The 57,671-nt window shown below is 37.0% G+C and carries 40 protein-coding genes, 1 tRNA gene and 2 pseudogenes (1 of these 43 running past the window's edge); 10 read left to right on the top strand and 33 right to left on the bottom strand.

All coding sequences use genetic code 11. From position 1 onward, the window contains the following. The 4 genes from VI621_RS05090 to VI621_RS05105 all read left to right on the top strand — a co-directional run. The coding region (locus VI621_RS05090) for a T9SS sorting signal type C domain-containing protein (RefSeq protein WP_324217301.1) at nt 1-991 on the top strand (991 nt) is incomplete at its 5' end. A 391-nt stretch (nt 992-1,382) separates the two neighbouring features. Further along, entirely contained in the window at nt 1,383-5,909 is a 4,527-nt protein-coding gene (locus VI621_RS05095) for a choice-of-anchor D domain-containing protein (RefSeq protein ID WP_324217302.1), read from the top strand. A gap of 429 nt (nt 5,910-6,338) precedes the next feature. Then, nucleotides 6,339-14,033 carry a choice-of-anchor D domain-containing protein gene (locus tag VI621_RS05100; protein ID WP_324217303.1) on the top strand — a complete coding sequence of 2,565 codons (7,695 nt, stop codon included), beginning with the start codon at nt 6,339-6,341 and terminating at the stop codon, nt 14,031-14,033. A gap of 609 nt (nt 14,034-14,642) precedes the next feature. Further along, the gene (locus VI621_RS05105; protein WP_324217304.1) at nt 14,643-17,468 is read left to right on the top strand and encodes a T9SS sorting signal type C domain-containing protein; all 2,826 of its coding nucleotides are present in this window, start codon (nt 14,643-14,645) and stop codon (nt 17,466-17,468) included. Nucleotides 17,469-17,543: 75 nt separating this feature from the next. Here the strand turns inward: VI621_RS05105 and bioB are convergent, their stop codons facing one another. The 3 genes from bioB to VI621_RS05120 form a co-directional block, all read right to left on the bottom strand. Continuing rightward, nucleotides 17,544-18,632, bottom strand: a complete 1,089-nt coding sequence (gene bioB, locus VI621_RS05110) for a biotin synthase BioB (RefSeq protein ID WP_324217305.1) — start codon at nt 18,630-18,632, stop codon at nt 17,544-17,546. Between the two features lie 88 nt (nt 18,633-18,720). Beyond that, nucleotides 18,721-19,158: a hypothetical protein gene (locus VI621_RS05115; RefSeq protein WP_324217306.1), complete on the bottom strand. Its 438-nt coding sequence runs from the start codon at nt 19,156-19,158 to the stop codon at nt 18,721-18,723. A gap of 202 nt (nt 19,159-19,360) precedes the next feature. Further along, nucleotides 19,361-20,290 (bottom strand): bifunctional riboflavin kinase/FAD synthetase, encoded by a 930-nt coding sequence (locus VI621_RS05120; protein ID WP_324217307.1) that lies wholly within the window; start codon nt 20,288-20,290, stop codon nt 19,361-19,363. A 259-nt stretch (nt 20,291-20,549) separates the two neighbouring features. Between VI621_RS05120 and VI621_RS05125 the strand changes: the two genes are divergently transcribed. After that, the gene (locus tag VI621_RS05125; RefSeq protein ID WP_324217308.1) at nt 20,550-23,258 is read left to right on the top strand and encodes a reprolysin-like metallopeptidase; all 2,709 of its coding nucleotides are present in this window, start codon (nt 20,550-20,552) and stop codon (nt 23,256-23,258) included. A 55-nt stretch (nt 23,259-23,313) separates the two neighbouring features. On the opposite strand, the gene VI621_RS05130 is transcribed toward VI621_RS05125, so the two are convergent. The 5 genes from VI621_RS05130 to VI621_RS05150 all read right to left on the bottom strand — a co-directional run bounded on the left by VI621_RS05130 (nt 23,314) and on the right by VI621_RS05150 (nt 29,048). After that, on the bottom strand, nt 23,314-23,835 hold the full coding sequence (locus tag VI621_RS05130) for a hypothetical protein (RefSeq protein WP_324217309.1): 522 nt from the start codon (nt 23,833-23,835) through the stop codon (nt 23,314-23,316). 152 nt (nt 23,836-23,987) lie between these two features. Continuing rightward, complete coding sequence (locus VI621_RS05135) at nt 23,988-26,048, bottom strand: M43 family zinc metalloprotease (RefSeq protein WP_324217310.1); 2,061 nt, start codon at nt 26,046-26,048, stop codon at nt 23,988-23,990. 443 nt (nt 26,049-26,491) lie between these two features. Then, the gene (gene pth / locus VI621_RS05140) at nt 26,492-27,118 is read right to left on the bottom strand and encodes an aminoacyl-tRNA hydrolase (RefSeq protein ID WP_324217311.1); all 627 of its coding nucleotides are present in this window, start codon (nt 27,116-27,118) and stop codon (nt 26,492-26,494) included. A 248-nt stretch (nt 27,119-27,366) separates the two neighbouring features. Next, nucleotides 27,367-27,975: a 50S ribosomal protein L25/general stress protein Ctc gene (locus VI621_RS05145; RefSeq protein WP_324217312.1), complete on the bottom strand. Its 609-nt coding sequence runs from the start codon at nt 27,973-27,975 to the stop codon at nt 27,367-27,369. A 131-nt stretch (nt 27,976-28,106) separates the two neighbouring features. Then, complete coding sequence (locus tag VI621_RS05150) at nt 28,107-29,048, bottom strand: ribose-phosphate pyrophosphokinase (RefSeq protein ID WP_324217313.1); 942 nt, start codon at nt 29,046-29,048, stop codon at nt 28,107-28,109. A gap of 225 nt (nt 29,049-29,273) precedes the next feature. Between VI621_RS05150 and VI621_RS05155 the strand changes: the two genes are divergently transcribed. Beyond that, a tRNA-Leu gene (locus tag VI621_RS05155) sits at nt 29,274-29,353 on the top strand. Nucleotides 29,354-29,388: 35 nt separating this feature from the next. Here the strand turns inward: VI621_RS05155 and VI621_RS05160 are convergent. From VI621_RS05160 to aspS, 20 genes and pseudogenes are all read right to left on the bottom strand, one after another. Then, nucleotides 29,389-29,562 (bottom strand): annotated as a pseudogene (locus VI621_RS05160) (LexA family protein); the annotation flags it as partial. A gap of 19 nt (nt 29,563-29,581) precedes the next feature. Further along, nucleotides 29,582-29,857 (bottom strand): hypothetical protein, encoded by a 276-nt coding sequence (locus VI621_RS05165; RefSeq protein ID WP_324217314.1) that lies wholly within the window; start codon nt 29,855-29,857, stop codon nt 29,582-29,584. After that, nucleotides 29,838-29,933 (bottom strand): annotated as a pseudogene (locus tag VI621_RS14810) (hypothetical protein); the annotation flags it as partial. The pseudogene VI621_RS14810 and the gene VI621_RS05165, both read right to left, overlap by 20 nt. 255 nt (nt 29,934-30,188) lie before the next feature. Continuing rightward, nucleotides 30,189-30,905, bottom strand: a complete 717-nt coding sequence (locus VI621_RS05175; protein WP_324217315.1) for a DsbA family oxidoreductase — start codon at nt 30,903-30,905, stop codon at nt 30,189-30,191. A gap of 192 nt (nt 30,906-31,097) precedes the next feature. After that, nucleotides 31,098-32,468 carry an NADH-quinone oxidoreductase subunit N gene (locus tag VI621_RS05180; RefSeq protein ID WP_324217316.1) on the bottom strand — a complete coding sequence of 457 codons (1,371 nt, stop codon included), beginning with the start codon at nt 32,466-32,468 and terminating at the stop codon, nt 31,098-31,100. 12 nt (nt 32,469-32,480) lie between these two features. After that, nucleotides 32,481-33,923: an NADH-quinone oxidoreductase subunit M gene (locus tag VI621_RS05185; RefSeq protein ID WP_324217317.1), complete on the bottom strand. Its 1,443-nt coding sequence runs from the start codon at nt 33,921-33,923 to the stop codon at nt 32,481-32,483. 10 nt (nt 33,924-33,933) lie between these two features. After that, nucleotides 33,934-35,820, bottom strand: coding sequence for an NADH-quinone oxidoreductase subunit L (nuoL, locus tag VI621_RS05190; RefSeq protein WP_324217318.1), 1,887 nt, complete (start codon nt 35,818-35,820; stop codon nt 33,934-33,936). 6 nt (nt 35,821-35,826) lie between these two features. Continuing rightward, nucleotides 35,827-36,147, bottom strand: coding sequence for an NADH-quinone oxidoreductase subunit NuoK (gene nuoK, locus VI621_RS05195; RefSeq protein ID WP_324217319.1), 321 nt, complete (start codon nt 36,145-36,147; stop codon nt 35,827-35,829). 1 nt (nt 36,148) lies between these two features. Then, the gene (locus tag VI621_RS05200) at nt 36,149-36,661 is read right to left on the bottom strand and encodes an NADH-quinone oxidoreductase subunit J (protein ID WP_324217320.1); all 513 of its coding nucleotides are present in this window, start codon (nt 36,659-36,661) and stop codon (nt 36,149-36,151) included. Further along, the gene (locus VI621_RS05205) at nt 36,661-37,206 is read right to left on the bottom strand and encodes an NADH-quinone oxidoreductase subunit I (protein ID WP_324217321.1); all 546 of its coding nucleotides are present in this window, start codon (nt 37,204-37,206) and stop codon (nt 36,661-36,663) included. The genes VI621_RS05200 and VI621_RS05205 overlap by 1 nt, the downstream gene beginning before the upstream one ends. 117 nt (nt 37,207-37,323) lie before the next feature. Then, nucleotides 37,324-38,376, bottom strand: coding sequence for an NADH-quinone oxidoreductase subunit NuoH (nuoH, locus tag VI621_RS05210; RefSeq protein ID WP_324217322.1), 1,053 nt, complete (start codon nt 38,374-38,376; stop codon nt 37,324-37,326). A gap of 3 nt (nt 38,377-38,379) precedes the next feature. After that, nucleotides 38,380-39,423 (bottom strand): 2Fe-2S iron-sulfur cluster-binding protein, encoded by a 1,044-nt coding sequence (locus VI621_RS05215; protein ID WP_324217323.1) that lies wholly within the window; start codon nt 39,421-39,423, stop codon nt 38,380-38,382. A gap of 18 nt (nt 39,424-39,441) precedes the next feature. Beyond that, a complete protein-coding gene (gene nuoF / locus VI621_RS05220) occupies nt 39,442-40,809 on the bottom strand; it encodes an NADH-quinone oxidoreductase subunit NuoF (RefSeq protein ID WP_324217324.1) in 1,368 nt (455 codons plus the stop codon). A 1-nt stretch (nt 40,810) separates the two neighbouring features. Continuing rightward, nucleotides 40,811-41,341 (bottom strand): NAD(P)H-dependent oxidoreductase subunit E, encoded by a 531-nt coding sequence (locus VI621_RS05225; protein WP_324217325.1) that lies wholly within the window; start codon nt 41,339-41,341, stop codon nt 40,811-40,813. A 3-nt stretch (nt 41,342-41,344) separates the two neighbouring features. Beyond that, nucleotides 41,345-42,583 carry an NADH-quinone oxidoreductase subunit D gene (locus tag VI621_RS05230; protein ID WP_324217326.1) on the bottom strand — a complete coding sequence of 413 codons (1,239 nt, stop codon included), beginning with the start codon at nt 42,581-42,583 and terminating at the stop codon, nt 41,345-41,347. 35 nt (nt 42,584-42,618) lie between these two features. Further along, nucleotides 42,619-43,140: an NADH-quinone oxidoreductase subunit C gene (locus tag VI621_RS05235; protein WP_324217327.1), complete on the bottom strand. Its 522-nt coding sequence runs from the start codon at nt 43,138-43,140 to the stop codon at nt 42,619-42,621. Then, the gene (locus VI621_RS05240; RefSeq protein WP_324217328.1) at nt 43,140-43,688 is read right to left on the bottom strand and encodes an NADH-quinone oxidoreductase subunit B; all 549 of its coding nucleotides are present in this window, start codon (nt 43,686-43,688) and stop codon (nt 43,140-43,142) included. Before VI621_RS05240 ends, VI621_RS05235 begins: the two co-directional genes overlap by 1 nt. Before the next feature lie 126 nt (nt 43,689-43,814). Further along, on the bottom strand, nt 43,815-44,180 hold the full coding sequence (locus VI621_RS05245) for an NADH-quinone oxidoreductase subunit A (RefSeq protein WP_324217329.1): 366 nt from the start codon (nt 44,178-44,180) through the stop codon (nt 43,815-43,817). 239 nt (nt 44,181-44,419) lie between these two features. Further along, nucleotides 44,420-44,620 carry a cold-shock protein gene (locus tag VI621_RS05250; protein ID WP_027310289.1) on the bottom strand — a complete coding sequence of 67 codons (201 nt, stop codon included), beginning with the start codon at nt 44,618-44,620 and terminating at the stop codon, nt 44,420-44,422. 126 nt (nt 44,621-44,746) lie between these two features. After that, entirely contained in the window at nt 44,747-46,498 is a 1,752-nt protein-coding gene (gene aspS / locus VI621_RS05255) for an aspartate--tRNA ligase (protein WP_324217330.1), read from the bottom strand. A 207-nt stretch (nt 46,499-46,705) separates the two neighbouring features. On the opposite strand from aspS, the gene VI621_RS05260 reads away from it, so the two are divergent. Beyond that, entirely contained in the window at nt 46,706-47,053 is a 348-nt protein-coding gene (locus VI621_RS05260) for a membrane-binding protein (protein ID WP_324217331.1), read from the top strand. 181 nt (nt 47,054-47,234) lie between these two features. Here the strand turns inward: VI621_RS05260 and VI621_RS05265 are convergent, their stop codons facing one another. From VI621_RS05265 to VI621_RS05280, 4 genes are all read right to left on the bottom strand, one after another. Beyond that, nucleotides 47,235-50,408, bottom strand: coding sequence for an efflux RND transporter permease subunit (locus VI621_RS05265; RefSeq protein WP_324217332.1), 3,174 nt, complete (start codon nt 50,406-50,408; stop codon nt 47,235-47,237). Nucleotides 50,409-50,505: 97 nt separating this feature from the next. After that, nucleotides 50,506-51,567, bottom strand: coding sequence for an efflux RND transporter periplasmic adaptor subunit (locus VI621_RS05270; protein ID WP_324217333.1), 1,062 nt, complete (start codon nt 51,565-51,567; stop codon nt 50,506-50,508). A 5-nt stretch (nt 51,568-51,572) separates the two neighbouring features. Then, nucleotides 51,573-52,913, bottom strand: coding sequence for a TolC family protein (locus VI621_RS05275; protein WP_324217334.1), 1,341 nt, complete (start codon nt 52,911-52,913; stop codon nt 51,573-51,575). A gap of 10 nt (nt 52,914-52,923) precedes the next feature. Continuing rightward, complete coding sequence (locus VI621_RS05280) at nt 52,924-53,520, bottom strand: TetR/AcrR family transcriptional regulator (RefSeq protein WP_324217335.1); 597 nt, start codon at nt 53,518-53,520, stop codon at nt 52,924-52,926. A gap of 203 nt (nt 53,521-53,723) precedes the next feature. Here VI621_RS05280 and VI621_RS05285 point away from each other — a divergent pair, with 203 nt between their 5' ends. Both VI621_RS05285 and VI621_RS05290 read left to right on the top strand, forming a co-directional pair. Then, complete coding sequence (locus tag VI621_RS05285) at nt 53,724-54,698, top strand: polyprenyl synthetase family protein (RefSeq protein ID WP_324217336.1); 975 nt, start codon at nt 53,724-53,726, stop codon at nt 54,696-54,698. Continuing rightward, complete coding sequence (locus VI621_RS05290) at nt 54,698-55,048, top strand: hypothetical protein (protein WP_324217337.1); 351 nt, start codon at nt 54,698-54,700, stop codon at nt 55,046-55,048. The genes VI621_RS05285 and VI621_RS05290 overlap by 1 nt, the downstream gene beginning before the upstream one ends. Nucleotides 55,049-55,057: 9 nt before the next feature. On the opposite strand, the gene VI621_RS05295 is transcribed toward VI621_RS05290, so the two are convergent. Beyond that, the gene (locus tag VI621_RS05295) at nt 55,058-55,603 is read right to left on the bottom strand and encodes a hypothetical protein (protein WP_324217338.1); all 546 of its coding nucleotides are present in this window, start codon (nt 55,601-55,603) and stop codon (nt 55,058-55,060) included. Nucleotides 55,604-55,719: 116 nt separating this feature from the next. On the opposite strand from VI621_RS05295, the gene VI621_RS05300 reads away from it, so the two are divergent. Beyond that, nucleotides 55,720-57,671 carry the 5' portion of a 2-oxoglutarate dehydrogenase E1 component gene (locus tag VI621_RS05300; RefSeq protein WP_324217339.1) on the top strand. 826 nt of this gene lie beyond the right edge of the window, so 1,952 of the gene's 2,778 nt are visible here — the first part of the coding sequence; its start codon is at nt 55,720-55,722; the stop codon falls past the right edge of the window.

Raw genomic sequence — 57,671 nt, forward strand, 5'->3', positions numbered from 1 at the left:
CCTCAATCTTGATGGTTTTGTGAATTTTTGGACACACGGTACGCTGCCGGGTTCAGCGTTGAATCCTTTTTATGGCAGTTATGCTTATAATTATACGGCCAATGATTATATTACATTTAACGGAACAGGAACAACAAGCGGGCCTTCAGGATTTAACGGATATATTGCGGCCGGACAGGGCTTTTTTGTAATGATGGATGATGGCGCTGCGGATGCTACCCAAACGATTACGTTTAACAATTCCATGCGAAGCAAAGATTATGATAACGCCCAGTTTTATAGAAACAGCGCTTCCAATCTTGTTGAAGGGACAGAAAAGCACAGAATCTGGCTGGATCTGATTTCTTCGACCAATGCGGTCAACAGGATGCTCGTAGGATATGTTGCCGGAGCCACTCTTGGAAGAGATCGTCTTTACGATGCTGTCACCAAAGTGGATAACAATCAGAATTTTTATTCCCTACTGACAAATCAAGCTTATAAAATTCAGGGTCGTCCAGTTCCTTTTGATACGAATGACCAGGTTCCGTTAGGGGTTAAATTACCTGCTTCAGGCAGTTATACTATAGCACTTGGCGCGACAGACGGATTGTTTCTGGGGGTTGCATATCCCATTTTTCTGGAAGACAAGCTGCTGAATATTATTCATGATTTGAAACAAGCACCTTACAGTTTTACCGCTGTTGCAGGAAAATTTGACAACCGTTTTGTGCTGCGTTATACCAATGTCAATTTAGGGAATGATGATTTTGTCATTACTGAGAACCATGTGGCAATAGCAACGGGAAACCAGGAAGTCGTTGTCAAATCTCAAATCGAACCTATAGAAAACATTGCCGTTTATGATGTTTTAGGGAGGTTGGTTTTCGAAAAAAATAATATCAACACTACTGAATTTACTATTCGGAATATGATTCCAAACCAACAAGCCTTGATTATCAGGATTGCTTTGGAAAACGGACAAACCATTAACAGGAAAATCGTTTTTTAACATCTTGTTATAATACTACTAAAAAGACCTCAGGATTTTATCTTGGGGTCTTTTTTTTATTATACGAATAGCAGTTGGTTTTTGTTTTTCGGTGTGTGTTTGTCGGAAATCAAATCGCTTTCAGATTCTTTTAGAAACTCAAACATTTATAATCTTTTCTCTTACAATTTCTTGTTTAATAGCTATAAGCAAAATCATAAAACTGTTAATATTTGATAAGAATATTATTATTAATTGCCTAAAATAACCGATTAAAGCATTAAAAACATCGATTAAATGACAATTTTTAGAATTGTGTCTGTGCTTTTTATTAACTTTATAAAACTCTTTGCCTGCTGCAATTTAACCAGATGAAAATCTTTTAAACCTAACAAGTTAATACCTCAAATCTATGAAAACAAAATTACTACTGCTTATGATGCTGTTTTCGGCTGTGAGTTGGGGGCAAGGAACGGAAACATTCGCAAATATCCCTGCTTCATCTGGTACTTATGAAGCTAGGACTTGGACTGGAGATAATGGAGTTGTTAATTGGGCTGCTTCTGACGCAAGAACAGACCAAACTATTACGACCAAAGCTATTACGATTAGAAATGGAGGATTGACTTTTCAATTAACAGCCGCTCAAAAAGCAGCTGGAATTGGTAGTTTGACATTTAAAGCTAAGGCACCTTTTGGCGGTCCAGATGTTGGTACGTTGAATTTACTTGTAAATGGAAGTAGTGTTGGTATAATTACAACTAATGGAGCTTTAGTAACTACGGTTAACACTTATACGATATCAAATATCAATATAGGGACAATAACAAGTTTAGTTTTGAATCAAACTACTGCTGGAAGTAGAATAACAATCGACGATATTTCTTGGACGTCAGCCTCAGAAATTAACATCCAAGGAAATGGTGTAAATATAGTTGACGGAGATACAACACCAGCACTTACCGATTTTACGGATCTTTCTGCTACCGTGGCGGTAGGGGCATCGATTACCAGAACTTTTACCATACAAAATACAGGAACGGGGACTTTAAATTTAACGTCAGCAAGTCCCCGTGTTACAATAACGGGTGCCCACGCCGCCGATTTTTCTATAACCACAATCCCCTCAAATAGTATAGCTGCAGCAGGGTCAACCACTTTTGCAGTAAGATTTACGCCAAGTGCGTTAGGGCTTAGAACGGCTACACTTACCATAAATAATAATGATAGCGACGAGGGGGTTTATGATTTTGACATTCAGGGGACTTGTATACCAAATAGTCTGTCGGATATTGTCCCGGTTGCTGGTTCTGAACCAACGACAATTTCAAGTACCGTAAATAATGCTGCTCCATTAACGGCTGCAACAGGGGTTCAAGTATGGCAAATTAAAGTTCGGGATGGTGGAGCGACACTTTCTGATGCCGATAATTTACCATCAATTTTAACGGATTTTACAATTTCTCAAGTTTCAAATACGGTTTCAACATGGAGTGATGCTATTAATACGATTGCATTGTTTGATGGTGCCACTTTTATTGCTTCGGGTACGGTAAATGCATCTACTATTGTTTTTTCCGGATTAAATATTTCTGTTACAGATAATACCGAGAAAACACTTTCGTTAAGGATGTCTTTAAAATGTCCTTTAGGTGCGGATGCCTTTGATAATGAATATTTTGGTTTTTCTATTGCCCACGGCGCCACTACTTTTTCAGCATCAGGATCCGGGAAAACCACTTTTACTGCTGCAAAAAATCAAACCGGAACCAATATCATTGCTGTCGTGGCAAGTGAATTAATTTATATTCAACAACCAGCAACGACAGGAATTGGAGCGACAATGATTGATGTTGTTCTCAAGGCTGTAGACGCTTGTGGAAATTTAGATTTAGGTGCGGTTACCGTTTCGCTTTCCAGCACGGGAACTATGACAGGAGCGCCATTGTCTGTAGCAGCTGTTGCGGGTGTAGCGACATTTACAAATATTATCCATTCTGTTGTGGGCACTGGCTTAACGATGACGGCTTCGGCAACAGGAGTCCCTTCTGAGGTTAGTTCTTTTTATGACATTGTTATCCCTACAACATTAAATCCCGGAGATTTAGCCATAATTGCAGTTAATACAGCCGCTGATTCAGGAAGTAGTGAAGATGAAATATCTTTTGTTTGTTTTGAAGATATCTTGCCCGGAACAAGAATTTATTTAACGGATAATGGTTACGAAAGGGTCACAGCCGGATTGTGGGGTAATACGGAAGGTGTTTTTTCTATAACAAGAACAGGTACAACTTTGGTAAAAGGAACAATTGTGACAATTCATTCGGTAGATGGCGGCATCAATGAAGCTTCAGATTTTACAGTTTATTCTTGTGGCGGTGTTGATGCCAATTGGACAAAGGCTGTAGTTTCTCCTGCTACTTCTTACTTCGATTTAAATATAAATGATCAGGTTTGGATTATGCAAGGAGGTACATGGGGTAATCTAAGCACAGGTACCCATAACGCTACATATAATGGAAATGTATTGTATGGATGGACTGATATTCCTTGGAAAACGACATCAAATTATGCGAGTACACAAGGTTCAACAATATACCCTCAAAGAGAATGTTATACCACTGATGTTGCTAATCCAGAAACAGGGGCATCGTTTGTAAAATTCAATGATCCGGTGAATCCTGATTTTTCAACTATAACTAATGGTAGATTCGATTGGATTGCATTGATTAATAATCCTGCCAATTGGAATTATTATAGTTCGGATGTTTTATATGATACGGGCGGATATGATTATATAGGCAACGCAACATGTCCCGCCATGATAATCTCGGGCGACACCTATGTTAATGGGAAATGGACCGGTAGATTAGATACAAACTGGTTTAATTGTGGGAACTGGGATACTTTAGTGGTTCCAGATGATACAGTTGATGTTCAGGTGGGTGATAATACAAATAATAATCAGGCCATTGTAGATGCTGCTGCACCTTTTGCGAGTTATTATAGTAATATAGCTAAAGCTAAAAACCTGACTATTATCGGAGAAAAAGTAGAAGTAGCCGGAAACACAAACAACAAATTTGAGGTTCACGGTAATTTACTAATTGATACTGCAGGAGCTTTGGATATGGATGATAGTACTATAGCGGATGATGGTCAGTTGTATCTTTATGGGAACTGGACCAATAATTTAGGGAATACAGCCTTTTCTGAAGGAAACGGAACCATCCATTTTATGGGAAGTACCCCTCAAATTATAAGCAATGTTACCCCAGAAGGAACCGAAACATTTTATAATCTGGTCTTAAATAATGATTTTACGACCAACGTATCTAATGATATTATTGCTCTTGGAGACTTAACCGTTAATGCCGGAAAAACACTAATAGTTTCGCCTGACGATTATGTTCAGGTTAATAAAAAAGTCACTAATAATGGGTTTTTAGAAATTTTAAACAGCGGCTCTTTAGTTCAGGTAGAAGATGGAATTGCAAATATAGGCAGCATATCAATGAAGCGTAAAGCCAATATTCGCTTGCAGGATTATGTATACTGGTCCTCTCCAGTTGTCAGTTTTGCCGTGACCGGTATATCACCAAGTACACCCACGAGTGTAATCTGGAAATGGAATCCTACAGTCGCCAATACTAATGGTGGTTTTGGAAACTGGCAAAATGCAAATGAAAGCATGAGCGTGGGCAAAGGTTATATTGTTCGAGGGCCAAGTGGTTTCAATAATACCGCGGCTCAGGACTTTACCGCAAATTTCACCGGTGTTCCTAATAATGGGGTTTGCAATGTTTCTATACAAAGAGGAAATAATACAGCAGGAGATTATTCTGGAACAAATGGAATTACCATAACCAACAAAGATGATAATTGGAATTTAATAGGAAATCCGTATCCTTCAGCAGTCAGCGCGCTTGACTTTTTGACTGCCAATACAAACATTGAAGGAGCAATCCGTTTGTGGACTCATGGTACGCTGCCAAGCACATCAATTTCTAATTCATTTTACGAGAGCTTTACTTATAATTATTCTTCCAATGATTATATTGTTTATAATGGGACAGCCACCATAACTGGTCCGGCAGGATTTAATGGTCTAATTGGTGCGGGTCAATCGTTTTTTGTATTAATGAATGATGGCGCTGCAGCAACAGAAACAGTTACTTTTAATAATGCATTGCGAAGTAAATTACACAACAACAGTCAGTTTTACAGAAGTGCTAATGCGCAAACAACAACTGCTTCAACTGAGCGTCATAGAATCTGGTTGGATTTAATTTCACCAACAGGGGTCGTAAACAGAACCGTAGTTGGTTATGTGGAAGGAGCCACCCAACAAAAAGACCGTATTTATGATGCCTACACGGATTATAAAAATGCACAAAATTTCTATTCTATTATTGATAAAGAAATTTTGTCAATCCAAGGCAGGGCATTGCCGTTTATGGTTGAGGATACCGTGCCTATGGGTATTAAAATACCGGCTAACGGGACTTACAAAATCGCCATTGCTGCTGTTGACGGATTGTTTCAGGGAGGCGGACAAATTATCTATCTGGAAGATACATTGTTGAATGTAATTCATAACGTAACCGTTTCGCCTTATCAATTTACAGCGAACCAAGGGGTTATAAACAATAGATTTATACTGCGTTATACCAATGGAACTTTAGGAACGGATGATTTTGACACCATTGGGAACAATGTAATTGTGGCAACCGGAAATCAGGAAATCCATATTGAATCTCAATTGGAACCTATAAAATACGTTAAGGTTTATGATGTTTTAGGAAGGTTAATTCTCGAAAAATCCAATGTCAATACGACCGAGTTTTCCATTCGGAATATGGTTTCAAACCAACAGGCCTTGATTGTCAGGATTACTTTAGAAAACGGACAAATCATTAATAAGAAAATCGTTTTTTAAAACAGTGTCATAATAATGCTTATAAAAACCTCAGGATTTATTTTGAGGTTTTTTTCTGGGGTTAAAAACCGTTTATTTGGTTTGTCGTGGTTTATCATTTTCAATAGTTCTTTTAATATCAGATCATCTTTTGAATCCTTTTTGAAGTAAAAAGACTACAGCATTTTTGTTGTAATTTTTTTTGCATAAAAGAGTGATGCGTTAAAGTTAAAAGACGAGGTATAGCAAATCAATCCTATTTATAAGAATAGTATTATAAATGCTTAAAATCACCGATTAAAACATTAATAATAACGTTTAAATAACAATTTTTTTAACAACTTTTACGGTTATACCCTTTTTTATGTTAAATTTAAGAATATATTTGTCGGCTGCATTTTAATCAAATGCAATTCTTTTTTATACTTAAAAGATAATACCACAAATGTTATGAGAATAAAATTACTATTGTTAATGTTGTTGTTTTCGGTTGTGAGTTGGGGACAGGTGAGTTATCTTGGTTTAGACGGAGGTTTGGAAGGTGCTGCGACAATTGATAACACTACCATCAATACATTACCGCAAGCTAATATGTGGACAAAAGCAAATGCAACCCAAACCATAGCTAATGAAGTTACAACTGTTAGATCGGGGATAAATTCCCTTAGGATTAATAACACATCTACTACTGCTCGTAGGGTTTGGTCGCCAAATATTTCAGTAGCTTCTACAACATCTCAAGTAACAGTTCAATATTACAGAAGAGTTGCAAATATTACAAATTCTCAAGAAAACCAATCAGGAATTTTGAATAACACAGAAGGACTTTCCGGCACATATGCAACTCCTCTAACTGCAAACACATGGGAAAAAGTCACTTATTCAAAATCTTCCTCAACATGGACAACTATTTCCGGTTTGATTCTTCAAAGGAAAATAGGTACAGGGAGTGATATGTTTATTGACGATATGTGCGTTTACTCCGGTTCAACAGATCTAACCGCGCCAAATACTCCTGGAGCCATTACGGTAAATAATCCAACAAATACAACTTTAGATCTAAGTTGGGGAGCTACAAGCGGTGGAGTTGACGGAGGCGGTTATATGGTTGTCAGGTATTCGCTTAATCCAAACGCGGATAATAGTCCAAATACAAATGGTATTTATGCCGTTGGAAATACTTATAGTAATGGCACCGGAGCCTTAGTCGGTACGGTTGTTTATAATGGTATGGGGCTTAGTTTTACGGATATGGGATTATCGAGTAGTACACAGTATTGGTATAAAGTTTATACTGTCGATAAAGCATTTAATTATTCTACGGAAGTTTCAGGAAATGGAACTACGATATTTGCCGCATCAAACACCATTACCACCAATACTGCTTTAACAGGTAGTCCGTTTTGTTCAGGCAATAGCGTTTCAGTGCCTTTTGTGAGCAGCGGAACCTTCGCTACAGGAAATATATATACTGTACAATTGTCTAATGCTTCAGGAAGTTTTGCTTCACCAGTTAGCATTGGGACTTTGTCAAGTACTGCAAATTCAGGAACCATTACTGCCGCAATTCCTGCGGGAACTGCTGCGGGAGCAGGATATAGAATACGAGTTGTTTCCAATATACCAAGTGTTATAGGATCTGATAATACTGCCAATCTTGCGGTTAATAGTGCCTTAATTATAACTACACAACCCACCGCCCAATCGGTCACTGAACCAGCTACAGCTGCTTTCACAGTGGCGGCTACCGGAACGGGAGTAACCTATCAATGGCAGGTTTCCACTAATGGTGGAGGGACTTGGAATAATGTGAGTACAGGAACGGGAGGTACAACAGTATCTTACACTACAGAAGCTACGATAATGGGAATGAACGGCTATCAATATCGGGTTATCGTAAGTGGTATGTCACCTTGCGTGGCGGTAACTTCTAATGCGGTCACTTTGACGGTAAATGCGGCTGTAACCCCTGTTATCACCAGTGCTTTGACGGCATCAGGAACAACAGGAACCGCTTTTACTTATACCATTGTTGCTACGAATACACCTACTAGCTTTAGTGCTACAGGTTTGCCTGCGGGATTGTCTATCAATACGAGTACGGGAGTAATTTCTGGAACTCCTATAGCGGCTGGTACAACTAATGTGACTATTACTGCAGCGAATGCGGGTGGCACTGATACAGAAACTTTGGTGATTACAGTTGTTGCGCCTGCAATTCCAGAAATAGATGTTGTAGGAAATGGTATCTCAATTATTGATGGAGACATAACGGCTTCGGTAACAGATGATACTGATTTTGGCTTCACAGGAATCGCTTCGGGAATGATAGTTAAAACATTTACCATTTTCAATACAGGAGGAGCTAATTTAACAATTTCAAGCGTTACGTCCTCGTTTGCTGATTTCACAATCAGCAGTGCTCCCGCAGCAACAGTTGCTTCCGGAGGTACAACAACTTTTCAGGTAACGTTTAATCCGAATGCTGCTGCACTAAGATTTGCAACAATTACTATTCTTAATAGTGATAGTAACGAAGGGACCTATGATTTTAGAGTGGAAGGTACGGGAACCGCGCCTGAAATTAACATAGCGGGAAATTCAAATAATATTGCTGATGGTGATGTAACTCCTGTTACGACAGATAATACTGATTTTGGATCTGTTGACATAGCCTCAGGCGCTATTGTTAAAACGTTCACAATTCAGAATACAGCTTCCGGAACCTTCGCGTCGGCTTTAAACCTGACCGGAGTGAGCCCATACGTAGTGATTTCCGGCGCAAATGCTGCCGATTTTACGTTAACAGTAATCCCGTCGGCTTCTATTGCCACTTCGGGCAGTACTACTTTTCAGGTTTCTTTCGATCCGACAACCATTGGCACAAAAACGGCTACAATTACTATAAATAATGACGACAGTGACGAAAATCCTTATAATTTTTCAATTCAAGGAACAGGAGTTACACCAACAATTACGCTTACACCAACAACACGTACGGGTTTTACCTATGTTTTTGGGTCTGGTCCATCCCCAACTCAAACCTTTACTGCAAGCGGGGCTAATTTAACGGCGAATATTTTACTTACACCACCTACAAATTATGAAATATCAACGGCAGCAGGTTCTGGTTTTGGAAGTACAATTAATTTGACGCAATCTGGCGGAACGGTTAGTTCAACAACCATTTATATTAGATTAAAATCAGGTCTGGCAGTTGGTACTTATAATTTAGAGGATATTACCGCTACTTCAACAAATGCTGTTAACAAAACGGTTACTTGTAGCGGAACGGTAACGGCTCCAATAACAAATGATTTATGTTCAAATGCCATTGTGTTAACGGTAAATGCTGCTGCGACAACAGGTAACATGACAGGATCTTCACCGACAGCAGGATTAACTTATGAGCCTACAAAAAAGGATGTTTGGTATGCTTTTACCCCAACTTGCACCGGTTCCCATACCATTACCGTGACGGGTTTTGCAGGAGATATTGATGTAGATGTTTTTATGGCTTCTTGTCCAACCTCTGGCGTAGGGACATTTTCTGCTCAAACCGGATCAGCGACAGAAGCGGTTACTGCCACTTTTACAAGTGGTGTAACTTATTATATTCGTCTATTAGCATGGAATACTGCCGCAGAAACAAGTGCATTTACCGTACAGGTCGTGTCTAATGGTACATTGACATTGACAAATACAGGCAGTCCCGCTGTAGGAGGTATTGCAGCAAATACAAATAATGTTGTATTATTTGGTTTTGATGTGACACCAAGCGCTTGTACAACAACTTTTAACTTTACTGCCGTAACTGTTTCTAAAGCTGGAACTACCACAACAGCCGATTTATCTAATTTTAGAATATTTTATGATGCGGATGGAAATGGTGTTATCAATGGTGGAGAAGCCACTGTTTCGGGTGCTGGAATTGCTTTGGCAACTAACATGAATTTCACCATAACAGGACAAACCGGTTTATCAGCAGCCAGAAAATATTTGTTGGTTGCAGATGTTGCTGTTGGAGCAACAAATGCGCGCACATTTACAGGAAGCATAACACCATCAACCGATTTAACCGCGGTTTTAACACCAACAGGTTCAGTAACCGGAACAGCTACGGGAAATACACAAACGATTCTTTCTGGTCCGGAGATTAATGTAACGGGAAATTCCGTTTCAATCTCTGATAATGATGCTTCGCCTTCTGTAACGGATGCTACTGATTTTGGTTCAACCGATATTACTTCCGGAACTGTGGTAAAAACATTCACGATTCAGAATATTGGGGTTGCCGCACTTAACTTAACTGGTCTAAGTCCTTATTTAGTAATAGGAGGAACAGACGCTGCCGATTTTTCTTTGACAGTCATTCCTGCATCACCAATTGCAGCTTCTGGGTCGACCACTTTTCAGGTTACTTTTAATCCAAGTACTATAGGTTTAAAATCAGCCACCCTCTCCATTGCCAATGATGATACGAATGAAAATCCTTATAATTTTACCATTCAGGGAACAGGAACTACCCCACTTGTTAATGATTTATGTGCGAGTGCCACCGCATTAACCGTAAATGCCGCCGCGATAGGAGGAAATATGACAGGGGCTACCATAACAGCACCATTTACCGAAAAAGATGTTTGGTATAGTTTTACTCCAAGTTGTACGGGAACTCATGCCATAACGATTGCTGGTTTTACCGGTGATATTGATACTGAATTGTTTGGAGGGGCTTGTCCGGTTTCAACAACTACTTTAGATGGTTCCGCAGGAACAACTTCTACAGAAACGATAAGTACTTCGTTAACCTCCGGAACAACTTATTATTTAAGAGTTCTGGCATTTAATGTTGGAGCGGAGACTACTGCTTTCACGGCTAGGGTTACCACAACGAGTGTATTAACACTGACTAATGCAGGAAGTCCTGCAGCGGGTAATATCAGCGCTGGAACTGTAAATGCGGTTATAATGGGATTTACCACAACTCCAACTTGCACTGCCAGTTATGATAATACTAGTGTCACTTTAACAAAATCGACAATATCAACTGTAACTGCAGCAGATATTTCTGGTTTCAGGATTTTTTATGATGCTAATGGAAACGGAATTGTTGATGGAGGCGAAACATCGATATCCGGAGCAGGAATTGCATTGGGTACGACGATGGTCTTTACTTTGTCAGGACAAACGGGAATTACGACAACTAGAAATTACCTGTTAGTTGCGAATGTTGCTCTTGCAGCGGTAAACGGGCATACGATAAAAATCAATTTATCCCCTAATACTGATTTAACCTCAGTACTTACGCCAACCGGTACGAAAACAGGAACCGCCTTAGGAAACACTCAAACGATAACACCTCCAACGTGTACATCAGCGGTAATTTCCAATTTAACCCCTTCTTCAGGACCGGTGGGTACAGAAGTAACCATCACCGCTTCCTCAGGAAGTTTAACGGGTGCAACCGCTACTTTTAACGGAATTTCTGCCACTGTTGTGTCCAGCTCGGCGACACAATTGGTAGTAACGGTTCCAGTCGGTGCAGCTTCCGGTAATTTAATTGTTACTGACGGTCAGCCTTGTAATTCAACCACCACATTTACGGTTATCAATAATGATGTCACCACATGTGAAGGTTCAGGAAATTCTTTTGCAGATTTAATTATTTCGGAGGTATACGATTCCAATGGTGGAAATGTCTGGCACATGGAACTATTCAATCCGACTAATACTGCTATTGATTTAGACGCGTTGGGTGCGAATTATAAATTGGAAAGATTTGGAACTATAGGTGATCCAACTCCGACAAGAACGGTGGATATTTCGGGAATAGTTCTTCCGGGGGCTGTTTATTTAGCCGATTTAGGAACGATTACAGATCCTTCATGTATAAAAACATACGACTTCACTTCTTATGCACAGGGAATTAATGAGCAGGATGCAATTAAATTGACTAAAGAAGGTATTCCGGTTGATATAGTTCATTGTCCAAATGAAATAGGATACACCATCACCAGAAATACAACTGCCACCGGACCAACTGCCACTTATAATGCTGCAGACTGGAATATAAATAGTACAGAATCTTGTACTGATTTAGGATTGTTTAGCGCGATACTTAATATGCCGGCAGCCATCACTGCCCAACCAAGTCTTAGCTTAACCTGTTCTAGTACTTCAGCTTTGATTTCTGTTACTGCAACCGAAGGATTTGTAGGAGGAGCCCAGTTGGCCTATCAATGGTATGTTGTTGCTCCCGGAGCTTCAACTTGGACCGCACTTACAAATGCAGGTGTCTATACTGGCGCTACTGCAAACACATTGAATATATCGGCCCTGACAGGATTAGATAATTATCAGTACTATTGCCAGGTAAGAGAAAATGATGCAACCTGTTATCAGGCAACAATAGCAGTAAAAATTGGTTCGGGAACTACCACTACCTGGAATGGAAGCACTTGGTCTGACGGAATGCCTACATTAGGAATGCTTACAATCATCGACGGGAATTATAACACCACAACTCATGGCAATATCGATTGCTGTAGTTTGATGGTTAATGCCGGATTTACAGCTACCGTTACGGCTGGAAGTTACATCAATATTCAAAATGATTTAACGGTAAATGCCGGAGGAACCCTGGATGTTTTAAACAATGGTTCCTTAGTGCAGATTAGCGACACAGGTGTGAATACCGGGAATATTATTATGCGTCGTACGGCAAATATCAAGCTACAAGATTATGTGTATTGGTCAGCTCCGGTATCGGGTTTTTCAGTAAATTCTATTTCTCCGGGTACACCTTCAAGTTTACTTTGGAAATGGAATCCTACAGTTCTCAATACCAATGGAGGTGAAGGAAATTGGCAAAGTGCCTCAGGAGCGATGACCGTCGGAGGAGGTTATATTGTGAGAGCGCCTAATGGCTATACAAATTCAAGTGCGACTGCGTTTACGGCAAATTTCACAGGAGTGCCAAATAACGGAATTCTTACTCCGGCCATCAGTAGAGGAAATAATTTAGGAGCAGGAGCCACTGGACCAAACGGTGTTTTAAGAACGGAAAATGATGACAACTGGAATTTGTTGGGGAACCCGTATCCATCAGCAATAGGAATAAATGAATTTTTAACGGCTAATATTGCCAATATAGATGGATTTGTTAGGCTTTGGACTCATGGTACATTGCCAAGCAGCGGTACAGCAGATCCCTTTTATGCTAATTTTGTATCTAATTATACTGCAGCTGATTATATTGCAATTAATGGTGCAGGAGCCACAAGTGGTCCGGGAACACTAAGTGTAATCGGAGCTGGGCAAGGATTTTTTGTATTAATGAATGCGGGAGGTGCCTCTACAAGTTCGGTTACGTTTAATAACGCAATGAGAAGCAAAACATTCTCGAACAGTCAGTTTTACAGAGCCGCAAATATTTTGAATGACAATCAACCTATAGGAGGGAATCTGGAACGTCATAGAATTTGGTTGGATTTGATTCCTGCTACCGGACCAACTATCAGAACCTTGGTAGCTTATGTAGAAAGCGCAACAGCAGGAAGAGACAGGCTATTTGATGCTTTGACGGATTATAAGAGTGCGCAGAACTTCTATTCGCTTATAGGTAATGATATAATGACTATTCAGGGCAGGGCATTACCATTTGTTGTTGAGGATAAAGTGCCTATGGGGGTTAAAATACCTGCTAACGGGATTTATAAAATTGCCCTTGCTGCCGTTGACGGATTGTTTCAAGGCGGTGCACAAATTATTTATCTGGAAGATAAATTACTGAATGTGATTCATAACCTAACCGCCTCGCCGTATCAATTTACAGCGAACCAAGGAGTTATAAACAGTAGATTTATATTGCGTTATACCAATGTGACTTTAGGAACCGATGATTTTGACACTATCGGAAACAATGTAATTGTTGCCTCAGGAAATCAGGAAATCCATGTTGAATCCCAATTGGAACCTATAAAAAGCATTATAGTTTACGATGTTTTAGGAAGAAGTATTTTCGAAGAAAACAATGTCAATACTACCGAGTTCTCTATTCAAAATCTGGTTTTAAGCCAACAGGCATTAATCGTTAAAATTGTTTTAGAAAACGGACATACACTTACAAGAAAAATTATTTTCTAACGACGAATTCCTCGTTCATAAAAAAACCCATAAAGAGCAATCTTTATGGGTTTTTTTATACAATTTAGAGTCCTATAATTTTTTAAATCAACCAGAACTTACAGAATATTGAAAAATATTCATCAATGTTTTTTTGTTATCGATATGCGTTATATGCCTATTTATCATAAGTATATAAATTTTACCCTCAAAAATTTTAAAGTTGCCTTAAAAATAAAATTTAAGATGATTTTATTTACAACAAATTTGTGATTCTCTCCACTTTTCGGTGTTTTTTTAACTGAACACAGTTATTATTTAAAAAGAAAAAACTGACAAATGCACTTACTCATTGCAACGGATTTATTCTATTTATTAAGAATAAACTTACTTATAATGTCTAATTTTGCACTTTAACGATTTTTATTGTCATTTGAAGAATAAATAAAATGATTCGAATGAGCATTTGTAATTTTCCTGAGTCTTGACGTAATGATTTATTAAATAATTAAGATACGGTTTTTCCGTAAAAATTGTTAAAGTTTACAGAACTCCAAACTGGTTTTTAGAAACCTTTTATCTCGATAGCTTTTTTAAAGAAAATCATTCGAAGTAACAAAAAAATAAAAAATGGATAAAATACTACACTTGTTTTCAAATAACAGATCGATCTTGATATTAATATTATCACTTAGTTCTTTTACTTTTTGTGCACAGACCACCAATACTTTCACGGCAACCAATTCAAATTGGAATAATACTGGAAACTGGTCCCTTAATCATGTGCCAACATCGGCAGAAGACGTATTGATTCCTTTTGGGAAAACGGTAACTGTAAATGTAAATTCATTGGCCAATAGTATTACTATTTCAGGGGTTTTGAAAATAGATGATCAAAAAACGCTTACGGTAGGCCATAATTTTACAGTGAATCCTGGTGGTGCTTTTAATATGCCAGGGGGTTCAGGTGTAGCAACACTTGTCGTTTATGGTAATTTTTATAATTATGGAATTTCTGATTTTTGGAAGAGCAACGTCATTATTTGTGGCGACTTAATCAGTCCTTCGACATCCTCATTGCAAAACAGCGGAATTGTTGTAGTAGGGGGTAATATCATTGGTGATTTTTCTCTTACAGGCAGTGCGGGTAATATTTACGCATTGAATCCTAATGCTACAGTGACTGTTACGCCAAGTTCGGTTGGCAGCACAGTTATTCCAGGTGCTGATGTGCCAGCTTCCGAAGGGGCAGCATTAATTACTTTAATTAACCAGGCAATTTATTCAGGGAGCTGTCCTTTCACTGTTTCTGATGTAATGGACGTTACAGCTTGTACCGGGAGTAATGCAATATTTACAGTGTCTACATCAGGTGCATCACCGCAATACCAATGGCAAGTTAAAACCGGCATTAACAATGAGTGGAATAATTTAGCAAATGATGCGGTTTATTCAGGTGTTTTCACAACAACGCTTACCATTACAAATATAAATGCTTTGATGAACGGTTATAAATATAGAGCATTGATAACCTCTTCTTCTTGTGTATTAAGTGGAAATAATGGTAAATTGAATTTAACTGCCGGACCTCCTACACCTATTGTTGGACTAATAACACAGCCAACTTGTGCTATAACAACCGGAAGTGTGGTCTTGAGCGGTTTGCCTCTGTCTGGTATTTTGAATCCTGGAAATATTTCTTATTCAGGAACATCATGTACAGTTTCAGGGTTAGTTCCGGGAACTTATAATTTTACCGTAACTACCAATTCTTGTTATTCTGCTGGGTCAGAGGCTGTTGTTATTTTACCATTGGTAACAACTACCTGGAATGGCTCTTCTTGGAGTAATGGGCTTCCGTCTAGTGATAAAAACATTATTTTTAATGGGGATTACACATCTTTTTCTGATATTAATGCCTGTAGTTGTACCGTAAATCCCGGGACGAATGTTATTGTTAATTCTGGTAATACTTTAATAATGTCTAATGCTATTACGGTTGCAGGCGGAACGATTACTTTAGAAAATAACGCCAGTTTGATTCAGACAAACGATGCGGCAATAAACACTGGAAACATTACCGTAAAAAGAAATTCTTCTCCGATGAAATTATACGATTATACGTATTGGTCATCGCCGGTTCAAAACTGGAAATTAAATCAATTGTCGCCAAATACCGGCTATTATTACAGCTTTGATCCTTTAACAAACAATTGGGCGGGCACTAACGGTGGTAATCAGGTCATGGCTGCCGGCAAAGGCTATATTATTAGAGCACCACAAGGATGGAGCACCACAAATGCTACATTAGGGGTATATAACGGAAATTTTATTGGGGCTCCTAACAATGGAGTCGTTCCGGTTACCATCCAAAAAGGTGCCGGTACTTACAATCTAATTGGAAATCCATATCCTTCAGCAATTGATATCGATTTATTTCTTTCTGATCCGGCTAATTCCAATATCATAAACGGAACGATATACCTATGGACTCATAACACTGCAATAAGCAGTACCATTCCAGGTAATGCAACTTATAATTACACGAGTGATGATTATGCCAAATACAATTTAACCGGTGGGATAAAAACAGCTGTAGCAGTAGCCGGAGGAGTTGCACCTGACGGTAAAATTGCCTCAGGGCAGGGTTTCTTCATTGAAGCCAACACGGCTTTGGTCAACGGAACGTATACCGCAAATTTCAAAAACAGCATGAGAATTGCCGGTAGCAACAATCAGTTTTTCAGAACCGCTACTGCTCCGCAGTCTGCAACGAACACTATCGAGAAAAACCGTCTTTGGTTAAATATATCAAACCCGCAAGGCGCTTATAACGAAACTCTTTTAGGTTATGTAACGGGTGCAACAAATGGATTTGATAATCTGCATGATGGAAAAACTTTCCCGGCCGGAAATGTGCTATCGTTGTATTCAGTTGTAGGAACTGATAATTATTCTATTCAGGGAAGAGCTTTGCCTTTCAACGCAAGTGAAATTATTCCATTGGGTTACTCCACTACATTATCGGGAACTTTTTCTATTGCGATCGAAAATCTGGATGGGTTTTTCATAGATCAAAATGTGTATTTACTTGATAAATCAAACAATACGACCCATAACCTGAAAACATCAGCCTATAGTTTCACAACGGCTACAGGAACTTTCAATAACCGTTTCGAACTGAGATTTACAACCGCAACTCTGGGTAACAACAATCCGGCATTGAATGAAAATATGGTTACCATTTATTCAAATGACAAACAAATAAAAATCCAATCACAATTGGAACCAATCGAAAAGGTAATTATTTATGATATACTTGGAAGACAAATTTTTGAAAATAATAAAGTAAATAGTAATGAAGCATTGATTTCAGATTTGATGAATCATCAAACATTAATTGTAAAAATCATTCTGTCGAATACTCAAGTAGTAACTAAAAAATTAGTTTATTAGATTTTAAAAAGTAATTTGATAATAAAAAATCCCAACTGAAAAGTTGGGATTTTTTATTATCAAAAACTAAATGAATTATTCTTTTCCTTTTCCGGAAGCTTCTAGATTTCTTTCAATAGCATGTCCTGGGCGTGACCATTTTGGTTTTTCACCCAGTGTTTGAAATTGAGAATCCGCTGCTTCAACAGTTGTTGGCTGAGATACTTTTGTGAAAGGTTTTTGAGGGTTTAATCCCAACATTTCAAACATTTTCATGTCTTCATTTACATCAGGATTTGGTGTAGTCAATAGTTTGTCACCGGCAAAAATAGAATTGGCTCCGGCAAAGAAACACATCGCCTGGCCTTCACGACTCATGTTCATTCTTCCAGCTGAAAGACGCACCTGTGTTTCTGGCATGATGATTCGGGTAGTAGCTACCATACGAATCATTTCCCAAATTTCAACAGGCTTTTCTTCTTCCAATGGCGTTCCTTCCACTGCAACTAATGCATTAATCGGCACTGATTCCGGTTGTGGATTTAAAGTAGATAGAGCCACTAGCATTCCGGCTCTGTCACTGATACTTTCTCCCATTCCGATAATTCCGCCACTGCATACCGTCACATTTGTTTTACGAACATTCTCAATGGTTTGCAAACGGTCTTCGAAACCACGTGTAGAAATAACTTCTTTATAGTATTCTTCTGAGGTGTCCAAGTTGTGATTGTAGGCATATAAACCTGCTTCAGCCAATCGGTGCGCCTGATTTTCAGTAATCATACCTAAAGTACAACATACTTCCATGTCCAGTTTGTTGATGGTTCGCACCATTTCTAAAACCTGATCAAATTCGGCACCGTCTTTTACGTTTCTCCAGGCTGCACCCATACAAACACGAGAGGAACCACTTGATTTTGCTCTTAAGGCTTGCGCTTTTACCTGACTCACAGACATTAAATCATTACCTTCAATTTCGGTGTGATAACGTGCCGCTTGTGGACAATAACCGCAATCCTCAGGACAACCGCCAGTTTTTATGGATAATAAAGTAGAAACCTGTACCACATTTGGGTCGTGGTGTTCTCTATGAACCGATGCTGCTTCAAAGAGCAAATCCATCATAGGTTTGTTGTATATAGCGATAATTTCGTCTTTTGTCCAGTTGTGTTTTTTGATGCTCATTGTACCTTTTTAGATTGCTCCAAAAGTAGTTAAATTGTTCTAAACAAGCAAAGCTGAACATTTGTAATATGAAAAATTATTTGTTTTTTTAGTCAGAGACAATGTGTCTTCTCCAATATTGCATCAAAATAAAAGTTGCAATAACGGCAGAGGCAGTACCTTCGAAAAGTAAGCCAATGCAATATTCATTTGCGGTGGGATTATTTCCGAATAAAAAAACATCGGAAAGGTTTTTAATATATTCATCTCCGCCCCTGATAGCGATATAAATTCGTAAGCCAATAACACTCAAAACGACACCAATAATTGAGGTTAATCCTCCGGAAATCATATTTTTCAGGTAATCGGTTTTGCCTTCCTCGATGTTTGTTTTTATAGTTCTATTGACGATGTATAAAACTATAAAAATGTTTAAGATTCTCAAATAATAAATATCTGAAAGCCCTAATGCTTCCATTGCTAAGAAATAGATTCCAATTCCAAGAAAAATCAAAAACCCGTTTACCAATTCTTTTTGTAGTTTCATAACAGTAGTTTTAAGGGATATTATTACAAATTAGAAAAAAGTAATAATAGGGTTAGATACATTTCGGTCCGCTAATTATTTCAAAATTACTAAAAATATTTGATAATTATTGCTGTTTTTAACGTAAATAATTCGATTTCATCAAAAAAATTAATGCCTTAAAATAAATATGGTTTTGTAGGAAAATAAAACTGTGATAATTTTATAAATTCTCGAGAAAAGAAATGGAAGTTTCCTTGTCTTTATTTAGTTGCTCCTTCAGCAAATCCAAGGATTCGAATTTTTGTTCCGCACGAATGCGATGTAAAATGGAAATAACTATTTTCTGGTCGTATAAATCAGCATCAAAATCAAAAAAGTGAACTTCTATAGAAAGATTTCCTCCTTTGACCGTTGGGTTGGTGCCAATATTCATCATTCCGAAAACGGTAGTATTATTCAAAATACTCTTTACAATGTAAACGCCATTTTGTGGAACCAATTTGTAATTTTCTTCAATTTTCAGATTTGCAGTAGGATAACCAATTGTTCTGCCCAGCTGATTGCCTTTGATGATGGTTCCTGTCAAAAAGTAGTCATAGCCTAAATATTCATTGGCCAACGTTATGTTTCCTTCTAAAATTGCATTTCTGATTTTTGTAGAACTTACCGAAACATCATTGATTTCCTGTGCGGAAATTTGCTCTACTTCAAAGTTGTATTGTTTTCCGTAAATAATCAGGTCTTCGATATTGGCCGTACGATTTCTTCCGAAGCGATGGTCGTGGCCAATGATGATTTTGTGGATGTTAAATTGGTCTACCAAAATATTTTTGACAAATTCTTCGGCAGTAAGTCTTGAAAACGCTTTGTCAAAGGGATGGATAATTAAGTTATCCAATCCTGTTTTTTCTAGTAATATGGCTTTTTCCTCTATCGTGTTGAGCAGTTTTATTTCCGATTCTTCTTGTAAAACCATTCTGGGATGCGGAAAGAAAGTAAGTATTAAACTTTCGTATTGATCGTTTGCGGTATTTTGAATTAATTTTTCAATAATTTTTTTATGCCCAATGTGAACGCCATCAAAAGTACCCAAGGTAACGATGGTTTTTTGTGTGGCCCTGAATTCGGATATGGAATGAAAAATCTTCAAAGGTATATTTATAAGATGCAGCAAATTTAGACTATCCATTTGATAAATAAAAAAGACTTTACAGTAAATGTGTTTTTTGAAATTTTTTAATTGTATTGTTTTTAATAGAAATCATTAAATTTTTTAAAATTCTTTATTTTTTTATAAAAAAATCATTGATTACTTGTTTTTTTTAGGAATTTAAATATAAAATAAGCAACATCATTTTTCTATGAGCAAAAAAAGCGATAATTTTGATAGAAATTTAACTAATAGAAAAATGAAAAAAAAATTACTAATCAGTATCTTAACTATTTTCTTATTTGCAAGTAGTTATGCACAAAAATCTGTATGGAACAAAGTTTCCATGGAAAGTCTGGCTGGCAAGGAAAAGTTGGAGCGCAATGCAATGCCTGTTGAGTTTCAGGTTTATTCTCTTGATATGACGGCTTTGAAATTCCAACTTCAACAAGCGCCTTCTCAAGATGATTTTGTAGGGTTGTCTAATGTAATTATACAATTTCCCAATCCTGATGGTCAAATGGCAAGCTATAGAATTTATGAATCTTCTGTTATGCACCCGGATTTAGCCTCTAAATATCAGGATATAAAAACCTATGTTGGGCAAGGTATTGAAGATCCTACCGCTACAATCAACTTTAGTGTTACTATTTTTGGTTTGCATACGATGACATTGTCCGGTAAAACCGGAACTAGCTATATGGATCCTTACACCAAGGATTTGAGAAATTACGTGGTTTACAGCAAAGCTAAATTATTTACCTCAAGAACTTTTTCTTGTAGTGTAGAAGATGGGCCGGATTATGTTTCTGGTGGCTTGAATTTACCAAAAAATATGGCTCAGGGTCGTGCGTCGGACAGTAAGTTTAGAACCTATAGGCTGGCGATGGCCTGTACCATTGAATATGCATCCTATCATGTTATAGCAGCGGGCGTCGGAACCGGAACATTGGCTCAAAAGAAAGCAGCAGTTTTGGCTGCTATGAATGTTTCTATGGCAAGAATTAATGGGGTTTATGAAAGAGATATGTCTTTAAAAATGCAATTGGTTGCAAATAACGATTTGATTATATTTATAGACTCTGATAATTTTAGTAATACCGCGCCTAATACTTTAATCAATGAGAGTCAAACGGTTATTGATGGCTTAATAGGATTTTCAAATTATGATATTGGCCATACGGTTAGTACAGGAGGCGGCGGATTGGCTCAAAGACCCTCTGTATGTGTGGCTGGTAAAGCAAGAGGAATTACTGGTTCCACAGCACCAGTTGGCGATGCTTATGATATTGATTTTGTGGCACACGAAATTGGACACCAATTTGGAGCTAATCATACTTTTGCCGGAGATGGCGGAAACTGTGGCGGAAACAGAAGCAATACAACAGCAGTAGAGCCAGGAAGCGGAACAACAATCATGGCTTATGCGGGTATCTGTTCTCCGCAAAATGTTCAGTCAAACAGTGATGATTATTTTCATGCAGTTAGTTTAGACGAAATGTTTGCTCATATAACCGGAGCTGGAAATTGCGTAGTTGGAATTAATAATGGAAACGCTACACCTGTAATTCCAGCTTTAAGCAATTATACGATTCCAAATGGAACCCCTTTTAAACTAACGTCACCAACGGTTACCGATCTTAATGGTGATGTGTTGACCTATTGTTGGGAACAAAACAATGGAGCATTCGTTACTTCTCCGCCTGCCTCAGTTTCTAGTCCAACGCCATCCGCTACAGCTTTAACAGGTACCAATTTCAGATCATATCCGCCAACAACCTCGTTAATCAGATATTTTCCAAGATTCTCAGATGTATTAGCAGGAAATTTGGCACCAACATGGGAGGTACTGCCTGCCGTTGCCAGAACAATGGCTTTTAGATTAACGGTAAGAGACAATAGAACTCCTAACGGTGGACAAACTCAAAAAGCAGATATGGTTCTTACTTATGCAAGTGGAACTCCATTTGCAGTAACTTCTCAAAATACTGATGGGATATCTTGGACTCAGGGCACTTCGCAAACAATAACTTGGAATCTTGGCGGAACAGCAGTTCCGGCAACTACAGCGGTAAATATTTTATTGTCTACAGACGGCGGTCTTACCTATCCTACAATTTTAGTGGATTCTACCCCCAATGACGGAACTCAAGTGATTACTGTTCCGAATGTTTCGGCTCCTTTTTGCAGAATCATGGTTGAACCGGTGAACAATGTGTATTATGCGATTAACTCAAAAACGTTTGCTATTGGCTATACTGTTACAACAGCTTGTACTACTTATCCTTTTTCAACTCCAATTCCTGTAATTGATTCACCGACATATGTGACAAGAACTGTAACAGTACCACCAACTACCGCTACAATATCGGATGTCAATGTCAATTTTAGTCTTACACACACTTATATGTCAGATGTTCAATCAGATATTAGCAGTCCGTTAGGTCCTGTTGTAAAAACATTTGAAAGAAACTGTGGAAATACAAATAGTACTTTGAATTTAAATTTTGATGATTCAGGAGTTGCAATCGCTTGTGGTAATACCGCTTTACAAAATGTAGCGCCAAACCAGCCGCTGTCTGTTTTTAATGGTCAAAACCCTCAAGGAACCTGGACGTTCAGAGTACGTGATGCCTTCACCGGTGATACGGGAACTGTAAATTCGGCCTCTGTTATAATCTGCACTCAGACTATCACTTTAGCCACACAAGATTTTGGATTAGCTGAATTTTCTTTATATCCAAATCCAAATAAAGGAAACTTTACCATCCAGTTTAATTCTACTTCAAATAATGATGTAAATATTACTGTTCATGATTTGAGAGGAAGAAGAATTTTTAATAAAAAATATAATAATTCAGGTTTGTTTTCTCAAAACTTACAGCTAGACCATGTCCAAGCGGGTGTTTATCTCGTAACGGTTCAGGATGGCGATCAGAAAATGGTAAAAAGAATTATTATTGATTAATAATTTTCTATACGACTAGACCTAAATAAAAAATCTCTGCCTTGGCAGAGATTTTTTATTTAATAATTCTATTTATTTTAGTTACAATTTGAGGAACTTCAGTTATTTTAAAATTTAAGTCTAAGACTATATTTTCTTTTGCTTTTCTTAGCAGTAAGGTTCCGTCTTGAACTTTGTAATATCCCGTTGCGCCTTTGCAGAAACAGAATCGGCCAAATATCATTTTAGTTTCCTGAAGATTCTTTCCTGAAAGATTTAGTTCGGAGACATTTGAGTTTATTTCAAAAATGATTTCTTCTCTATAACCGGAATCCTGTAAAGTTTCATCTTTATCTTTCTCAAAAGTAAAGCGCACCACATTTTTGGATTCATTGTCTTCAAGGTTGTAATACAGTTTTCCAAATTCGTCACTTTTGGCAATCAGGCTTTTGTTTTTCAGCAGTTCAATAGTGCAAATGCCATTTTCAGGACATTCTTCGTTAACGGTAATTGTGTCTGCTGTTTTTTTGAAAGAGGTGTTTTTTTGACAATTACAACTTGTTAAAGCCAGTAAAAGGAATAGCGGCAATATTTTCATGGTAAAAAGATTGGTTTTGAAACACATAAAGATATTGAAAAAGGGATTATGTAATACAGGATGTTTATTTTTTTTAAAAGCACTAATTTTTTAACCAAAAAAAAGGGGATTGAAAAATAATTCAATCCCCTTTAAATGTTTGTGAGTTAAAATTATTCTTTGATAAAACGTAAAGTTTTTTTCTCATTTCCTTTAACAACTGTAATAAAATAAACGCCATTGCTTAAAGATGAAGTATTTATTGATAAATCATTTTCTGCAGTAATATTTTTTTGTTCAAGCGTTTGACCTAAATAATTCTGTACGGTATAGCTATTTGGAAGACCAAAATTGTTTGGCACTTTTATGTTTAAAGTCCCTTTAGTAGGGTTTGGATAAACATAGATATCATTTGACGATTCAAAGGTTGTATTTCCTAATAAATTAATACTAAAAGATTTGCTTTCGCTTGCTCCAAATGATGCTCCTGATGTAACAACAGTGGCGCCATTTTTAATATCATAAAAACCGTTACCATAAGTACAGCAAATTCCATCACCGAAGTTGTCATTAATCGTAAACGTATAGCAATTGTTATTGGCTAATGTCCAGTTTTGAGTGATAAGTGTACCACCACCAGTTTGGTTGGTATATGGACCACCGCTATATAAAGTTGCTCCAGAACCGTTTTTCAGTGTCCAGGTAGTTTCACTTCCGTAATTATCTTTTTGTAAGGTAAAGACAACATCGTTGAAGGCGTAGTTTGAAACAATAGTAAAAGTTTTTGTTGAGGCATTATTAGTAGCGTTTTGATCAGCCGCACCATTAACTCCTGTGATTGTCGCGTAAAATGTATGCGCTCCTGATGTTGTAGTTAATCCGTTTATGGTTATTATAGCTGTAGCGTTTTGAGCTAAACTACCAGTCCAGTTATAAACTTGTGGGTTAACATTGTCAATGCTGTATGTTATCGACATTGAAGTTAAAGTTGTTGTCCCTTGGTTTTTAATAGTGATTGCAGGACTTATTGAAGTGCTACAAGTGGTAACAACATCGATATTTTCAATACTACCATCAAGACTGTAAACTAATCCTGGAGTACAACCATTCGAGGCAGATAATTCCATTCTTCTAGGGCTATTAGTCATTACTGCAACCATACGTGCCTTTTGACCAGCGGTAAAAGTATTCATACAGGCGTCGTTTGTGTAGTCCATGTAGTTTTCAATCATATCATTTCCACTACAATTCGAAACTACAGTACAGGTGTAATTGGGTTGGTCAGAATCGGGAGTATCAGTTACGTAATCTCCTGAAGTGGCGTTGGGAAACGTACAAACAGTATCATCTCCCCAGATGTGTCTTAATCCAATCCAGTGTCCTACTTCGTGAGTCATCGTTCTTCCCAGATTGTAAGTTGGATTTAGTTCAAAAGAACCATCATTTAAGGCATTAGTTCCAAAAGCATTGTAATTAGCTACAACTCCGTCTGAATTCGCATTTCCACCATTTGCATTTAACCCTCCTAAACCGGAGTTTGAAGGAAATTGTGCATATCCCAATAGGCTGCCATCGGTAAAACGAACAGTCCACATATTCAAATATTTAGTAGGATCCCATTGGGTCTGAGGTTTTACGGTGTTGTTTATTTCTGTAGTTGAAAAACTTGCCTGACCTAAATTAACGCGATGAACACCATCTGACAAAATGCCATTAGGGTCTCTTTGTGCTAAACAGAAGTTAACCTCACAATCTGTTCCCAAGTTGTATCCTGTAGAGCCATTTCCAGGGGTTCCCAGCATTCTTCTAAAATCTTGGTTCATAACCGTAATTTGAGAAACGGCTTGTGCATAAGAGATGTTTTCACCTGCATGAGAAGCACTTGTGTTTATTGGGTCGCCATTGTGAATTACGTGAATTACTACAGGGATGTTAAATACTGTTTGAGGAGCTCTGCCATTTTCGGCATCCTCTTTCTGTTTTGCAATGATTGGGGCAATCCATGCTTCAAACTGAGCAGTGGTCATTCTGTTGGAATTGTTTTCCTGAAGAAAATTTTCGTACTCTGTAGACGCACATCTGATAAAGCCATTATCTGGATTTATGTAGCCGTTCTTAATTTGTTGACCAAATAAAGTACTTTTGGTCTGTTTTTTCTCTTGACAATAAATGGTACTTAAGGATAAAAAACATAGTAAAACAAAAATGTTTCGAATTGAGGTATTTTTTTTCATTATATTAAAATTTTGGTAAAAATAATAAATAATAAATATAATAAAAAATATTTTGGTATAGAAAAGCTAATGATTAGTGACTATTTATAAAGGTTTCGTTATTTTTAAAGGGTGTAATTAATTTGGTATTTGCGTTTTGTAGTAATTCGCTTAGGATTTTGTAATCTAATGCTTTTATGATTTTTTGAATAAATTCTCGATTTGGTTGTCCAAACAATAAAATTATAATTATTTAATTCGACATTTCCTTTAATGACATTAACCTCTCCAGCAAATAATGCGACGAGTCAAAACACTTCTTTATCGTTAACTTGGACTGCAAATTCAAATGCCTCTTGATATAATGTACAAGCTGCGACTGGTAATGTTTTGGCAAATATCATTAATTCTGGTGTTGTAACCACGATGAACTATTCCGTTTCCGGGCTTTTAGAAGCAACAAATTATTTTCCGTTATAGGTAGTCATTGTGTTTTCTAGCCCTGCGGTTCCAAAAGATTTGATGATTTCGGAAGCGAGTTCCAAACGTTCCGGGAGTTTTGCTTTTTCTTCCTCGTCCCAATCGCCAAGCACATAATCTACTTGTTTTCCTTTTTTGAATTCATCGCTGATGCCGAATCGGAAACGGGTATATTCGGTTGTGTTTAAGGTTTGGTGGATGCTTTTCAGACCATTATGTCCGCCGTCGCTTCCTTTGGGTTTGATGCGGATTGCTCCGAAAGACAAATTTAAATCGTCGGTGATCACCAAAACATTTTCGAGTGGAATATTTTCTTTGTCCATCCAGAATTTCACTGCTTTTCCGCTGAGGTTCATGTAGGTGTTTGGTTTCAAAAGCAAGAAGGTTCTGCCTTTAAATTTGTATTCTGCCAACGCGCCTAATTTTACGGTTTCGAAGGAAAGGGATTCTTTTTTGGCAAAATGATCCAGTATTTTAAATCCGATATTGTGTCGGGTGTTTACATATTCGGCTCCGATGTTGCCTAATCCTACGATTAAAAATTTCTTCATACAATCTGTATTGTCTTCTGTTTTTGTTGTCGAAAATAGAGAGGTTAACCATCTTATCATGATGCAAAAGTAAGTTAATTAGATTATTCGATGGTTAGATTTTTCGATTTTTAGAAAAATGATTAATGACAAAATGAATAGTTATCTAGCCCTGATGGCAGTGTTATCCTTTTGTTCTGGCGTTCAGAACAAAAGATAAAACGGACAGCAGGAATAGGATTCCTAAATCAAGACCGGACTTTTCGCTTCAAGGCATAAAAAAAGCACCAGTTTTACAACTGATGCTTTTTGGATATGATCGAAAAAAATTATTTTTTCTTTTTTCCTGCAGGAGCTTTTGCTGCTTTTGCTGCTTCTTGAGCTGCTTTCATAGCGGCACGAGAGATCTTCACTTGAGCAATTACAGTATTGTCCGGGTGTATTAATTTGAAATTTTTTGTTTCAACTTTAGTTACATACAATTTGTTACCCATTTGAAGTTCTGAAATGTTAGCTTCTACGAAATCAGGAAGATTTTTTGGTAAAGCTCTCACTTTTAATCTTCTTAGATTTAAACGTAAATCACCACCTAATAATACCCCTGGTGATGTTCCAATGATTTTAACAGGAACTTCCATAGTGATTTCTTTCTTTTCATCTAATTCAAAGAAATCAATGTGTAAAATTTTGTCTGATACCGGGTGAACCTGTACGTCTTGTAAAACTGCATTATAGGTTTTTTTTCCAAGTTCAATTGCAACTGTGTGTGCGTTTGGAGTGTAAACCAATGTTTTGAAAGCTTTTTCTTCTGCTGAAAAATGTACTGGTTGATCTCCTCCGTATAACACGCAAGGAACCGCTCCAGCATTACGTATGGCTTTAGTTGCTACTTTGCCCACGCTTTCTCTTTCTGATCCTTTAATTGTAATCGATTTCATTGTAAAAAAATATAGTTAATAAATAATAAATTATGCTTTAGGCAATAAGCTTTAGGCTTCATGCGAAATGTAATAAAACTTAGGCGGTACTCAATGCATATGGCTTAAAGCCTTCTGCATATTGCCAATTATTACATCAAAAATTTTCCACTTATGGAATTGTTGTGGTGCACCATGTGCATTACTTCTGCAAAAAGAGGTGCACAACTCACTACTCTTATTTTTTTTGATTCTTTCTTTAACGGAATAGAATCGGTAACAATCAATTCACTCAATTGTGAATTTTCTATTTTTTCGTAGGCATCACCTGATAAAATGGCGTGCGTACATATTGCTCTGACGCTCAAGGCTCCTTTTTCGATCATTAGATCTGCGGCTTTCGCCAAAGTGCCTCCGGTGTCGATCATGTCGTCCACAAGGATTACATTTCGACCTTTTACTTCACCGATCAATTCCATTGAATCAATGACATTGGCTATTTTTCTTTGTTTGTAACAAATTACCACATCGGATTCTAAAAATTTAGAATACGCATAGGCTCTTTTTGAACCTCCCATATCTGGAGAGGCAATGGTCAGATTATCCAGATTCAAACTTCTTACATAAGGCAAGAAAATCGTTGAAGCGAATAAATGATCCACTGGTTTTTCAAAGAAACCTTGTATTTGATCTGCATGTAAATCCATGGTCATAATACGTGTTGCTCCGGCAGTTTCTAATAGTTTTGCAACTAATTTGGCCCCAATCGGAACTCTTGGTTTGTCTTTTCTGTCTTGTCTTGCCCAACCGAAGTAAGGGATGACAGCCGTTATGTGTCTGGCCGAAGCTCTCTTGGCCGCATCAATCATCAGTAACAATTCCATCAGATTATCTGCATTTGGAAAAGTGGAACAAATGATAAAAACACGGTACCCTCTTATAGACTCTTCGTAAGAAGGCTGGAATTCCCCATCGCTATATTTAGAGAACGTAACTTTGCCTAGCGGAACTCCATAGTCTTTGGCTATTTTTTCGGCTAAATAGACACTTTGTGAACACGCAAAAATTTTTGCTTCTGGTTCTAAATGTGGCATTTTAATAGGTTGTTTTGTAGTTAGTTAGTGTGTGTCGCGTTAACGAGGTGCAAATTTAGGAATAAAATAGCACTTCTGGGGGAAAATTTTAAGTATTTTTTCTAGAAATTGTAATAATATTTTTTACATTTGCACCGTGTTAAAGGAACAGATGTTTGGCTACCACCAAATATCTCTTTATTGCGTTTAGATAATTGCTTTTAGTAATTATTTATAGTCTGCTAAGCCCGGATGGCGGAATTGGTAGACGCGCTGGTCTCAAACACCTGTGGGAAACCGTGCCGGTTCGACTCCGGCTCCGGGTACAAAAACCTCTTCGAAAGAAGGGGTTTTTTTGGTTTTATACTGCTTTGATTACGTATGTTACGATTCCCCAAATAATCAATTGGTTTTCTTCCGTTACTTTTATCGGAGGATAATCTGCATTTTCCGGCATCAGATACATACAATCTGTTTCTAACTGGATTCGTTTTACGGTAAATTCCCCATCGATAAAGCAAATGGCGATTTTGTTGGCTACTTTCGATAACGCTTTAGTAGGCGCAAAGCCGATACAAACCGGAATGGCAACCTATTTCTGAATCCGTGTTTTCATTTGAAGACCGTAAATCATGGTAGTCAGCAATGTCCATTCCGTCAAAATTCATAAAAGCTTCATCAATACTGTATATTTCCAGATTGGGTGTAAATTGTCCTAAAATGGACATCACGCGATTACTCAAATCGCCATAAATCGGATAATTAGACGAAAATAATTTGACGTTTTTTTCTTTTACGAGTTCCTTAATTTTAAATGCCAGTGCACCCATAAGAATGCCGAACGCTTTGCCTTTCTTCGCTTCTCGAAATCACGCAGCCGTCATTATTTGACATTATTGCAACAGGTTTTCCGTTGAATTCCGGCTGGAAAACACTTTCAAACGAAGCGTAAAATTGTTACAATTGACTAAAGCATACATCCTACAAAATTACTATTTGGCTCTTTAATAGAATGGTACCAAAAGTTAATTTTCGGTTTTGTTGATAAGTAGTTATCAGTCTTTTTTTGAAGCTATTTCCTGCTACCCGCTCTATCTTTTATTTTTTAAAGAAAAAAATAAAAGGATGCCGCTGCTATCAGGGCTAGTTCAGAACGGAATTTTAATCACATCCATTTATATCACAACTATTTGTTGGCGTGGTATTCAATAGTGTAACTTTTGAATCAAATTTGCCTTCCTGCCATACTTTTTCTAAAGTTTCTACAAAAGCAGTAACCGGTTGTGCTCCGGAAATAGCATACTTATTATCAAAAACAAAAAAGGGAACACCTTGCACTCCTATGGCATTGGCCTCTTCGATGTCTTCTTTTACTTCTTTCGCGTAAGCATCAGAATGCAATACCTGTTCAATCGCTTTGGGATCCAGTCCAATTTTCTGTCCAATTTCGCTTAACGTTTTTAAATCATTAACATCTTTACCATCGGTTAAATACGCTTTAAACAATTGTTCTTCTAATTCATTCGCTAAATTGTGTTTTTTAGCCAGGTGCAACAGGCGATGGGCATGGAAGGAATTGGCCAGAATTGCTTTTTCAAAATGAAAATCCAATCCCGAATTTTTTGCGTTCTGAGTCATGTTTGCAATCATTTCTTTAGCCCAAGTGATGTCTTTTTGATATTTTTTCGCCAAATGATCTATGGTGTTGTCTCCTGGCGATGCAATAAAATTGGCATCCAGCTGAAAACTTTTCCATTCGATTTCGACGGCTTCTTTATGCTCGAAATTTTGTAAAGCCTCTTCAATTCTTCTTTTTCCTATATAACAATACGGACACATGATATCCGACCAGATTTGTATTTTCAATTTATTGTCCATCTTCTTTATATTTAGTAAACGATTAAATCATTTGTATATACAAATGTAATCAATTCCTTTTGGAGCTGATTTGATTTTAGGTTTTTATTAGGAGTTGTATTTTAAAAACTGAACTGGTTATTAAGAATGAGGAATAAAAAAACCATCAAAAAATACATTTTGATGGTTTCTATATAAAGTTTAAAGTGGTTTTTATCCCAATAAATCCATTACCAAAGATGGGAAAATACCCATCACAATATTCAGCGCAATCGCAACAACCGCTACTGCATAAAATACGAATGGTGTTTTCTGAGCTTCTTCGTTTGGCTCTTTGGTGTACATCGCTAAAATCAGTTTAAAATAATAACCAACACTTATAATAGAGTTGATAACTGCTGCAATTACAACAACTAAATAACCTGCCTCAATGGTTTGAGTGAACAACATGAATTTTGCAAAAAATCCAGAGAAAATCGGAATTCCGGCCATAGACAATAAAGAAGCTGTAAGCACTGCTGCCAAAACTGGATTTGATTTTCCTAATCCGTTGAAGTTGGTGATTTCTTCGTTGTTTTTATTTTTGCAAACATATAAAATAACGCTAAACGCAGCAATTCCGGCTAAGGAATACGCCGAAGCATAATACAATAAACTGCTCGCAGAATTGGTGATGCTCAACAAAGCCATTAACATAAAACCAGCATGAGAAATTCCGGAGAAAGCCAACATACGTTTTACGTTAGTTTGTTTTAAAGCCATAATATTTCCAACAGTCATCGATGCAATCGAAATTACAACAATTATGATTTGGAACGTATAAGTTATATCGGCGTTCATAGCCGTTAATAATTTGTATAAGGTAGCCATTGCCACTACTTTTGCCAAAGTACTCATGGTTGCTGTTACTAAAGCTGGCGCACCTTCATAAACATCAGGAGCCCAGAAATGAAATGGAACTGCAGCAATTTTGAAAAGCATTCCGATAGTTACCAATGCAATTCCAATAGGAAACCAAACCGGTAATTCGGCTGAATGTGATAATTCGCTGATTTCAGTAATATCAAAAGTACCCATGGCGCCATATATCAGACAGATCCCGAATAATATGATTCCTGAAGCGAATGATCCCATTAGAAAATATTTCATTCCGGCTTCGTTACTTTTTAAACTCAATCTGTTGCTTGCCGCTAAAACGTATAATGCAATCGATAGAACTTCTATTCCTAAAAAGAACATGGAAAGATTTCCAAAAGATACCATTGCTACTGCCCCTGCCAATAAAAATATTTTTATGGCAATAAAGTCGGAGATTTTAGTTTGATGATTTTCATAAAAATCGTGACTTAAGGCCACCAAGAATATGGTTAGAATGATAAATAAACTGGAGAATACCACTGAAAATTTGTTCACTACAATCATGTTGTTATAGTAACTTTCTGTAATATTGAATTCAGATAGGGTAAGTCCAAGAACGGCTAATAATCCAATAATTGTTACTGGAATAATTGCTTTTCGTGCATTTAAAATTTCAAATAAAAGGCATAAAACACCTAATCCTGTTATAGCTATTAATGTATTCATTTTTTATTTGACTTAGTTAAATCGGTTGATTTGTAATAAAATATTTTCAAGACTTGGGGTAATCAAATCGATGATTGGTTTTGGATACATTCCAAAGAAGAATAAAACGGCAATGATAATCACCAAAGACAATCCTTCATTAAAAGTTACATCGGCGAATATTTTTGAATTGGTTTCACCCAACATTACGTGTTGAAACATTTTCAACATATAATACGCTCCCAAAATAATCGTCGTTCCGCCAAGAATAGCAAACCAAACATTGATTTGTGAAAGACTGTATAAAACGGTAAATTCTCCAACAAAGTTAAAAGTTGACGGTAAAGCCACGGAAGCCAAAACCAAAATCATAAACATAGAGGTGAATTTTGGAGACTGAGCACGAATACCGCCCATTTCGGAAATGGCTCTGGTTTCATATCTTCTGAAAATAATTTCAGCCACAAAAAACAAACCTACGATTACAAATCCGTGAGCAATCATTTGCAAAACCGCCCCACGCAATCCGTCTAAAGTTAAAGTATAAGAACCTGCAGCGATCAATCCAACGTGAGCCAAAGAAGAATAAGCCAATAATTTTTTTAAATCTTTTTGTCTTAATGCTACAATGGATCCGTAGATAACGCCCGCAATTCCTAAGCCTATAAAGATGTACATGTATTCTTTTGCTGTAAGCGGAGCAATAGGCAACTGCCAACGGATAACACTGTACAATCCCATTTTTAGCATGATACCAGACAACAACATTGTCCCTACAGTTGGTGCTTTTTGATATACATTTGCTTGCCAGGTATGGAATGGAATTAATGGAATTTTGATGGCATAAGCCAAGAAGAATGCCAAGAATATCCAGAATTGCTCTGTTGATGAAAGCTTTAACTGGCTTAAATCGCCAATTAAAAAGTTTCCTGCTTTTTGATATAAATAAGCGAAAGCCACTAACATGAATAGGGAACCGGCAAGGGTATAAATAAAGAATTTTATAACTGCTTTTTTACGTTCTTCGGCATCACCGTTACCCCAAATTAATGCTATGAAATAGATTGGAATAAGGGATAATTCCCAGAAAATATAATATAAAAACCCGTCAGCTGCTAAGAAAGTACCTGCCATAGCGAAGGCCATAAACAAGATTAAGGCGTAAAAACCTTTGGCATTTTTATATGTATTTCCAAAAGATGAAAATATTATGATTGGAGTCAAAGCCGTGGTCAGCAAAAGCATTGCCAAAGAAAGTCCATCAGCCTGCAAGGCAAAATAAATTCGTGGTTTTGTTATCCAAACTTTCAGACAACCAATTTCGTTTCCTAAGTTATATTGACTCAGCAAACAAATAGAACCGGCTAAAGCAGCCAGACCAAAAAACAAAGCCACTTTTGAAGCCCATTTATCGCCTGAAAAATAAGTGGCTAATGCGCCGACTAAAAGTATAATTAATATATAAGTTACATCCATTATGTAAAAATTATTGAGCTAAAAATAAACTGGTTAATATTGCACAAACTCCCAAAACAAAAGCGAAAAGATATAAACCAATATTTCCGTTTTGTAATGTTTTTCCTTGTGTTCCAATGGCATCCGTCACTTTTCCTAATCCGAAAACTAAAGCGGATAAAGCCGTTTCTATATAATCTCTGAAGAAACTTGATAAAGCGTTTACAGGTTTTACAAATATGGAATCGTATGCTTCGTCAACATAATATTTGTTGTATAAAACTTTTGATACACCAGTGATTTCTGCATCTTCTGACGGAACTTGATTTTGTTTGATGTATTTAGCATACGCTATTCCAATACCGATAATTGCTCCAATCAAAGCTACTCCCATCAATATATATTCCCTTGTACCAAAAACATGTGCTTCGTGAGCCACTTCCGGAAAAACAGGCGCTAAATAATGACTCAGCCAACTGTTTCCAGGCAAACTAATCAGACCTCCAATTAAAGATAAAATTCCTAAAACGATTAACGGAAAAGTAATTAAACCCGGACTTTCGTGTAAATGGTGTTTTTGCTCTTCTGTTCCTCTGAATTCTTTGAAGAAAGTCAAGTACATCAGTCTAAACATATAGAAAGCGGTCATGATAGAAGCTACGGAAGCAATAATCCAAAGCGGAAGATTGTTGTAGAAAGCAACCATCAAAATTTCATCTTTTGACCAAAAACCTGCAAAAGGAAAAATTCCTGATATGGCCAATGTCGCAATCATCATGGTTGCAAATGTTATAGGCATGGCTTTTCTCAATCCGCCCATTTTGCGCATATCCTGTTCTCCGCCCAAAGCGTGAATAACCGAACCCGAACCCAAGAACAAGCAAGCTTTGAAGAAAGCATGTGTGATAACATGGAAAACGGCAATTTCATAAGCACCTAAACCTAAAGCCAGAAACATCAATCCCAATTGGGAAACGGTAGAGTAGGCCAACACTTTTTTGATGTCAGTCTGAACCAAACCAATTGTTGCGGCTACCAAAGCAGTAATTGCTCCAACAATCGCAATAATATTCTGAATTTGCGGTGCTAAATCAAACAGGTAATTCAATCTTGTAATCATGAATATACCAGCAGTAACCATCGTCGCGGCATGGATTAATGCCGAAACCGGAGTAGGTCCCGCCATTGCGTCCGGTAACCAGGTGTATAATGGAATTTGAGCCGATTTTCCCGATGCTCCAATAAACAAAGCCAAGGCTGCAGCAGCAATCCAATAGGTGTTTCCGTTATTGGTTCCGCCAAGAATTAATTCTTTAAGTTCAACAAAATCTAAAGTGGAGAATAAAAATCCAACAATAAAAATTCCGACAAGGAAACCTAAATCTCCAATTCTATTCATGATGAATGCTTTTTTCGCAGCATCATTAAAGTCCTGATTTTTATACCAAAACCCAATCAATAAGTAGGAGCAAAGACCAACGCCTTCCCAACCGATGAACATGACCAATAAATTGCTTCCCATTACTAAAGTAATCATGAAGAAAATAAACAGGTTCAAATATGCAAAAAACTTGTGCATATTTTCGTCATCGTGCATATAACTGATGGAATACAAATGAATCAAAGTTCCTATTCCAGTCACAAAAAGTAACCAAAGCAACGATAATTGATCCAAAAGAAAACCGAAATTTATTTTGAAATCCTGCAATGAAATCCAATCGAACAAATTGATCACAATTGCTTGTTTCGTTTGATTGATTTGCATGAAAAAATAGAGCGTCATCGCAAAAGAAACCGCTACAGAAAGTGTTCCCACAATTCCCACGATGCTTTTACCCGCTTTTTTACCTAAAAAAACATTAAATAAAAATCCTAAAAAAGGAGCTGCTACTAATACTAAAGCTAAACTTGTATCCATTGAAGATTATCCTTTTAAGTTTTTTAAATTATCGATATCAATCGAACCTAAATTTCTATAGATCGAAACCAGAATTGCCAATCCAACAGCTACTTCCGCCGCTGCAACCGCCATCGAGAAAAATACAAAGACCTGCCCTTGCGCATCCTGATGATACGTTGAAAAAGCCACAAACAAAAGGTTCACAGCATTCAGCATAATTTCGATTGACATAAAAACGATAATGGCATTTCGTCTGTATAAAACTCCAAAGACCCCGATACAAAAAAGTAGTACAGAAAGGAAAATGTAATTTTCAATGCCAATGTGATTTAGAATATTATTCATATTATTTCTCTAATTTTTCTTTTTTAGACAATAAAACCGAACCAATCATAGCCACTAAAAGTAATACCGAAGCAAACTCAAACGGAACCATATATTCATCCAGTAACACTTTTCCCAAAACTTTTATAGATTGGAAATCCTCCCCGGTGGTAGTATATTCTCCAACAATTGGTTTAGACTTAACGAAAGTTGCGATAAAAATCAACCCTAATAAACAAAATGAAATTACAGCCCCGAATCTTGTAATTCTTGGCTTATGAACTTCGTTTTCTTTGTTCAGATTCATCAACATGATCGTGAATAAAAACAAAACCATGATGGCTCCGGAGTACACGATTATATGAACAAACGCTAAAAACTGAGCGTTAAACAATAAGTAATGACCTGCAATCGAGAAAAAAGAAATCACTAAATAAATTGCACTGTGTATTGGATTTTTGGTAAAAACGGTCAAAAATGCCGTCGATAATGTGATGGCAGATAACACGCAAAATATAATAAGTATAGTAGACATTAGTTAGCGTTTTTAAGTTGAGCATTTTTCATGGCCATTTCCAAAGGCATAACCAATTTATCTTTTCCAAAAATAAAATCTTCTCTTTTATAGCTCGAAGGAACCAAAACTTTTGATGTCGTCAAATAAATGGCATCTTTCGGACAGGCTTCTTCACACAATCCGCAGAAAATACAACGCAACATATTGATTTCATAGATCGAAGCATATTTTTCTTCTCTGTACAAAAGTTCTTCACCCGGTTTGCGTTCTTCGGCTTTCATCGTGATGGCTTCTGCCGGACAGGAAAGGGCGCACAAACCACAGGCAGTACAGTTTTCTCTACCTAATTCATCACGTTTCAACATGTGTTGACCACGATAAACGGGACTCATTTCTCTAACTTGTTCCGGATAATGAATCGTCACTTTTCTGCGAAACAAGTGTTTGATGGTAATCAACAAACCTTTGACAATCGCAACAAGATACATTCTTTCCAAAAAAGTCATCTCCTTGTTTGAGACTACCTTTTTTCTTCCCGATAAGGATATGTTTTCTATTGACATTTTATTTTATTTTTTATTTGAAGCTTAATCCCGCTATCCGTTTCAATCTTTATTGTTTTTAAAGAAAAAACAATAAAGGATTTCCACTGCTATCAGGGCTAGGGCATTTCGTATGAATTAAAACCCTAAATAAGCAGCTATTTCTCCTCTCAAAATCACAATTCCGGTTATCATAATATTAACGATAGACAATGGAATTAATATTCTCCAACCCAAATGCATCAATTGATCGTATCTGAATCTTGGAATAGTCCATCGTACCCACATAAAAAAGAATATAAATCCGCATATTTTGATAAACAGCACTACAACTCCCAAAATATTTGCAGGATTGACACCCACATTTTCCACCATCCATTGCATTCCCGGATAATTATAACCTCCAAAGAATAAAATTGCCAAAATGGTCGAAGAGATAAACATATTTGCATATTCAGCAAATAAATAGAATCCCATTTTCATCGAAGAATATTCAGTGTGATACCCTCCAATTAATTCTGTTTCACATTCCGGTAAATCAAAAGGCGTTCTATTGGTTTCTGCAAATGAACAAATTAAAAAGATTAAAAAGGATAAGGGCTGATAAAACACATTCCAGTTCATTCCGGATTGTTGCGCTGATATTTCTCTTAAACTTAATGTTCCCGTCATCATCAATAAGGCAATTATCGAAAGTCCCATGGCTACTTCATAAGAAACCATTTGTGAAGCTGCACGAACCGCTCCAATTAATGAAAACTTATTGTTTGAAGCCCAACCACCAATCATGATTCCATAAACACCAACAGAAACCACTCCGATAATATATAGTAAAGCCACATCAATATCGGTTGCCTGTAATAAAATATCCCTGCCAAAAAGATGTAATCTATCACCCCACGGAATAACAGCACTGGTCATTAAGGCGGTACTCATTGCAATGGCAGGCCCCATGAAAAATAAAAATCTGTTAGGAGTATTGGGTTCGAATTCTTCTTTCGAAAATAATTTTAATCCATCGGCCAAAGGTTGTAATAATCCACCCCAACCAGCACGATTTGGACCTACTCGATCTTGAAGATAAGCGGCTACTTTTCGTTCAGCCCAAGTGGAATACATCGCCATAAGCATCGTAATTGCAAAAACAACCACAATGATGACACTTTTTTCTATAATAATTGTACTATCCATTCTTTAAAGATTACCTTTTTTAAATTCTTCTTCTTCTTCTTTATCCAAAGGAATAGCCGGCATACTTATTTTCTTACGGTCTTGTTCTCTGCCCTTTAGAATACCTTCTTCTGTTGCAATATGAACGGTTTCTAATTTTTGGGTGTAATTATTTTGGTTGATCACCGAATCTTTTTCGAATTTTCTTGGCCCTTCAATAACCCAATGCTTAGGGTCTTTGTGGTCAAAACGACAGCCATTACAGATAAATTCTTCTACCTCATGGTATTCGTCTTTTCGCCCGGTAACTCTTTGAATCTCGTCACCAAACATCCAAAGGGTAGTTTTTCCGCAACATTTATCGCAATCTCTGTGTGCGTTAAAAGGTTTGTTGAACCAAACTCTCGACTTGAATCGGAAAGTTTTATCCGTCAATGCACCTACAGGGCAAACATCAATCATATTTCCTGAAAACTCGTTGTCGATTGCTTTTGAAATACAAGTCGAAATATTCGAATGATCGCCTCTGTCCATCACACCATGCACGCGATTGTCGGTCAACTGATCGGCAACCATCACACAACGGTAGCAAAGAATACAACGATTCATGTGCAATTGAATATGCGGACCTATGTTTTCAGGTTCAAACGTTCTTTTTTCTTCGATGAAACGGGTTTTGGATTTCCCGTGTTCGAAACTTAAATTTTGCAAATCACATTCTCCTGCCTGATCACAAACCGGGCAATCCAAGGGGTGATTGATCAATAAAAATTCCGTTACCGATTCTCTGGCTTCTTTTACTCGATCTGATTTGGCACTGTTGATTTCCATTCCGTCCATGCATCCTGTAACGCAGGAAGCCATTAATTTTGGCATCGGTCTTGGATCTGCTTCACTTCCTTTCGAAACTTCCACTAAACAACAACGACATTTTCCGCCACTGCCTTCTAATTTAGAATAATAGCACATGGCTGGTGGCACGGATTCTCCTCCAATTTTTCGAGCGGCTTGCAAGATGGTTGTTCCTGCTTCTACTTCAATTTCCTGACCGTCTATGGTTACTTTCATTATCTGAAATTCTTGACTTTATACTATTACTTTAGAAACCAAATGCTTCACTTTTTCGAAAGGTTCGGCAACAAAATGATCTCTGTTTTTTATTTTTTCCGGAAAACGCACATGGTATTCAAATTCCTCTCTAAAATGACGAATTGCTGCAGCTACCGGCCATGCTGCTGCATCACCAAGTGGACAAATCGTATTTCCTTCAATTTTACTTTGAATGCTCCACAGCAAATCGATATCTTCTTCACGACCGTGGCCGTTTTCTATTCGGTGCAATACTTTTTCTAGCCAACCCGTTCCTTCACGGCAAGGCGAACATTGTCCGCAACTTTCATGGTGGTAAAAACGGGAAAAATTCCATGTGTTTCTAACAATACAAGAAGTATCATTATAAACAATGAAACCTCCGGATCCTAACATGGAACCAGATGCGAATCCGCCGTCACTTAAAGATTCGTAGGACATTAATCGGTCTTCGCCTGCGGCAGTTTTATAGATTAAATGGGCTGGTAAAATTGGCACAGATGAACCTCCGGGAACTAATGCTTTCAAAGGTCTGTCCGAACTCATTCCGCCTAAATATTCATCAGAATTCATGAATTCGTAAACGCTTAATCCCATTTCTATTTCATAAACACCAGGATTTTTGATGTGTCCTGAAGCTGAAATTAATTTGGTTCCGGTTGATCTTCCGATACCGATTTTTGCATATTCATCCCCTGAATTATTAACAATCCAAGGCACAGCGGCAATTGTTTCTACATTATTTACCACGGTAGGATTTGCCCAAAGCCCAGAAACTGCCGGAAATGGCGGCTTGATTCTTGGATTTCCTCTTTTTCCTTCCAATGATTCGATTAATGCGGTTTCTTCACCACAGATGTAAGCTCCGGCACCAATATGAACATATAATTCCAAATCGTATCCGGTGCCTAATATATTTTTTCCTAACCAACCTGCAGCTTTTGCTTCGGCAATGGCTTTTTCCAGAATTTTATAAACCCACATGTATTCGCCACGAATGTAGATATAGGATAAGTTTGCACCTAAAGCAAAACTCGAAGTAATCATTCCTTCAATCAATAAATGAGGAATGAATTCCATCAAATAGCGGTCTTTGAAAGTTCCTGGCTCCGATTCATCGGCGTTGCAAACTAAATGTCTTGGTTTTCCTGATTTTTTATCAATAAAACTCCATTTCATTCCGGCAGGAAATCCTGCGCCACCACGACCTCTTAATCCTGATTTTTTCACTTCTTCAACAACATCATCCGGTGTCATTGTTTTCATAGCTTTTTCCACTGAAGCATAACCCCCGTTTTGACGGTATACTTCATAGGTTTTAATACCCGGAACATTTATTTTGTCTAATAATATTTTTTTTGACATCTTATTTATCGTGTAATATTATTTTATTGTCTTTGCAATCAGCAATTAGCTGATCTATTTTTGATTCATCAAGATGTTCTTTATAAAAGTCACCCAACTGCATCATTGGGGCATAACCGCAAGCGCCTAAACATTCAACGCCACGAACTTCAAATAGTCCGTCAGGAGTTGGTTCACCTACTTTTACGCCTAATTTATTACAAGTGTAATCCATTAAATTTTCCACACCATTTAAGCAACAAGGGGAAGTTTGACAGAATTCGAACATGTATTTTCCGATAGGTCTTTGGTTGTACATCGTATAAAACGATACTACTTCATAGACTTCAATGGGTTTGATTTGAATAATTTCAGCCACTTTATCCATTAATTCAATGCTCAGCCAATTGTCGTGAGCATCCTGAACTTCGTGTAAAACGGGTAATAAAGCTGATTTTCTTTTATCGGAAGGATAATGACTGATTAATTCATTGATGCGGTTCATCAAGGTATCAGTTATGTTTATGTTTTGTTTTTGATTTGTGTGTTCCATAATTTATGCGTCTAATTCTCCCGCAATTACATTTAAACTTGACAATATTACAATGGCATCAGATAGCAATGCGCCTTTAATCATTTCAGGATATGCTTGGTAATAAATAAAACAAGGTCTGCGGAAGTGTAATCTATATGGGGTTCTGCTTCCATCGGTTACTAAAAAGAAACCCAATTCTCCGTTTCCGCCTTCAACTGCATGGTATATTTCTGCTACAGGGACAGGAACTTCACCCATCACAATTTTGAAATGATAAATCAATGATTCCATACTGGTGTAAACATCTTCTTTTGGAGGAAGGTAATAATCCGGTACGTCTGCGTGAAAATCATTTCCTTCCGGCATTTTTGCCAAAGCTTGTCTGATGATGCTTAAACTTTCCCAAACTTCTGCATTTCTTACGCAAAAACGGTCGTAAGTATCGCCTGATTTTCCAACAGGAACGATGAAATCGAAATCTTCGTAGGAACTGTATGGATGCGCAACACGAACGTCATAATCTACACCGGCTGCACGCAGGTTTGGACCTGTGAATCCGTATGCCATGGCTTTTTCTGCTGAAATTGGCCCTACGTTTACGGTACGGTCAATAAAAATTCTATTTCTTTCGAATAGGTTTTCAAATTCTTTCCAGGCAACTGGAAATTCCTCTAAAAACACATCTAATTTTCTGAATGCTTCTGGCGACCAGTCTCTTTCGAAACCGCCAATTCTTCCCATATTCGTAGTCAAACGGGCGCCGCAAATTTCTTCGTAGATTTCGTAAACTTTTTCCCTGAATTGGAAAACGTATAAAAATCCGGTATACGCGCCAGTATCTACACCAAGAATGGAATTACAAATTAAATGGTCTGTAATTCTAGCCAATTCCATCACAATAACTCTTAGATATTGGGCTCTTTTTGGAACTTCAACACCCAATAATTTTTCTAAAGTCATCCACCAACCCATATTATTAATAGGTGAGGAGCAATAGTTCATTCTGTCGGTAAGAGGAGTAATTTGGTAAAAAGGACGATTTTCGGCAATTTTTTCAAAAGCACGATGGATGTAACCAATGGTTGGCTCGGCTTCTAAAATTCGCTCGCCATCCATCAACAGGATATTCTGAAAAATACCATGCGTTGCTGGGTGTGTGGGTCCTAAATTCAGAACAGAAAGCTCGCTTCCGTCTTCATTCAGCCTGTTTTTTATCATTTCAGCATAACGATGCTCCGGTGGTAATAATAGTTCTGACATTTTATAGAATGTGAAAAATTATATATTGTGTGTTTTTAGTAATTGTCTATGGTTCTTCCGAAAAAACGATCATCTTTATCGGTTCTTCCGCCATCTTCCATTGGAAATTCTTTACGCATTGGAAAAGAAATCATTTCATCCATATTCAAAATACGTTTCAATTGCGGATGTCCTATGAAATTGATGCCATAAAAATCGTAAGTTTCTCTTTCCATCCAGTTTGCACTTGGAAAAATAGTAGAAACTGTTTTTATTTCCGGAGTTTCACCGTTGATAAATGTTTTTATTTTGATGCGAACATTTTCATACCAATTGTGCATATGATATACGACTGCGAACTGGCGGCTCACTTCATCGTCCGGATAGTGAATACCGCAAAGGTCAGTCAAAAAATTAAAACGTAAGGTTTCGTCATTTTTCAAAAAAAGAATAACAGCCGTGATTTTGTCTGCGGCTACTTCAAATGAAAAAATATCTTTTTCCTGATTGAAATGAAAAACATTCTCCCCAAATGTTTCCACTAATTTATCTTGAATCTGGATTGTGTCTAAAGCCATTATTTTATATTATAAGAGGCTAATAATTCTTGGTATTCCGGAGAATTTCTTCTTCTTACGGATTCGGTTCTCACCAATTCTTGTAATTTCATTACACCATCAACAATTTGCTCAGGTCTTGGCGGGCATCCTGGTACGTAAACATCTACCGGAATTACTTTGTCGATTCCCTGTAAAACAGAATACGTATCGAAAATCCCTCCTGAAGTAGCACAAGCTCCAACAGCAATAACCCAACGAGGTTCGGCCATTTGTTCGTAAACCTGACGTAAAATGGGGGCCATTTTTTTAGAAATAGTTCCCATTACCATTAACATATCAGCCTGACGAGGAGAAAAACTCACACGTTCAGAACCAAATCGAGCCAAATCATAATGTGAAGCCATAGTTGCCATGAACTCAATACCGCAACAAGAAGTTGCAAAAGGCAATGGCCAAAGCGAATTGGCACGAGCCATACCTACAACGTCATTTAGTTTTGTGGCGAAGAACCCTTCACCGACAACACCTTCCGGCGGCTCAACCATTTTTATATTTGAATCACTCATTTTTATAAAATTATGAATTACGAATTATGAATTATGAGTTCATAATTTAAAATTTAAATACATTCTTATAAATACCTTAGAAATCAGAATTTTGTTCATTCGTAATTTCTAATTCGTAATTAATTTTTATTCCCATTCTAACGCTTTCTTTTTGACGATATAGAAAAATCCAATCAAAAGCAAAAGCATGAATATGACCATTTTAACCATTCCTTCCATTCCTAATTCCTTGAAATTGATTGCCCAAGGATAAAGAAAAATAACTTCGACATCAAACAATACAAATAATATGGCAACTAAGAAATATTTTACTGAGAAAGGAATACGGGCATTACCAACGGATTCGATACCACATTCGAAATTCTCATCTTTAACTGCGGAGTGTCTTTTTGGTCCTAACTTTCCGGAAATTATGACTGTTCCAACAACAAATCCTACAGCAAGAATGAACTGTATGAGGATTGGAAGGTAACTAAGCTGGTTTGTTTGCATATTTTGTAATATTAACCTTGAAATTAACTACAAAGGTAAGTTTTCAATAACTAAATAACAACCCAATCTTTAAAATTCATTTTAATTCGGGTGTTAAAAATAGATTGTTTTTATTAATTATAAATAAGGATGCTTTTGGGCTTTTAGATTCTATATTGAATTTAGCGCAAAAAAAAACGTTCCGAAATTAATCGGAACGTTTTAACCATTCATAGGTAACAAAAATAATCTATATATTTTTAGTCTTCAAGTACTGCAACTTGTGCAGCTACTTTACCTTTTCTTCCTTCTTCTTCTTCGTAACTTACTCTGTCACCTTCTCTTAACTCTTCAGCTCTAATACCTGAAGCGTGAACGAAAATGTCTTTTCCTGTTTCTTCGTCTGTAATGAATCCGTAACCTTTTGATTCATTGAAAAATTTAACTGTACCTGTACGCATTGTAATAGTAATAATAATTTATAATGATACAAATGTAACCTTTAATATAATACGAAAGACATTCTTGTGTTAAATTTTTGTAAAATAATTGATATTCAGTGTTTTCGGACTAAATTAATCGATTAACTACACTAAATCAACTTTTATATGTAGCTCATTTAATTGGGTTTCATCAATTATTGATGGCGCATCAATCATTACATCTCTTCCTGAGTTGTTTTTCGGGAAAGCGATAAAGTCTCTGATGGTTTCCTGTCCGCCTAAAATCGCTACCAGTCTGTCCAATCCAAAAGCCAATCCTCCGTGTGGCGGTGCGCCAAACTGGAACGCATCCATCAAGAATCCGAACTGCGCTTTGGCTTGTTCCTCCGTGAATCCTAAATATTTGAACATTAATTGTTGGGTTGCTTTGTCATGAATACGAATAGAACCGCCGCCAATCTCGTTTCCGTTCAATACCATATCATAGGCATTGGCGCGAACTTTTCCGGGATCGGTTTCCAATAAGTGCATGTCTTCCGGTTTTGGTGATGTAAACGGATGGTGCATCGCATGATAACGACCACTTTCTTCATCAAATTCCAATAATGGAAAATCGACCACCCATAAAGGCGCGAATTCAGTTGGTTTTCTCAATCCTAATCGTGTGGCTAATTCCATACGCAAGGCGCTTAATTGTGTTCTTGTTTTATCGGCCGGACCTGACAATACGAAAATCATATCACCGACTTGTGCTCCGGTTGTTTTTGCCCAATTGCTTAAATCGTCCTGATCGTAGAATTTATCTACCGATGATTTATAGGTTCCGTCTTCGTTACATTTTACATATACCATTCCAGACGCACCCACTTGCGGACGTTTGATCCATTCGATTAGTCCGTCAATTTCTTTACGGGTATAATCACCAGCTCCGGGAACCGCGATACCAACCACCAATTCAGCTGAATTGAAAACGGTGAATTCTCTGTTTTGGGCTACGTGGTTTAACTCTCCGAATTCCATTCCGAAACGAATGTCCGGTTTGTCATTTCCGTAAGTTTTCATGGCGTGTTCGTAGGTCATTCTCGGGAATTTATCTACTTCAATGCCTTTTATTTCTTTTAATAAATGTCTGGTTAATCCTTCGAAAACATTCAAAATATCTTCTTGTTCGACAAATGCCATTTCGCAATCGATTTGTGTGAATTCCGGCTGTCTGTCGGCACGTAAATCTTCATCACGGAAACATTTCACGATTTGGAAATATTTATCCATTCCGCCCACCATCAATAATTGTTTGAAGGTTTGTGGCGATTGTGGCAAAGCATAAAATTGTCCTGCATTCATTCTACTTGGAACCACAAAATCTCTTGCTCCCTCAGGAGTAGATTTGATTAAATAAGGCGTTTCCACTTCGCAAAAATCCAAATCAGACAGGTATTTTCTAACTTCCATGGCCACTTTATGACGAAAAAGCAAGTTATTTTTTACCGGATTTCTACGAATATCCAGGTATCTGTATTTCATTCGGATGTCTTCACCGCCATCGGTTTCATCTTCAATGGTGAAAGGAGGCGTTAAAGCAGCGTTTAATATATTTAGTTCTGTAACTAGAATTTCGATATCGCCCGTTGCCATGTTCTTGTTTTTGGCTTCACGTTCAATCACAGTCCCTTTTACCTGAATAACGAATTCACGACCTAAAGTTTTGGCTAGTTCGAACACTTCTTTTTGTGTGCGACTTTCGTCAAAAATAAGCTGCGTAATTCCGTAACGGTCCCGTAAATCAACCCAATTCATAAATCCTTTATCACGCGATTTTTGAACCCATCCGGCAAGAGTAACTTCGGTATTAATGTGCGAAGGATTTAATTCCCCACAGTTATGACTTCTATACATTATCAAAATTTTAGACTGCAAATTTAAGACTAATTATGAATTATGGATTATGAATTGCGAATTATCAAGTATAGTTTTTTGAATAGAATTAAAATTCCAATGTTAAGTTTTCATTTAATGTTATTAAATTGTTAAGCTAAAGTTTTTTTAATGTAAATATATTTATACATTTGTTATGTAATTACCTAACATTTAAAAACCTACACTATGAAAAAGTATATGATCATCGGAGCAGTGTTGATTTCAGGAATGATATTCGCACAAGAAATAAAACCCAAATTAGAAGCTGTTGGACAAAAAGTGAAAGCAACTTATTATTTTGAAAATGGAAAAGTACAACAAGAAGGTTTTTTTAAAGATGGAAAACTGGAAGGTACGTGGATTGCATATGATGTAAACGGAAATAAAAAATCAATTGGAGAATATTCAAATGGACAAAAAACCGGAAAATGGTTTTTCTGGAATGCTGAAACCTTAAGTGAAGTTGATTATTCTCAAAGCAGAATCGCTTCTGTTAAAAATTGGAAACAAGACGCATTGGTTAACAGAAATTAGAAAAAACGTTTTAAAACGGATATCTCTTCTGTAGTTTGTAGATTACAAAATATTGCGTCTATAAAGAAATCGGCTGTTACAAATTATTGTAACAGCCGATTTTGATTTTATAATTGCCAGATGCTTTAAAATAAAAGGCTTCCGAATTTAACGGAAGCCTTTTTATGCTTGAAATTTAAATCTATAAAATATGTTTCGGATTAAATCCATCTTCACTTAATTCTTTATGGTCGTAATCGGCGACCATTTCAGCTTCGTAATCTGTTTTTTCTCCTTTTGTGAATTTATGGATTAGTTTTTCCATGATTTCATAAATCACCGGAACGATGATTAAGGTTAGGAATAATGAACTGATTAATCCTCCAATAATTACCCAAGCCAAACCATTTTTCCATTCTGCACCAGCTCCTGAAGCCAAGGCAATCGGGAACATACCAAATACCATCGCAATTGTTGTCATCAAAATTGGGCGCAAACGTGCATGATTCGCTTGAATTAATGCTTTTCTAATGGTTTCACCCGCAGCTCTTCGCTGGTTGGTATAATCGACCAACATAATTGCATTTTTACAAACCAGACCAATCAACATAATAACCCCAAGAATCGTAAATATATTCAGTGTATTATTGGTCAAAGCTAAGGCCAATAATGCTCCAATGAACGAAAGCGGAATCGCAAACAAAACCACAAACGGGTGAGCAAAACTATCATACAGTCCAACCATAACCAGGTAAACCAAGATAATTGCCGCTAATAAAGCAAATCCTAAAGTTCCGAAACCTTCAGTTTGATTTTCCATATCGCCACTCCAAACATAGTTTACACCAGCTGGTTTTTTTAATTTGTCAAAAGCAGTTTGCCATTCGGCTGCCACAGTTCCTACTGGTCGTCCAACGGTTTGTCCTTTTACGGTTACCGATGCCGTTTTATCCCTACGTTCCAACTGACTTGGACCAGAACCTTCTTTTACAGTGGCAAATTGTGATAATTTAATTTGTTCGCCTCTTTCATTTATAAATATAAGATTACTAACATCATTTATACTTTTTCTGTCGAAACTACTGTATTTGATATTGATGTCGTATTCGTATTCACCGGCTCTGAATTTACCATCGGTATTTCCGCTGTATGCCGTTTGCATGGTTAAACCCACGGTTTGTAAAGACAATCCAAGAGTGGCCATTTTATCTCTGTCGACCTGAACATTGATTTCAGGATTTCCGGTTTCCACAGACAATTTCACCCCTGTTGCACCGGGAATTTTAGTCAGTTCTTTTTCTGCTGCTTTGGCAAAAATCATCGCGCTTTCTAATGTAGGTCCCGTTACCACCAAGGCTAACGGTGCTTCTTCGGCAGTTCCTAAAATACCAACGGGAACGGTTTTTACTTTGGCTCCAACCAAAACTTTTTCTAATTGAAGTTTCATTTTGGCGGCAAAGACATAAGCACCATCGGTCCGGTCTTTTTGATCAATCATTTTTACATTAATCTCCGATTTGTAAGCCGTGGCTTGTGAAGCACCAAGACCTTCGCTGGTTTGACCAACAGTTGTAATCAGACTTTTTACATATGGCTGAGTATTCAAAAAGGCTTCTGCTTTCTGAGCCATGAAATTACTTTGTTCTAATGAAGCATCTTTTGGTAATTCTATTTGAACTAAAAATTCACCGCTATCTGATTTTGCAAAAAATTCACCACCGATAAATCCTGCAGGGACTAACGATACGGATGCGAAAAATATAACTAAAACAACCGCTAAAGTAGTTTTGTAATGATCCAGACACCAAGTTAATAATTCGGTAATCCAATGGGTAAAACGGGTCAATTGTTTTTCAAAACCAAGAATTATTCTTCCGAAAATATTTTTACCTTCAATGTGTTCCAGTTTTCCAAAACGAGAAGACAACCAGGGAATTATCGTAAATGAAGCCAATAAGGAGAACAAAGTTGAAATAATTACGGTAACGCAAAACTGTGTAATAATGTTAGATACCAATCCGGTACTCATCGCAATTGGTAAAAATACCACCACGATTACTAAGGTAATAGAGGTTACGGTTCCGCCAATTTCGGCAGTTCCGTCATAGGCCGCGCGGACACGGTTTTTACCCATTTCCATGTGTCGGTAAATATTTTCTAATACCACAATCGCATCATCCACCAAAATACCAACCACCAGAGATAATCCTAATAAACTCATTAAGTTTAATGTATATCCTAAGAATAAGAATCCTATAAAAGTGGAAATTAAAGAGGCAGGAATCGAAACCATTACAATCAAAGAGTTTCTGACACTATGCAAGAAAAACAACATCACAAAGGCCACTAAAAATACGGCAATCAATAAATCATGAACTACAGAATCCGCTGCTTCCAATGTAAAAACTGTACTGTCTTTAGCTACATTGAGCTCCAGACCATTGGATTTATAATCGCTTTCTAATTTTGTAATGCTTTTCAAAACTTCTTCACTAACCGCCACAGCATTCGCATCCGATTGTTTTACAATTTGTAAAATAATAGCGCTTTTTCTATTCACACGCGCTGTTTTTTCGGCTACTTTCTGGGTATCCTGAACATCGGCAATATCTCTTAAACGAACCTGGGCACCATTTTTTGATGTAATTGCCAGGTTTCTTAACTCTTCAACATTTTTGTATTTTCCCGCTAAACGAATTAATATTTTTTGTTCGCGAGTTTGTATATTTCCTGTTGGGAAATCCAGATTGGAGGACAAAATCACTTGTTGCACTTGTGGAACAGAAAGTCCGTACCCCTGCATTTTGACCGCATCAAGACTTACCTGAATTTCTCTTTCCTGTCCACCGATAATATTTACTTCCGCAACACCGGTAACGCGAGATAAAACGGGAGCGATTTTTTTGTCAATTAAGTCATAAAATTCAATTTCATCCATTTTCCCATTGGCACCAATGGTCATGATTGGTAAATCGCTCAGCGAGAATTTACTCAACGATGGGGTTTTGGCATCATCCGGTAAATCATTAATAATCGCATTTATTTTTCGTTGCGCATCATTCAACGAAACATCCACTTTGGCTTTTGTATTCAAGGTGATAGAAACTGTTGATAAACTTTCGTAGGAACGAGAGTCGATTTTTTTGATGTTTTCCAATGAGGCAACCGCATCTTCAATTTTTTTGGTAATCGTATTTTCCACCTCACTTGGAGAAGCTCCGGGATATACGGTGGCAATGGTGACTACATTGGTTTCGAATTTCGGAATCAATTCATAGCCCAGCTGACTGTAACTGAATAGTCCACCAAGAATCAGGATGGTAAACAACACGATCACTAATGACGGTCGTTTTATGGATATTTCTGCTAATTTCATATTTTATTAAATTGTAAATTTTTAATTGTGAAATGTATTTTTCCTCTGATGAATTTCAAATCTGACCTTCATCATTTCAATAATTTAAAAGAAAAAATTATTTAATAATATCCACTTTAGATCCGTCCTGAAGATTAATTTGACCCGTAATAATTACAACTTCGCCATCAGAAAGACCGTTCAAAATTTCTACTTTATCACCAAGAATTCTTCCGGCCGTTACGGTTTTTAATTTGGCGACACCATTTTCCACAACAAAAACCTGGTTGCTGCTTACGCTTCCCACAAATGCATTTCTAGGGGCAATCATCAGCGATTGTTTTTGTTGGTTTGAAGCAAATTCAGCTGTTCCGTACATTCCGGCTTTTAAATCGTTGGCGACATTATTGCTAATTTCTATTTCTACAGGAAAGTTCAGACTGGTGTCTGCTTTTGGAGCGATGAAGCTAATTTTTCCTGAAAATGTAACGTTTGGATAAACACTTGCTTTCACATTTATGGTATTCCCCAATTTTAAACTAGCTACCTGACTTTCGTTTACATTAACTTTCAATTTCAATTTGGTAACATTTACAATGTCAAACAAAGGGGATCCTGCATTAAGGACAGATCCCGGTTCAATAAACCTTTTGTTTACAATTCCATTGATAGATGCTTTGATATTGGTATCGCCTATACTTATTCTTGCTTGTTGCAATCTGGATTTTGAAGTCACTAAATTCAGTTTAGCCTGATCTAATTGTTGTTTTGTAACTCCTCCTGTTTTGAAAGCGTTTTCAAAACGGCTATAATCCGTTAACGCATTTTGATAGGAAGCTTGCGCAGTTTGCAAGTCAGCCGAAATTTGCTCACTTCTAATAATGGCCAAAGTCTGTCCTATTCTTACCTTGTCACCTTCGTCAACTAAGACACGTACTACTCTTCCCGGTTTCTCAGCAGAGAAACTTAATTCCTGAAACGGTGCAAAATTACCATTGGCAGAAAAATCTAGAGAAATCTCTTCGGTTTTAACGGTGTCAACTTTAACGGAAATACTTGCGTTTTTCTCAGCAACAATTGCTGTTTTCGCTTCGTTTTCTTTTTTGTTATTCATTAAAATATATGCGATAACGCCTAAAAATCCTAAAATCAGTACTATTGTTATTATATTTTTTTTCATTTTTGTTAGTTGTTTATAAGTGTTTTTAATTCACCTTTTGATTTGATTAATTGAATTTCGGCCAGTTTGTAATCTAATATTGCCGAAGTGTAGTTGTTTTGTGCTTCTGTCAATGCATTTTCTGCATCCAATAAATCAGTTAAAGAGGCCAATCCTTGTATATAATTGTTTCTTGTATTGTTTAAAACGTCCTGTGCCAATTGTGCATTTTCCTTTTGGTTGCTGATGGTAATGACGCTATTGTCGATTTGTATTTTAGCATTTTCATAAGCTAAATCAAGACCTAATTTGGTGTCGTTGATGTCTTCTTTGACAGATCTCAATTGAACATCGGCTTGTCTTACTTTGGCTCGTGTTCCAAATCCGGTAAAAATCGGGACTTTTAAATTCAGACCAATCGCAGAAAAATCAGACCAATAAACGCCATCTTCGGGTTTTCCGCCCCAAGGCATTTCGGGACCCTGACCGATATAATTATAACCGGCAGTTAGTGACAGAGTTGGGTAATAGGCCGCTTCATTCGCCTTTTTTTGAAATTCCAATAATTGCTCCTGCTTTTTCAAAAGCAAATATTCCGTTCTGTTAGCTGTATTTGGCACTTCCGAAAAGGCAACTGGTGTAATTTCAAATTGGGATTGAGGAATCACGATTTTGGTTTCAATTGGCATTCCGATATAAAATTTCAAAGCATTTTCCTGTAACTGAACCGCATTTAAAACTTGTTGGCGTTGCGTATTGATGTTTGAAATCTTTACTAAAATTCTATCCAAGTCAATTTTTTTAGCTAATCCATTATCAAATTGTCCTTTGATAATATTTTTGACTTTATTGGTATTTACAAAAGTGCTGTCGAGAACGTTTAGTTTTTGGCGTTGCACATAAACCTGATAGTAGTTGTTGGCAACTCTTTCAATGACTTGTTCTTCTGTCAATTGTTCATTAATTTGGTAGAATTCTCTGGTGGATTTTGCAGCTTTTAAGCCCGTAAAAACAGACTGGTCAAAAAGGGTTTGTGTCAAAGAAACGCCTGCAACCGAACTCCATTTTTGTCCAAAATTAGCCTGGATAGTTGTGCCTGGCTGACCAAAATTAGCGCCATCAATAACGGTTGTTTGTAAAACGGGGTTGTAAGTTAAGCCACCATTTGCCGAAATTTGAGGTAAAGCCCTCGAGCGAACTTCCTGAATCTGGTATTCGCTGTTTTCTACTTCCAGCTTTGCTTTTTTGGCATCGGCTTTATTTTCTAATGCATAGGTAATGGCATCTTTAAGCGTCAGCGATTTTATTTCTTGAGATTTTGCAGTAATTGCAAAAGTTAAGAAGGCGATTAAAACTATTTTTTTCATGGATTGATGATTATATAATATGGTTTAGTAAATGTTTTTCAAGTTCAATAATTCCTGCAAGAGTCGCCATCGCTCTGGTATGGTATTCTAAAATTTCCAGTTCTAACTTTTGAGAATCTTTTTCAGAACTTGTATTTTCCTTAATGTTAAAAACGAGCGTGTAATAAAATTTGGTATAACAGTCCGAGTCAATATTTTTTCGATACAATCCTTGGGCAATTCCTCTTTCGATGTTTTGTTTAAACCACAAGTTGCATTCGTCAAATTCTCGGGTTATAACCTTTTCATAGATATCGGGATAGTGTTTTTTTAATTGAAAAATGGGAGAGGTGTCAGAGGATTTAAACATTTCTTTGAACATTTTTCGTATCTCGAAATTTTCAGCAATGGCATTGTGATTTAGAGCCACAATACTGTCAATAATTTGATGTACTTGTTTATGAACCATGGCGGTACTTTCCTCAATAAGGATTTCTTTATTGCAGAAATATTTGTAAATCGTTTTTTTAGAAATGCACATTTCTCCGGCAATATCATCCATTGTAATGCTCTTAAAACCAAGTTTTAAAAACATTTCGCTCGCTTTTGATATAATTTTATCTTTCATTTTTTTTTATGCTGGACTTGTTTGGGTAGTATTTAATTTATTTCAAACGGTGAATTTGAAACGTTAAATTCTGATGCAAATGTAAACAGGAAACTTTGAACACCAAAATAGTTTCCAAAGTATTTACTATTATTTAACATTTCATTAAGGAACGCAGTTTGTAATAAAGGGCGAATACCTTAAATTAGCCAAAAATTATTTTCATGCACGTCATTAGTCAGTATCAGGAATTTTTCATTGCCTATTTAAATAGTCAGGCCATTATCAAGGAACCCAAAAATTTGTACGAACCTATTGATTACATTTTAGGTTTAGGCGGAAAACGGATGCGACCGGTTTTGACATTAATGACCGCGGAGGTTTTTAATACCGATTATAAGAAAGCGCTTCCGGCAGCAATGGCGGTAGAAGTTTTTCATAATTTTTCTCTCGTTCATGATGATATTATGGATGATGCGCCTTTGAGAAGGGGAAGTGAAACGGTTCATGAAAAATGGAATCTTAATACCGGAATATTGTCTGGAGATGCCATGCTGATTCTGGCTTACCAATATTTCGAGCAATACGAGCCTAATGTTTTCAGGGATTTAGCCAAGTTATTCAGCAAAACGGCCATCGAAGTTTGCGAAGGACAACAATGGGACGTTGATTTTGAAACGCGTGAAGATGTTACGATTTCGGAATATCTCAAAATGATTGAATATAAAACGGCCGTTCTTGTTGCTGCGGCGATGAAAATGGGCGCCATTATTGCGGAAACTTCCGAAGAAAATGCCAATTTAATTTATGAATTTGGATTAAATTTAGGATTGGCTTTCCAATTGCAAGATGATTATCTGGATGCATTTGGCGATCCGGAAACCTTCGGAAAACAAGTAGGAGGAGACATAATAGAAAACAAGAAAACGTATTTATATTTAAAAGCCGTTGCGTTTTCTAAAAAAGAAGAAGTAGAACAATTGATGCATTTGTTTTCTGTTCATCCGAATGATAATTCGGAGAAAATCAGTTCGGTTAAAGAAATTTTTAACATTTCCGGGGCATCAAAAGCTACGCAGGAAGCAATTCAGGCATATACTTTCAAAGCATTTGATACTTTGAAAAAAATGGATATTTCAGAAGATAAAAAAGCAATGTTAAGCGCTTTTGGAGAAAAATTAATGGGAAGAAAAGTATAATGTTTATAGCGCCAAAAAATACCGATTTACTACTTTCCGAAGCGGAAAGCGAAAACTTATACCTTAAATTAATTGAGCAAATCAATAAGGATTTCAATTTAGCCAACGAATCCATCGATTTTCCGTTAAGCACCAAACCAACGGAATTAAAAGTGCAATTGCACGAAAAAATCTACCGGTTGATTCAGTACAAATTTGCCGAATATCTCAATTTGCTTTATATTATCGATGTTGCCGAAGACCAAATCAAGAAACTGGATGGTTCTGACTTAGTGGAACTTTCAGAGCAAGTAACTTTTTTAATTTTGAAAAGAGAGTGGCAAAAAGTTTGGTTCAGGAATAAGTTTTAATTTATTCCATTAAAAATAAACCCGGACAAATGGCATAAAAGCGTCACTATAAACATAGTCGTTTTTGTCGTACAAAACATTGTAACGAACCCCAAGAGTCACATTCCCGGTTCTGTAACCTGCTCCAAGGAACAGTCCGGTATTCCAAAAATCCTGAGAATTACTATTAGATCCGTCCAAATCTACATTAACTCTCAATTGTTCTAATTCTGCTGAAAGTTGAATTTCTTCGATAGGATTAAATAATCCGATAATGCTTCCTCCATATAAATGAGAACTATAGTAATTTTTCTGTTTTACATAAGTATACTGTGCGCCGAGTCCCAAAGCCACATATTTATTGAAATTATAAATGGCGCTTGGAGCCAAAGTGACATCCGTATAACCAGAGCCGATACTTAAACCAATGCCGCCGCCAAATTGAACTTTTTTCCAAAAAATACTTTTCGATTCTGGAACCGGAGTTTGTTCCTGAGCCAATAAAATAACTGAAAACAAACTAAAAACAAACGATAAAACGGCTTTATTCTCGGAAAAAGGATATAAGTTTTTCATTGTTTTTCAGAGGTTAATTTTTAAAACATAAAAGTATCTAAAAATCATTAATATTTTATACCATTTATTGTACTTTTGCGTAACTATTTTACAAATCAGTTTATTTAACAATATTTATGGATAGGTTTTCCTTTTTAAACGCAGCACACACCGAATTTTTCGCTGATTTATACGATCAATATCTGCAAAATCCAGACAGCGTAGAGCCAAGTTGGAGAAGTTTTTTCCAAGGTTTCGATTTTGGAATGACGACTTACAGTGGTGAAAATCCAGTTGTGCAAATGGCAAATTTTGCCGCTGGTGACCAAGACTACAGTCAAATTTCTGAAAAACTTCAAAAAGAATTTAACGTTCTTAAACTAATCGATGATTACAGAACTCGCGGGCATTTGTTTACCAAAACAAATCCTGTTCGCGACAGAAGAACGTATTCTCCGACATTGGATATTGAGAATTACGGTCTTTCAAAATCAGATTTAACAACCGTTTTTGATGCTGCAAAAGCAATTAAAATTGCTCCTTGTACGCTTCAGGAAATCTTAGGCCATTTGAATAAAATCTATTGTGGGTCTATTGGTGTGGAATATATGTATATTCGAAAACCAGAGGTTATTCAATGGATTCAGGATAAAATCGGATACAATGATAACATTCCAAAATTTTCTACAGATCAAAAGAAAAACATTTTAGGGAAACTAAATGAAGCGGTTTCTTTCGAGAATTTTTTACACACCAAATACGTTGGGCAAAAACGTTTCTCTCTCGAAGGAGGAGAATCAATTATCCCGGGACTAGATGCTTTAATTGAAGCTGCTGCCGAAAAAGGAGTAGAACAATTCGTTATGGGAATGGCACATCGTGGTCGTTTGAATGTTTTAGCAAATATTTTCGGAAAGTCAACACAGGATATTTTCTCTGAATTTGACGGAAAAGATTATGATGACACCGCACTTTTTGATGGTGACGTAAAATACCATTTGGGGTTAACTTCGGACAGAAAAACAAAATCCGGAAAAAGCATCAATATCAATTTAGCACCGAATCCTTCACATCTTGAAACTGTTGGTGCTGTAATTGAAGGAATTACCAGAGCTAAACAAGACCGATATTTCCCGGATGATTTCTCAAAAGTATTGCCAATTGCACTTCACGGTGATGCTGCAATTGCAGGTCAGGGAATCGTTTACGAAATTGTTCAAATGGCACAATTAGACGGATACAAAACCGGAGGAACCATTCACATCGTGATTAACAATCAGGTTGGGTTTACAACCAATTATCTGGATGCGCGATCTTCAACGTATTGTACGGATATTGCAAAAGTAACATTATCACCCGTTTTACATGTAAATGCAGATGATACTGAAGCGGTTGTACATGCGATGTTATTTGCTTTAGATTACAGAATGCAATTCGGAAGCGATGTTTTTATCGATTTATTAGGATACAGAAAATACGGTCACAACGAAGGTGATGAACCTCGTTTCACACAGCCATTATTATATAAAATCATTGCTAAACATGAAAATCCAAGAGATATTTATGCAGATCGATTGATTGCCGAGGGCGTTATAGACAAGACCTACGTAAAAGGGTTAGAAAGTCAATACAAAGCCATTCTGGAAGAAAATCTGGAAGCTTCCCGCAAAAAAGACCTGACTATTATTACTCCATTCATGCAAAATGAATGGCAGGGTTATGCTCAGGCAACACAAGCGGAGATGCTTCAAAAAGTAGATACAACTTTCCCAAAAGAAGGCCTTATCGAAATTGCTGAGGTGATTACGGCTTTGCCAAAAGACAAAAAATTTATCAGCAAAATTGAAAAGCTGATTAAAGATAGAAAAACCATGTTCTTCGAAACCGATAAGTTGGATTGGGCTATGGCCGAATTATTGGCTTATGGTTCCTTATTAACCGAAGGGTACGACGTTCGTATTTCCGGACAAGATGTTGAGCGTGGGACTTTCTCTCACCGTCATGCGGTGGTAAAAGTCGAAGATTCTGAAGAAGAAGTAATTCTTTTGCAGCAATTAAAAAATCAAAAGGGAAAATTCAACATTTTCAA

It is taken from the genome of Flavobacterium sp. (assembly GCF_035292545.1).
Classification (GTDB): Bacteria; Bacteroidota; Bacteroidia; order Flavobacteriales; family Flavobacteriaceae; genus Flavobacterium.

What these genes read in the sequence shown, in the direction of transcription:
- VI621_RS05290 (WP_324217337.1), top strand. Translation starts at nt 54,698, where the DNA reads ATGTTTATAGCGCCAAAAAATACCGATTTACTACTTTCCGAAGCGGAA.
- VI621_RS05285 (WP_324217336.1), top strand. Translation starts at nt 53,724, where the DNA reads ATGCACGTCATTAGTCAGTATCAGGAATTTTTCATTGCCTATTTAAAT.
- VI621_RS05215 (WP_324217323.1), bottom strand. Translation starts at nt 39,423, where the DNA reads ATGAAAGTAACCATAGACGGTCAGGAAATTGAAGTAGAAGCAGGAACA.
- nuoL (WP_324217318.1), bottom strand. Translation starts at nt 35,820, where the DNA reads ATGGATACAAGTTTAGCTTTAGTATTAGTAGCAGCTCCTTTTTTAGGA.
- VI621_RS05205 (WP_324217321.1), bottom strand. Translation starts at nt 37,206, where the DNA reads ATGTCAATAGAAAACATATCCTTATCGGGAAGAAAAAAGGTAGTCTCA.
- VI621_RS05180 (WP_324217316.1), bottom strand. Translation starts at nt 32,468, where the DNA reads ATGAATACATTAATAGCTATAACAGGATTAGGTGTTTTATGCCTTTTA.
- VI621_RS05230 (WP_324217326.1), bottom strand. Translation starts at nt 42,583, where the DNA reads ATGTCAGAACTATTATTACCACCGGAGCATCGTTATGCTGAAATGATA.
- VI621_RS05260 (WP_324217331.1), top strand. Translation starts at nt 46,706, where the DNA reads ATGAAAAAGTATATGATCATCGGAGCAGTGTTGATTTCAGGAATGATA.
- VI621_RS05135 (WP_324217310.1), bottom strand. Translation starts at nt 26,048, where the DNA reads ATGAAAAAAAATACCTCAATTCGAAACATTTTTGTTTTACTATGTTTT.
- nuoH (WP_324217322.1), bottom strand. Translation starts at nt 38,376, where the DNA reads ATGGATAGTACAATTATTATAGAAAAAAGTGTCATCATTGTGGTTGTT.
- VI621_RS05095 (WP_324217302.1), top strand. Translation starts at nt 1,383, where the DNA reads ATGAAAACAAAATTACTACTGCTTATGATGCTGTTTTCGGCTGTGAGT.
- VI621_RS05240 (WP_324217328.1), bottom strand. Translation starts at nt 43,688, where the DNA reads ATGAGTGATTCAAATATAAAAATGGTTGAGCCGCCGGAAGGTGTTGTC.
- VI621_RS05125 (WP_324217308.1), top strand. Translation starts at nt 20,550, where the DNA reads ATGAAAAAAAAATTACTAATCAGTATCTTAACTATTTTCTTATTTGCA.
- VI621_RS05275 (WP_324217334.1), bottom strand. Translation starts at nt 52,913, where the DNA reads ATGAAAAAAATAGTTTTAATCGCCTTCTTAACTTTTGCAATTACTGCA.
- VI621_RS05245 (WP_324217329.1), bottom strand. Translation starts at nt 44,180, where the DNA reads ATGCAAACAAACCAGCTTAGTTACCTTCCAATCCTCATACAGTTCATT.
- VI621_RS05270 (WP_324217333.1), bottom strand. Translation starts at nt 51,567, where the DNA reads ATGAAAAAAAATATAATAACAATAGTACTGATTTTAGGATTTTTAGGC.
- VI621_RS05175 (WP_324217315.1), bottom strand. Translation starts at nt 30,905, where the DNA reads ATGGACAATAAATTGAAAATACAAATCTGGTCGGATATCATGTGTCCG.
- VI621_RS05235 (WP_324217327.1), bottom strand. Translation starts at nt 43,140, where the DNA reads ATGGCTTTAGACACAATCCAGATTCAAGATAAATTAGTGGAAACATTT.
- VI621_RS05265 (WP_324217332.1), bottom strand. Translation starts at nt 50,408, where the DNA reads ATGAAATTAGCAGAAATATCCATAAAACGACCGTCATTAGTGATCGTG.
- VI621_RS05185 (WP_324217317.1), bottom strand. Translation starts at nt 33,923, where the DNA reads ATGGATGTAACTTATATATTAATTATACTTTTAGTCGGCGCATTAGCC.
- VI621_RS05105 (WP_324217304.1), top strand. Translation starts at nt 14,643, where the DNA reads ATGGATAAAATACTACACTTGTTTTCAAATAACAGATCGATCTTGATA.
- VI621_RS05295 (WP_324217338.1), bottom strand. Translation starts at nt 55,603, where the DNA reads ATGAAAAACTTATATCCTTTTTCCGAGAATAAAGCCGTTTTATCGTTT.
- VI621_RS05145 (WP_324217312.1), bottom strand. Translation starts at nt 27,975, where the DNA reads ATGAAATCGATTACAATTAAAGGATCAGAAAGAGAAAGCGTGGGCAAA.
- nuoF (WP_324217324.1), bottom strand. Translation starts at nt 40,809, where the DNA reads ATGTCAAAAAAAATATTATTAGACAAAATAAATGTTCCGGGTATTAAA.
- VI621_RS05150 (WP_324217313.1), bottom strand. Translation starts at nt 29,048, where the DNA reads ATGCCACATTTAGAACCAGAAGCAAAAATTTTTGCGTGTTCACAAAGT.
- VI621_RS05100 (WP_324217303.1), top strand. Translation starts at nt 6,339, where the DNA reads ATGAGAATAAAATTACTATTGTTAATGTTGTTGTTTTCGGTTGTGAGT.
- VI621_RS05250 (WP_027310289.1), bottom strand. Translation starts at nt 44,620, where the DNA reads ATGCGTACAGGTACAGTTAAATTTTTCAATGAATCAAAAGGTTACGGA.
- VI621_RS05280 (WP_324217335.1), bottom strand. Translation starts at nt 53,520, where the DNA reads ATGAAAGATAAAATTATATCAAAAGCGAGCGAAATGTTTTTAAAACTT.
- pth (WP_324217311.1), bottom strand. Translation starts at nt 27,118, where the DNA reads ATGATAAGATGGTTAACCTCTCTATTTTCGACAACAAAAACAGAAGAC.
- nuoK (WP_324217319.1), bottom strand. Translation starts at nt 36,147, where the DNA reads ATGAATAATATTCTAAATCACATTGGCATTGAAAATTACATTTTCCTT.
- VI621_RS05225 (WP_324217325.1), bottom strand. Translation starts at nt 41,341, where the DNA reads ATGGAACACACAAATCAAAAACAAAACATAAACATAACTGATACCTTG.
- aspS (WP_324217330.1), bottom strand. Translation starts at nt 46,498, where the DNA reads ATGTATAGAAGTCATAACTGTGGGGAATTAAATCCTTCGCACATTAAT.
- VI621_RS05115 (WP_324217306.1), bottom strand. Translation starts at nt 19,158, where the DNA reads ATGAAACTACAAAAAGAATTGGTAAACGGGTTTTTGATTTTTCTTGGA.
- VI621_RS05165 (WP_324217314.1), bottom strand. Translation starts at nt 29,857, where the DNA reads ATGGGTGCACTGGCATTTAAAATTAAGGAACTCGTAAAAGAAAAAAAC.
- VI621_RS05130 (WP_324217309.1), bottom strand. Translation starts at nt 23,835, where the DNA reads ATGAAAATATTGCCGCTATTCCTTTTACTGGCTTTAACAAGTTGTAAT.
- VI621_RS05200 (WP_324217320.1), bottom strand. Translation starts at nt 36,661, where the DNA reads ATGTCTACTATACTTATTATATTTTGCGTGTTATCTGCCATCACATTA.
- bioB (WP_324217305.1), bottom strand. Translation starts at nt 18,632, where the DNA reads ATGAGCATCAAAAAACACAACTGGACAAAAGACGAAATTATCGCTATA.